This is a genomic window from Variovorax sp. 10L421 (assembly GCF_056395365.1).
Genome location: NZ_JBFTJJ010000029.1, coordinates 1 through 54133 on the forward strand (window position 1 = coordinate 1; position 54133 = coordinate 54133).

The following is a 54133-nucleotide window of genomic DNA, read 5'->3' on the forward strand; positions in this document are numbered from 1 at the left end:
TGCCCCCACCCCGGCCCTCCCCCAGCGGGGGAGGGAGAAATGCAGGGAACACCGCGGAGCCGGCTTTGCCGGGCCGCTGGTGTTGCCCCCGGTGAGGGGGGTGGCGAAGCGACACGAAGTGCGCGAAGCCTGGGGGAGAGCTGACTTCACACGGCCTCCTTCGGCGACAGGCGCTTCACAAGCCCGATCAGCCCCTTGGGCAGCAGCGCCACGAACACGATGATCGTCAGGCCCAGCGTCAGCTGCCAGTGGTCTGCCATCGGGCCCATCACCGCATGCGTCGAGAAGATCTCCTTCAGCAGCGTGAACGCGATGGCGCCGATCACCGCGCCGCGCAGGTGGCCGAGGCCGCCGAGGATCACCATCAGCAGCACCTCGCCCGAGTTGTGCCATGCCATCAGTTCCGGGTTGACCACGCCATCGCGCGAGGCCAGCAGGAAGCCGGCAAGCCCGGCCAATGCACCCGCCAGCACGAAGGCCGCGAGCTTGTAGGCATACACCGAGAAGCCCGCGGCGCGCATGCGCTGCTCGTTCACGCGGATGCCCGCCAGCGCCGCACCGAAGCGCGAGCGGCGGATGAGCGCCAGCAGCCCGTAGGTGAACACCAGCGAGGCCAGCACCACGTAGAACAGCACCGTGCGGTTCTCCATGTCGAGCGCGCCGAGGGCGGGCCGCACGTACATGTAGATGCCGTCGCTGCCGCCGCCGACCTTGGTGTCGTGGAACACGAAGAAGGCCATCTGCGCGAAGGCCAGCGTCACCATGATGAAGTACACGCCGCGCGTGCGCAGGCTCAATGCACCGACGAACAGCGCATACAGCGCCGCCGCACCCATGGCCAGCGGCAGCAGCAGCGCGAAGTTGCCGCCTTCGCTGCCTGAAGCGAGCACCGTGACGTATGCGCCGATGCCGTAGAAGGCCGCATGGCCCAGGCTCACGAGCCCGGTCATGCCGACCAGCAGTTCGAGGCTCAGCGCGAAGATCGACAGGATCATGATCTTCACGACGAAGTCGGAAACGTAGTTGCCCATGAACGGGCCCGCCACGCCGATGAGCACGGCGCACAGCACCGGCACGAGGAATGCGGTCTTCTTCATGGCCGCCTCCCCATCAGCCCTTCGGGCTTCCATATCAGCACGATGGCCATCAGCAGGTAGATGCCGATGCCGCTCAGGTCCGCGAAGAACACCTTGCCGAAGGTATCGACGAAGCCCACCAGCAGCGAGGCCACCAGCGCGCCCGTGATCGAGCCGATGCCGCCGATCACCACCAGCACGAAGCAGATGATGAGCACGCTCGCACCCATGTTCGGGTACACCGAGGACATCGGCGCCGCGATCATGCCGGCCAGCGCCGCCAGCGCCACGCCCGCCGCGAACACGATGCGGTAGAGCCGCTTCACGTCGATGCCCAGGCCGCGCACCATGTCGCGGTTGCTCGCACCAGCGCGGATCATCATGCCCAGCCGCGTGCGGTTGACCACCCAGTACAGCGCCACGGCCAGCACGATGCAGGCGGCCGAGGCGAAGAGGCGATACCACGGATAGCTCATGACGTTGCCCAGCGCGAAGCTGCCGTCGAGCCATGCCGGCACCTTCACGCCGTGCACGTCGTTGCCCACGAGGATGGAGCGCAGCTCCTCGAACACCAGGATGAGCCCGTAGGTCATCAGCACCTGCTGCAGGTGGTCGCGCTGGTAGAGGTAGCTGAAGAAGGCCCATTCGAGCAGGTAGCCGAAGACGGCCGCCAGCACCACGCCGGCCACCAGCATCAGCAGGAACTGGTCGCCGAACAGCGGCGCAAGCGCGAACGCCATGTACGCGCCGATCATGTAGAAGCTGCCGTGCGCAAGGTTGATGACGCCCATGATCCCGAAGATCAGCGTCAGCCCCGAGGCCACCAGGAAGAGTAGGAGCCCGTACTGAACCGAGTTCAGGCACTGGACCAAGAAGGTTCCGAAATCCACGTTAGGTCATCCCTGTGAGACCGAAAGAGAGCGTGGCGCGATAGCGCCCGCGATGTTCGGGAGACACCGCGGAACCGGCTTTGCCGGGCCGCAGGTGTCGCCCCCGGAGAGGGGGAAGGCGAAGCGACACGAAGTGTGCGCAGCCTGGGGGAGTGCCTTGTCTACATCCGGCAACCGCGAGCGGGGTCGGCGAGACCCTTGATCGCGGTGCTCACCAGCTTGTTTTCCTTGCCTTCTACCTTGCGCAGGTAGATGTCCTGCACCGGGTTGTGCGACTTGCTCACCGTGAAGGTGCCGCGCGGGCTGTCGATCTTCGCCTTCTCGATGGCGGCCGTGAACTCGGCCTTCTTCGAGATGTCGCCCTTGGTGGCGGCAAGGCCCACGCCCAGCATCTGCGCCGCGTCGTAGCCCTGCACCGCATACACGTCGGGCTGCAGCTTGAAGGCCTTGGCATAGCCGACGCGGAAGGTGTTGTCGCGCGCGGTGTTCAGGCCGTCGGCATAGTGCAGCGTGGTGAGCATGCCCTGCGCAGATTCACCCTGCGCGTCGAGCGTGCCGTCGGTGAGGAAGCCGGGGCCGTACAGCGGAATGGTCTTGTTCAGGCCGGCGGCCTGGTAGTCCTTCACGAACTTCACCGCGCCGCCGCCGGCGAAGAAGGCGTACACCGCATCGGGCTTGGCCGCCGCGATCTCGGTCAGCAGCGCCTGGAATTCCACGTTGGGGAAGGGCAGCGTGAGCTGCTTGTCGACCTTGCCGCCGTTCTTCTCGAAGCCTTCCTTGAAGCCTGCAACCGACTCGTCGCCGGCCGCGTACTTCCAGGTGATGGTCATCGCCTTCTTCTTGCCCTGCTGCTTGGCCGCCACCTCGCCCATCGCGTAGGCCGGCTGCCAGTTGCTGAACGAGCTGCGGAAGATGTTGGGCGCGCACATCGGGCCGGTCACCGCGTCGGCACCGGCATTGGGCACGATCAGCACGGTGCCGCTTTCCTTCGCGGCCTTGGCCATGGCCATGGCGACGCCCGAGTGCACGGTGCCCACGATCACGTCGACGTTGTCGCGCTTGATGAGCTTGTTGACGTTGTCGGTGGCCTTGGCAGGGTCGGACTCGTCGTCGACCTTGAAGTATTCGATCTCGCGGCCGGCGAGCTTGCCGCCGTGCTCGTCCACGTAGAGCTTGAAGCCGTTCTCGATGGCCACGCCCAGGGCGGTGTAGGTGCCGCTGTAGGGCAGCATCAGACCGACCTTGAGCTTGCCTTGCTGGGCGTGGCCCAGCGTGGCGATGCAGGCCAGGGCGAGGGCCGTCAGGGTGGTGCGGGCGATGCGGGTGCTCATGTGATCTCCTGGCGTGGTATTGAAATGAAAGGGGAACGGCTTGAAGACGGGGGCGACGGGTTGGGGCGCGTGTCTTCACGACGCGCCGCCGCTGGCGCAGATACTTTAAGGGTAAATCATTTATCTCTCAAACACGAGTTTTCCCTGACCGGGGATTCCGGTCGCCCATGAATGAAACGGTCGCCACTATCGCTTTTTCGGGCTGGTCGCGATGCGGGGAATGCCCGCAGTCAGGCAGCTCCAGCAGCTCGGTGCCCGGCACGCGCCTGGCGATGCCGCGAATCTGCGCGAGTGTGCCGTACTCGTCGTCGATACCCTGCATAGCAAGAATCGGGCAACGGATGCCATCGAGCTCGGCTTCGATGTTCCATTGCCTGAAAGGCGGATGGAGCCAGACGCGGTTCCAGCCCCAGAAGGCCGAATCGACGTCGTCGTGATAGCGGCCCAGCTTCTTCGGCAGGTCGGTCTCCAGGTAGGCCAGCCGGGCCTGCTCGATGTTGGCCAGCGTCACGTCCTCGACGAAGATGTGCGGCGCCAGCACCACCAGGCCGGCCACGTGCTCGGGAAAGCGCGCCGCATACAGCAGCGAGATCGAGGCGCCGTCGCTGTGGCCGAAGAGCCAGGGTTTCTCGTCGCCGAGCTCGAGCGCGGCGAAGAGGGCGGGCAGCACTTCATGTGCCTGGCGGTGCATGAAGTCGACGTCCCAGGTCTCGTCGCCGGCGCGCGGGGTGGAGCGGCCGTAGCCCGGGCGCGAGAAGACAAGGCCGCGGGCGCCGGCGGCTTCGCACAGCCGCGTCGGGAAATCCTTCCACATGGCGACGGAACCGAGGCCTTCGTGGAGGAAGACGATCAATGGCGCATCGGTGCGCTCCGGGGCGATCCATTGGCACTCGATGCGGACCGGGCGGCCGCGCCAGGTGATGTTGGCGAACGCCGTGCTCATCATGTTGCCTCCGGCTGTTGCTCCTTCCCCCTTTGGGGGAAGGTTGGGATGGGGGCAAGCGGCGCCTGCAAGGGCTGCGCGTGCATGAAGGCCGGTGCCCCCACCCCGGCCCTCCCCCAGCGGGGGAGGGGGAAAGAGGAAGACGGGGTGCGTATCACGCCTGCTTTTCCCTCTCGCGCAACCTGAACCGCTGGATCTTCCCCGTCGCCGTCTTCGGCAGCTCGCTCACGAACTCCAGGAACCGCGGGTACTTGTACGGCGCGAGGCGTTCCTTGACGAAGGCCTTCAGCTCTTCCTCGGTCACCGCGGCGCCATCCTTCAGAACGACGAAGGCCTTGGTCTTCGTCAGCCCTTCGGCGTCCTCCTTGCCGATCACCGCGGCTTCCAGCACCGCCGGGTGCTGCATCAGCGTGGCCTCGACCTCGAAGGGCGACACGTAGATGCCGCTGACCTTCAGCATGTCGTCGCTGCGCCCGGCGTAGGTGTAGTAGCCGTCGGCATCGCGCGTGTACTTGTCGCCGCTCTTGGTCCAGCCGCCCTGGAAGGTCTCGCGCGACTTCTCGCGGTTGTTCCAGTACATCAGCGCCGAACTGGGGCCGCGGATGTAGAGGTCGCCCACCTCGCCGTCGGGCACGGTGCGGCCGTCCTCGCCGCGCAGCTCGACCTCGTAGCCCTCCACCGGCCGGCCGGTGGTGCCGTAGCGCACGTCGCCGGGGCGGTTGGAGATGAAGATGTGCAGCATCTCGGTCGAGCCGATGCCGTCGATGATCTCGCAGCCGAAGTGCGCCTTGAAGCGCTGCGCGAGTTCGCCGGGCAGCGCCTCGCCGGCCGAGGAGCACATGCGCAGCGCCACGGCTTCGCGCGCCGGCAGCTTCGGCGAGGCGAGCATGCCGGCAAAGCCGGTGGGCGCGCCGAAGAACACGGTGGGCTTGTGCTCCACCCAGCGGCGGAAGGTGGCGTCGGGCGTGGGCCGTTCGGCCATCAGCACCACGGTGGCACCGACCGACAGCGGAAAGGTCAGCGCGTTGCCCAGCCCGTATGCGAAGTACATCTTGGCGGCCGAGAAGCACACGTCGTTCTCGGTGAGGCCGAGCACGGGCTTGCCGTAAAGCTCGGCCGTCCACCACAGGTTGGCATGCGTGTGGACCGTGCCCTTGGGCTTGCCGGTGGAGCCGGAGGAGTAGAGCCAGAAGCCGGGGTCGTCGGAAGCGGTCTGCGCCGGCGATGCCAGGGGCGGGGCGGCGGCGAGCGCGGCTTCGAATTCCTGTGCGCCCTCGGGCAGCGTACCCGTGGGCTGCGACACGATCAGCGCCTGCACTTCATGGTCGCCGCGCGCCATCGCCTGCTGCAGCGTCGGCAGCAGTGCGCCGGACACCAGCACGGCCTGCGCGCGGCTGTGATCGAGCATGTAGGCGTAGTCGTCGGGCGTGAGCAGCGTGTTGACGGCCACGGGCACCACGCCGGCATAGAGGCAGCCGAGAAAGCTCACCGGCCAGTCGTTGCCGTCGAGCATCAGCAGCAGCACGCGCTCTTCGCGGCGGATGCCTGCCGCCTTCAACGCGGCGGCGAGGCGGCGCGCGCGGTCTTCGAGCTGGCCGTAGCTCAGCGTGCCGCGGTCGTCGATGTAGGCGGTGCGATCGGCGCGGCCGCGGTTGAGGGCGAACAGGTGCTCGGCGAAGTTGAATCGTGTGGGCAGGGTCATGGTCTTGTCTCCTTCGGCCGTGTCTCTCGTTCTAGAGGCCGAGTGCGGCGAGCACGCCGGGGCTTGCCTGCACCGCGCTTCGGCGGTGATAGAAATCGAGCGCGCGCAGGCCGCCCAGTTCGGCGCCGCCGCCCGCGCGGCCGGGACCGCCGTGCATCGACATCGGCATCACGTTGCCGTGGCCGGTGTGGGCCTGCGCCACCTCGGGGGTGATGACGTGCACACGGCCGTGGCTCGGTGCGACCGACAGCGCAGCCTGCGCGAGCGCGGCGTCGTCGCTGCCATACAGGGAGGTCACGAGCGAGCCCTGGCCGCGGTGCGCAAGTGCGATGCCGTGCGCGAGATCGCGGTACGGCAGCAGCGTGGCCACCGGCCCGAACACTTCCACATCGTGCACGCGCTGCGCCGCATCGGCGTCGCGCGTGCCCAGCAGCACGGGTCCGATGCAGGCGGCGACCTTCGGGTCGGCATCGATGAGCGGCTTGTTGCGGCTGTCGTGCAGCACGGTGGTCTGCGTGGCCAGCGCGTCGAGGCCGTCGCGCACCACATTCAGCTGTGCGCGGCTCACGAGCGAGCCCATGCGCACGCTCTCGCTGCGCGGATTGCCCACCGTGATGCCCGCGAGTTTGGCGCCGATGGCTTCGGCCGCGGCGTCGTACACCTCGGCCGGCACCAGGATGCGGCGGATGGCGGTGCACTTCTGGCCCGACTTCACCGTCATCTCGCGCACCACTTCGCGCACGAGCAGGTTGAAGGCCTCGCTGGCAGGCGCTGCGCCGGGCAGCAGCAGGGCGCTGTTGAGGCTGTCGGCCTCGATGTTCACGCGCACCGAGCGTTCGGCCACCGCGGGGTGCGAGCGGATCACCGCGGCCGTCTCGGCCGAGCCGGTGAACGAGGCCACGTCGAAAGGTTGCAGCGCATCCATCAATCCGGCCGAGCTGCCGCAGACGATGGACAGCGCGCCTGCGGGCAGCACGCCCGCGTCGACCACGTCCTTCACCATGCGCTGCGTGAGCCACGCGGTGGCCGTGGCGGGCTTCACGATCACGGGCACGCCCGACAGCAGTGCGGGCGCGGCCTTTTCCCACAAGCCCCACGAAGGAAAGTTGAAGGCGTTGATGAACAGCGCCACGCCATGCGTCGGCACCTGCAGGTGCTGCGACTGGAACACCGGCTCCTTGCCGAGCTTGACCGCGTCGCCGTCGCGCAGCGCACGCACGTCGCCGAGCGTGTCGCCCCACTTGGCGTACTGGCCGAGCGTGAAGATCGCGCCGTCGATGTCGACGGCCGAGTCGTTCTTCACGGTGCCGGAGTTGGCGGTGGCGATGTCGTAATAGGCGTCGCGGTTGGCCTGCAGCATTTTCACGATGGCTGCGAGCAGCCCGGCGCGCTGGCGGTAGGTGAGGGCGCGCAACGCATTGCCGCCCTGTTCGCGGGCGAAGGCAAAAGCTTCGGGCAGGTCGAGGCCGGTGGCGTCGACGCGTGCGAGCTCGGTGCCCAGGACCGGGTCGAACAGGGGCGTGCCGGCGCCCGATCCGCTTTGCCAGCGGCCGGCGACGTAGTTGGGAAGGAGTTCGGTCATGGGGTGAACTTGATCTGCCCTTCGGGCAGCAGATAGAGAACGAGCGCGCGGCCTTGCGCCACGGTCGGGCGGTGCGCGGTGCCGGGCCCGTAGACGCACCAGCCTGCCGGGCGCCCGTCGAAGGTGGCGTCGGCGCTGCCCTCCAGCGGCATGATCAGGTCGATCTCGCCGTTGGGGTGCGTGTGGTGCGGGCCGGCGATGTCCTGCATGTCGACCACGTCGACCGAGAAGCGGTGCAGCGCGTCCTCGGCCTTGAAGACGCGGCCGTACCGGATGCCGCCGCCCTCGCGCTCGCACAGCCAGCCTTCGGCGACGCCGCCGATGCAGGCCTGGCGCAGCTGCTCGAAGCGGGCGCTGCCTGCGCCGTGGGTGGCGTTGAGCCACTGGTCGAGCGCGCTGTCGAGCGGCCTGCCGGCGATCTCGGCGGTCAAGCCTGCAATCAGCTGGTGAAATGCTTCCTTGCCTGTGGCGGCGGTGCTTCGGTCGGACATCGTGGGGCCTCGAACTTTTGAACTACCTTGCAGAATCTCTGCGCGTGCAGTATCTTGCGTGTGGCCGAACGATAAGCATCGAGACAATGAGTGTCAAGCAATATAGTGCATCTATGGTGTTTACCCTGAGCGCGCACAATTCCGGTGAAGAACGAGGAATTGCATGAACGAGCATGTAGACGCGGTGCTGGCCACCGCGCCGGAAAGTGGCGACCCCGGCAACGGCCTTGCGCCTGCAGGAGAGGCGAAGAACCCGCTGCTGGCGGCATTGGGCGATCGGGTGCGCAACCTGCGCGCGCAGCGCGGCCTCACGCGCAAGGCCGTGGCCGTTGCAGCGGAGGTGTCGGAGCGCCACCTCGCCAATCTCGAATACGGCATCGGCAACGCGTCGATCCTCGTGCTGCAGCAGGTGGCCGGCGCGCTGCACTGCTCGCTGGCCGAGCTGGTGGGCGACGTGACGACCAGCTCACCCGAGTGGCTGCTGATCCGCGAGCTGCTCGAACACCGCAGCGAAGCCGACCTGCGCCGCGTGCGCGTGGCGCTCGGCGAACTGCTGGGCACGGCCTCGGTCGATCCGGCGCGGCATCGGCGCATCGCGCTCGTGGGGTTGCGCGGCGCGGGCAAGTCGACGCTGGGGCAGATGCTGGCGGAAGACCTGGAGATCCCGTTCATCGAGCTGAGCCGCGAGATCGAGAAGCTCGCGGGCTGCAGCGTGCGCGAGATCCACGACCTGTACGGCACCAACGCCTACCGTCGCTACGAGCGCCGCGCGCTGGAAGAGGCGGTGCAGATCTACAGCGAGGTGGTGATCGCCACGCCGGGCGGCATCGTCTCCGACCCGGCCACCTTCAACGAGCTGCTCGCGCACTGCACCACCGTGTGGCTGCAGGCCGCGCCCGAGGAGCACATGGGCCGCGTGGCCGCACAGGGCGACACCCGCCCGATGGCCGCCAGCAAGGAAGCGATGGAAGACCTGCGCCGCATCCTGAACGGCCGCGCCGCCTTCTATTCGAAGGCTGACCTGTCGGTGGACACCAGCGGCAGGACCTTGTCGCAGAGCTTCCAGGCGCTCCGTGCGGCGACCCGCCAGTCGATGGGTCTGGGCGCCTGAGTGTTCAGGGCGCGCTCAGGCCGACGGGGTACCTTGCTCCGCGAATGTCCTCCGGCCTGCGGCCTCCCCCTTTATTTCGCTGCGCAAGGCACCCCGCCGGCGTGAGCGTTCAGAGCACTGGTTGATTGGCTGCAAACCAGCAGCGTGCCCTGTGCGCAGGGCATCGGGTGCTCCCCGCAGCGAAATAAAGGGGGAGCCCGAAGGGCGGAGGACATTCGCGGAGGGGAGTACCCGGTGGCCTGCGCACTTCCCCGAATCCCCAGCCCAGCCCTAAATCTGAAAAAAAGTGCAGCAGGCATTGACTTGCCTACATGCATGCAGCATGATGCATGTCATCGGAGCAGTAAAGTGCACTATCTTTCCTGTTCACGGTTTCCGAACACTGCCCCACAGGAGACTTCCGCATGACCGACACCACCACGCTCCAGGCGCCCCCGCGCGTCGACTACCGCACCGAACCCGGCCAGTACCGCCACTGGTCGCTGAGCTTCGACGGCGCCATCGCGCGCCTCGTGCTCGACATCGCGGAAGACGGCGGCATTCGCCCCGGCTACAAGCTCAAGCTCAACAGCTACGACCTGGGCGTGGACATCGAGCTGAACGACGCGCTCAACCGCGTGCGCTTCGAGCACCCCGAAGTGCGCAGCGTGATCGTCACCAGCGGCAAGGACCGCATCTTCTGTTCGGGCGCCAACATCTTCATGCTCGGCGTTTCGGGCCACGCCTGGAAGGTCAACTTCTGCAAGTTCACCAACGAAACCCGCAACGGCATCGAAGACACCTCGAAGCACTCGGGCCTGAAGTTCCTCGCGGCCGTGAACGGCGCCTGCGCCGGCGGCGGCTACGAGCTGGCGCTGGCCTGCGACGAGATCCTGCTGGTGGATGACCGCTCGTCCGCCGTCTCTCTGCCCGAAGTGCCGCTGCTCGGCGTGCTGCCCGGCACCGGCGGCCTGACCCGCGTGACCGACAAGCGCCACGTGCGCCATGACCTCGCCGACATCTTCTGCACCAGCGTCGAAGGCGTGCGCGGCCAGCGCGCGGTCGACTGGCGCCTGGTCGACACGGTGGCCAAGCCCGCGCAGTTCGCCGCCGCCGTGCAGGAGCGCGCCTCGCAACTCGCGGCCGGCAGCGATCGTCCCGCCAACGCCAAGGGCGTGGCGCTGACCCGCCTGGAACGCACCGACAGCGCCGACGGCATCGCGTATTCGAACGTCAACGTGCAGATTGACCGCAGCAAGCGCACCGCGACCATCACCATCAAGGCGCCCACCGGTGCGCAGCCGGCCGACATCGCCGCCATCGAAGCCGCGGGTGCCGCCTGGTGGCCGCTCGCGATGTGCCGCGAACTCGACGACGCCATCCTCAACCTGCGCACCAACGAGCTCGACATCGGCACCTGGCTGCTCAAGACCGAGGGCGACGCCGCCGCAGTGCTCGCGTCCGATACGGTGATGCTCGCCCACAAGGACCACTGGCTGGTGCGCGAAACCATCGGCGCGCTGCGCCGCACGCTGGCGCGCCTGGACGTGTCCTCGCGCAGCCTGTTCGCGCTGGTGGAAGCTGGTTCGTGCTTCGCCGGCATGCTGGCCGAGCTGGCCTTTGCGGCCGACCGCACCTACATGCTCGCGCTGCCCGACGACGCCGAGCGCGCACCGAAGCTCACGCTGAACGAATTCAACTTCGGCTTCTTCCCGATGGTCAACGACCAGAGCCGCCTGCAGCGCCGCTTCTATGAAGAGGCCGCGCCGCTCGAAGCCGCACGCACCGCCGCCGGCAAGCCGCTCGACGCCGACGAGGCGCTGAAGCTCGGCCTCGTGACCGCCGCACCGGACGACATCGACTGGGACGACGAGATCCGCATCGCCATCGAGGAGCGCGCCGCCATGTCGCCCGATGCGCTCACCGGCCTCGAAGCCAACCTGCGCTTCGCAAGCAAGGAGAACATGGCCACCCGCATCTTCGGCCGGCTCACCGCCTGGCAGAACTGGATCTTCAACCGTCCCAACGCCGTTGGCGAAAAGGGCGCGCTGAAGGTCTACGGCACCGGCCAGAAAGCCGGCTTCGACATGAACCGCGTCTGACAGAACAGCAGTCCGTACAACCCAAGGAACAACGATGAGCACGATCAACTACAGCGAGAAGATCCCCAACAACGTCAACCTCGGTGAAGACCGCACGCTGCAGCGCGCGCTCGAGGGCTGGCAGCCCAACTTCATCAACTGGTGGGACGACGTGGGCCCCGAGGGCTCGACCAACCACGAGGTGTACCTGCGCACGGCCGTGAGCGTCGATCCGCAGGGCTGGGCCCAGTTCGGCCACGTGAAGATGCGCGACTACCGCTGGGGCATCTTCCTGAACCCGGGCGACGCCAACCGCGAGATCCATTTCGGCGACCACAAGGGTGAAAAAGCCTGGCAGGACGTGCCCGGCGAGCACCGCGCCAACCTGCGCCGCATCATCGTGACGCAGGGCGACACCGAGCCCGCGTCGGTCGAGCAGCAGCGCCACCTGGGCCTCACGGCACCGTCGATGTACGACCTGCGCAACCTGTTCCAGATCAACGTGGAAGAAGGCCGCCACCTGTGGGCCATGGTCTACCTGCTGCAGAAGCACTTCGGCCGTGACGGCCGCGAAGAAGCCGATGCGCTGCTGCAGCGCACCTCGGGCGATGCCAACAACCCGCGCATCCTGGGCGCCTTCAACGAGAAGACGCCCGACTGGCTCGCGTTCTTCATGTTCACCTACTTCACCGACCGCGACGGCAAGTTCCAGCTGGCCGCGCTGGCCGAGAGCGCGTTCGATCCGCTGGCGCGCACCACCAAGTTCATGCTGACCGAAGAGGCGCACCACATGTTCGTGGGCGAGAGCGGCGTGTCGCGCGTCATCGCGCGCACGGCACAGGTCATGAACGAGCTGAAGACTGACGACGTGCAGAAGATCCGCGCTGCCGGCTGCATCGACCTGGGCACCATCCAGCGCTACCTGAACTTCCACTACAGCGTGACCATCGACCTGTTCGGCGCCGACCAGTCGAGCAACGCCGCCATCTTCTACAGCTCCGGCCTGAAGGGCCGCTACGAAGAAGGCAAGCGCACGGACGACCACATCCTCAAGGGCCAGACCTACAAGGTGCTCGAGGTGAAGGACGGCCAGCTTGTCGAGAAGGACGTGCCGATGCTCAATGCGCTGAACGAAGTGCTGCGCGACGACTTCATCAAGGATTCGGTGGCCGGCGTCGGCCGCTGGAACAAGGTGCTGGAGAAGGCCGGCATCCCGACGCGCCTGACGGTGCCGCACAAGGCCTTCAACCGCCAGATCGGCGCGCTCGCCGGCATCAAGATGTCGCCCGAAGGCCGCGTGGTGAACGACATCGAATGGGCCGCCAAGCGCGACGAATGGCTGCCGAGTTCCGAAGATTTCGCTTTCGTGGCATCGTTGATGGGCCGCGTGGTCGAGCCAGGCAAGTTCGCCGGCTGGATCTCGCCGCCGGTGATGGGTATCAACCGCCAGCCGGTGGATTTCGAGTACGTGCGGTTCGGTTGATCTGGGATTTCGGTATTGCTCCTTCCCCCGCTGGGGGAAGGCTGGGATGGGGGCAMGCGGCGATAGCGCCCACGACAGAGGCCGCTTGCCCCCACCCAACCCTCCCCCAAAGGGGGAGGGCTTCAGGTTAGGAGAACAACATGGACATGGCCGTTGAAGCCGGGATCATCAAGCAGCACCTGATCGACCCCGAGATCTGCATCCGCTGCAACACCTGCGAGGCGACCTGCCCCGTCAACGCGATCACGCACGACGACAACAACTACGTCGTGCGCGCGGACGTCTGCAATGGCTGCATGGCCTGCATCTCGCCGTGCCCGACGGGTTCGATCGACAACTGGCGCACGATGCCGGTGGTGCGCGCGTACTCGATCGAGGAACAGCTCACCTGGGAGTCGCTGCCCGCCGAACTCTCGCCGGAAGAGCTCGAAGCCGCCGGCGTGTCCGCTGAAGTGGCCGGCGACCCCGCGGCCGCCTTGCCCGCCCAGACGCAAGCCCAGGCGGCCGCCGAATCGATCGAGCCGGCCTTCAATTCGGCGCAATACGGCGCCACCGTGCCGCCCTGGTCGGCCGCGCACGCGTACACCAATCTCTTCCCGCCGAAGACCCCGACGACTGCCACGGTGGTCGGCAACTTCAACTGCACCGAGGCCGGCTTCGACAGCGAGACGCACCACATCGTGCTCGACTTCGGCGTGGTGCCGTTCCCGGTGCTCGAGGGCCAGTCGATCGGCATCGTGCCGCCGGGCGTCGATGCCATCGGCAAGCGCCACCATGCACGCCAGTATTCGGTGGCCAGCCCGCGCAATGGCGAGCGGCCCGGCTACAACAACGTCTCGCTCACCGTGAAGCGCGTGACCGAAGACCACCAGGGCGACGCCGTGCGCGGCGTGTGCTCCAACTACGTGTGCGACCTGAAGGTGGGCGACACGGTGCAGGTGGTGGGGCCCTTCGGCTCGTCGTTCCTGATGCCGAATCACCCCAAGTCGCACATCGTGATGATCTGCACCGGCACCGGCAGCGCTCCGATGCGCGCCATGACCGAATGGCGCCGCCGCCTGCGCAAGAGCGGCAAGTTCGAGGGCGGCAAGCTGATGCTTTTCTTCGGCGCGCGCACGCAGCAGGAGCTGCCGTACTTCGGCCCGCTGCAGTCGCTGCCCAAGGACTTCATCGACATCAACCTCGCGTTCTCGCGCACGCCGGGGCAACCCAAGCGCTACGTGCAGGACCTGATGCGCGAGCGCGCCGCCGACCTGGCCGCGCTGCTGAAAGATGGCGCGAGCCACTTCTATGTGTGCGGCCTGAAGAGCATGGAAGAAGGCGTGGTGCTCGCACTGCGCGACGTGGCGAAGGAAGCGGGGCTCGATTGGGACACGGTCGGCGCTGCCTTGAAGCGCGAAGGCCGCCTGCACCTCGAAACCTACTAGGCCGCGGCGGATGAAGTTCGCCGACTTCCACGCGGGGCAGGTCATCGAGGCCGGGCCCTACGTGCTCACCGAAACGGAGCTCCTGCAGTTCGCACGGGCCTATGACCCGCAGTGGTTCCACACCGATGCAGAGGCGGCGGCCGGCAGCTCCTTCGGCGGGCTGATCGCCAGCGGCTGGCACACGTGCTCGATCGCGATGCGGCTGGCCGTCGACGCAGCGCTTGCCGGTTCTGAATCGTTCGCCTCGCCGGGGCTCGATCATGTGCGCTGGCCGAATCCCGTGCGGCCCGGCGATGTGCTGCGGCTGGTGGCCGACGTGACAGAGGTGCGCCGCTCCGAAAAGCGCCCGACGCTCGGCATCCTGCGCTGGCGCTGGCGGCTGTTCAACCAGCGCGAGCTGATGGTGCTCGACGTGGCGGTCACCAGCCTGTTCAAGCTCAAGCCGGCCAACTGAGGCGTTCGCCCGAAAAAAAGCCCGCAACGCGCGAGCGCTGCGGGCTTTTGTCCGGCCGGGGCCGGCGGGCCGATTACTTCTTGATGTCGACGGCGCCCGAGCCCTGCGCCTTGCCGCTCGCCTTCGCGCCAGCGCTCCCCGGCTTCACGGCATTGGTGGCCGAGCCCACGGCGCCGGTTGCGCCATTCAGCGTGCCGCCCACGGTGTTCGTTACGCCGCCTGCCGCATTCGTGGCACCGCTGACGGCGCCAGTGGCACCGCCCAGCACGCCACCGACGGCGTTGCCCACACCGCCTGTCGCGCTGCCGGCCGTGTCGGACGTGGCAGCGCCGGCATTCGTGTTCGCGCCTGCGGCCGCACCTGTGCGTGCCGCGGCACCGCCATGGGTGGAGCCAGCGCCTGCGGCGCCCGAGGTGTTCACGTCTGCATTGACCCCCACGCCGACCCCGACGCCTTGCGCCTGGGCTGCGCCGCCGATGGCCAGGAGGCCGGCGAGCACGGCGCCGAGGAAGATGCGGTTGTGTTGCTGTTGCTTCATGGGTGACTTTTCCTTTCGTAGCTGGTCACGATTTCAAGAACCGACCGGGGTTCGGTCGGCTCGGGTGCAACCATGGCCGGGCCGGCCTTTGTCGCCATGTGCGCCACAGCCGCCCACGCGTGTGGGAACTGGCTGTCGGCGAAACAGGAGGCTCGAACGTTGCCCCCGCGGTGCGAATCATGGCAGCAGATGCGTGCTGAAGAAGGCCGTTGTCTTCTGGTTAACTTCTGGTAACACGCTGGCGCGGTCGAAGCCCGCCGGGTCGTTGAGCAGGTCGCCGATCAGTCCCGTGAGGTCCGGCGGTAGCGGAGACAACAGCGAGCCGTGCCCGCCGGTCGGCATGTCCGCGATCAGCTCGCAGCGCGGCAGGCAGGCCGCAAGCACCCGGTCGCTGTGGAAGCGCGGGATCAGCCAGCGGTCCTGCGCGGCGGTGATCAGGCCAAGTGGTACGCGCGGCGCCGCGAGCGAGGCCATGTCGAAATCGGCCGAACCCGGCACGCCTGCAACGATGGCGGCGATGCGCGGATCGGTGTGCTTGCGCGGCGCGGCGTCGTCGCCGAAGCGGTGGCGGATGAGGAGCAATGCGGCCCATTTCTTGATGCCGTCGAGCGGTCCGCCGGTCAGCCGCGTGATGAGGCCGACGCAGGACTGGAAGTCGTTCACCAGGTCGACCTCGCAGTGCCGCGCGAACGCGGCCGGCGACCAGCGCCCGCCCGCGAGGCTCAGGGCCGTGTGGCCGCCCGCCGACATGCCGTACATGCCGACCCTGTCGAGCCGCAGCAGCGGCGCGAAGCGTGGGTCGCGCGCCACCGCGTCGATGGCGCGCGACACCTCGGCCGGGCGCATGGTCCAGCTGTCGGGACCGGGGTTGCTGTCGTCCTTGTAGTTGTCGGCCTTGTGCTCGGGCATGGCGACGACGAAGCCGGCCTCGACGAGGCCGCGCGCGATGTCCGCGTGCACCCAGGGCGCGCCGCCCGAGCCGTGCGAGACGATCACCAGCCGGCCATTGCCGGGTGCCGCCTTGCCCTGCGCGGCCACGTCGAGCGTGAAGCGGGCACGCCGGGTCGGCTGGGGCGCGTCGGTGGACGGATAGAACACCGTGACCGGGCCGTCGCCGGGCGCGGCGGGAAGTTCCGCCATGCCCATCGAGGCTCGCGCCCAGCCGCAGCAAAGCGCGAGGAGCAGGAAGAAGAGAGAGGAAAAAGAAAGACGTCGCATGGGGTGGTTCCTTGCCTTTGAAGGCCCGCACGATGCCGGGACGCCGCCGTCGAGTCTTGCCGAAAGCCGCAAGCGCGGCTTTCGGCAAGAGATTTCAGGATCCGGCCAGCTTCTGCCTGCGGAATTCGGTGGGCGTGAGGCCGGTGGCGGCCTTGAACGCGCGGTTGAACGGGCCGATGGACTGGAAGCCCGCGGTCAATGCGATGGTCAGCACCGGCAGCTCGCGCTTGGAAGAATCGGCCAGCGCCGCCATCGCCTCGGCCAGGCGGAGGCCGTTGACGAAGGCGTTGAAGTTGCGATGCCCCAGCCGCTGGTTGATGAGGCGGCGCAGGCGGTATTCCGGCACCGACAGCCGGGCGGCCAGGCCGGCGATGCTCAGGTTTTCGCTGCGGTAGGCATGTTCCACCGCCATGGCGTGCCGCAAGGACTCCGCGAGGCGGTCCTCGGCGGGGTCGGGGGCTTGTTCGGGCTCGGGTTCCGCAGGCGCGACGGGGACTGGTGCGACGGTCTCTTGCGCAGGAATCGCAACGGGCGCCCGTGAGGCCGGAAACAGCTCCGACCCCGCCAGTCGCACCATCCGCCATGCCACCACGGCCACGATCAGCAGCAGCATCGCCACATCGGCCGTCGCCGACAGGCTCGACAGCCGGCCCTGCGGCGAGGCCAGCCGCACGGCCAACATGCCGATGCTGTAGCCGGCGCCCGCCACCACGATGAACGCGCGCAGCCGGCGCCGTCCCTCCACCAGGTCTGCCCGCCACTGCGAAGCCGCCGCCATCGCGGCCAGCACCGCGAACACCAGCGGCACCGCGCGCTGCAGGCCCAGCGTCACCGGCGCGAGCACCGAGGCGCTGCCTGCCACGACCGCGCAATTGAGCGCGGCCAGCGCCGCCACCGCGAGCCACGCGGCGACGTGCATCGGCCGCAGCCGGAAGTTGTCGTCGAACAGCGCTTGCACGAACACCCAGAACAGCACGGCGTTGCCGACGGAGACCGCGACAAAGGGCGCCTGCCACCCGCGCGGCACGAGCGCTTCGAACAGCGGCGTGGAGCCGATGGCCTGCACGCACAGGCCGAGCGCGAGCAGCACGCCCGCGCGCGCGACCGGCAGGCGAGGGCGGTCGCGCCCGAGGACCAGCGCGAGCACCAGCAGCAAGGCCAGCAGCACGCCGCGCAGGGCAGCGTCGAGAAGGGTGGTCGGTGTGGGCGTCATGGCGGGGTCGATTCTCGTGCCTGTGCCGTGACAAGCGATGCGGCATGCCGAACTCCCGAAGACCCTTCGGCATGTCATGGAAAACTTATGCAACTAATAATGTTGCATGAAACGAGACAGCAAGCTTTCGGGCGTTCTCCATGTGCTGCTGCACATGGCCGAGATGAACGGCCCCGTCACGTCCGAGGCGCTCGCGGCCGCGATGCACACCAACCCGGTCGTCGTGCGCCGCGTCATGGCCGGCCTGCGGCAGTCGGGCTTCGTCAGTTCGGCCAAGGGCCATGGCGGAGGCTGGGTGCTGTCGTGCTCGCTCGCGGCAGTCACGCTGGGCGACATCCACAACGCCGTCGGCGCGCCCGCGCTGCTGGCCATGGGCAACCGCACCGAGAGCCCGGGCTGCATCGTCGAGCAGGCCGTGAACGCGGCGCTCGACGGCGCCTTCCAGGAGGCCGAGGCGCTGCTGCTGAAGCGCTTCGACAGCATCACGCTGGCCGATCTTTCCAGGGGCTTCCACCGCCGCATGACAGGCGGTGGCTTCACATTGAAGGACATCGAACATGCGCCATGACGCTCTGGTCGTGGGCGGCAGTTTTGCCGGCCTTTCCGCTGCGATGCAACTGGCTCGCGCGCGCAGGAACGTGTGCGTCGTCGACGCGGGCGCGCCGCGCAACCGCTTCGCCGCCGCGTCGCACGGCTTCTTCGGGCAGGACGGCACGCCGCCGCTGGAGATGATTGCCGGCGCGCGCGACAAGCTGCTCGCCTATCCATCCGTCGAGTTCATCAAGGGCAGCGTGGTGGCCGGGAGCGCGGACGGCGCCGGAGGCTTCACGGTGTCGCTGCACGGCGGGGAAGAGATCTCGACGCACAGGCTGCTGCTGTCGTTCGGCGTGCAGGACGGCCTGCCCGACATCGGGTTGATGGCCGGCGTGTCGATGCACCGGTCGCTGGTATTCGGTACTTGAACGAACTTTTTTCTCGGGCTCGGTAAAAACGGTCTCAATTCACCCTATAATCGAGGGCTCCACGCGGGAGTAGCTCAGTTGGTAGAGCGCAACCTTGCCAAGGTTGAGGTCGAGAGTTCGAGACTCTTCTCCCGCTCCAGATTAAAGAAAAGGCCACCTCATCGGGTGGCCTTTTTCTTTGGTGCTTCTGCTCAACTCCTGGCTGGCAGCACCGTTCCACGGCTCTCCCCGAAACCGATGCGCGCATGCCCCGGCTTCTCGCACCAGCCGCGCAGCAGCACCGCATCGCCGTCTTCAAGAAAACCACGCTGTTCGCCATTGGCCAGCGTCACCGGGCTTTGCGCTGCGCGCGTCAGCTCGATGATTGCGCCTGCCTCGTCCGCGCCGGGCCCCGAGATCGTGCCGCTGCCGAACAGGTCGCCCGGGTTCAGGCTGCAGCCGCCCATCGTGTGGTGCGCCACCATCTGCGCGACGCTCCAATACTGGTGCCTGAAGCTCGTGGACGACAGGCGCGACGGCCCGGCCTTGTCCTTGCGTGCCTTCTCGCTTTCGAGCCAGACCTCCAGGCGGATGTCGAGCGCGCCGCTCTCGCGGTTCGCCGCACTTTCCAGATACGCGAGCGGCTGGGGCTCGTGGGCCGCCCGCGTCCAGGCCTGGCGGTAGGGCGCGAGCGCTTCCATCGTCACGATCCATGGCGAGATCGTGGTCGCGAAGTTCTTCGCCAGGAACGGCCCGAGCGGCGCCATCTCCCAGAATTGGATGTCGCGCGCCGACCAGTCGTTGAGCAGGCAGATGCCGAAGATGTGTTCGTCCGCGCGTTCGAGCGGAATGGGTTCGCCCTGCGGGTTGCCGATGCCGATCCACACGCCGAGTTCCAGCTCGTAGTCGAGCCGCGCGCAGGCCTGGTACGTGGGCGCCTTCGCGCCCGGCGCCATCGCCTGCCCCATCGGCCGGTGAAAGCGCTGGCCGCTCACGCCGATGGTCGACACCCGCCCGTGGTACGCAGTCGGAATCCAGCGGAAGTTGGGCGTCACGTCGCCGTCGGGGTTCATCAGGCGGCTGATGTTCAGCGCATGGTCGATCGATGTGTAGAAGTCGGTGTAGTCGCCGATGCGCGCGGGCACGGTGTATTCGACCTCGGCCTGCGGCACCAGGCATTCGCGCACGGCCTGCACCGAGGCCACGGGCGCGTCGTTCTTCAGCAGGTCGAACAGCACGTGGCGCAACGCCTTCCACGCGGAGCGGCCGAGCGCGAAGAAGTCGTTCAATGCCGGCAATGCGGCGGCGCGCGCCGCGTCGAGCGCCAGGCCGTCGAGCTGATGGCGCGCGACCAGCGCGGCGAGGTCGAGCACCTCGCCGCCGATGGCGATGCCGCCGCGAAACGGCTCGGCGCTGCCCGCGCGGCGGAACACAGCGTGCGGCAGGTTCTGGATCGGAAAGTCGCTGCCCGCGACGTTGGCCGAAGCGACCCAGCTGCGGGCGCCGGCGTCGTGCGTGTGGTTGAGTTCGATCATGTTCACACTGACGCCATCAGCGCGTCATCGAAGATCGCCACCGCGCGCGTCCAGCCCGCCGAGGCGCCGCGGATCTTGTGCGGGAAGCAGCTGATGAAGAAGCCCGTGGGCGGCAGCGCCTCGAGGTTGTGCAGCTTCTCGATGTGGCAATAGCCGATGTCGCGCCCGGCCTTGTGGCCTTCCCAGATCAGCGAGGCGTCGTGCGTCTCGCCGTACTTCTTTGCGGTGTGCACGAAGGGCGCGTCCCAGCTCCATGCGTCGGTGCCCGTGAGGCGCACGCCGCGTTCCAGCAGGTACATCGTCGCCTCGTAGCCCATGCCTGCGCCGGCCGACACGTAGTCCGGATGGCCGTAGCGCGAACCGGCGCGCGTGTTGACCACCACGATCTCCAGCGGGCTCAGCGTGTGGCCGATGCGCTTGAGTTCGGCCTCGACGTCGTCGGCCGTGACCACGTAGCCATCGGCGAAGTGCCGGAAGTCGAGCTTCACGCCCGGCTGGAAGCACCATTCGAGCGGTACGTCATGGATGGCGATGGCGGGCTTCTTCTCACCCAGCGCCTTGTCCATGGTCGAGTGGAAGTGATAGGGCGCATCGAGGTGCGTGCCGTTGTGCGTCGACAGCTGCACCAGTTCCACGGCCCAGCCTTCGCCGTCGGGCAGGTCTTCCTTTTTCAAGCCGGGAAAGAAGGGTTCGATCTGCTCGTAGGTCTGCTCATGCGTGAAGTACTGGATCTTCGGCGCGAAGGCCGGTGGATCGGAGAGCACATCGTTTTCGAGAAAGATCGAGAGATCGACGAATTTGCGTGGCATGAAGAGGCTCCTTGTGGGGTGTTCGTGTTTGGGGAGAGAAGCAATCGGGGAGTCAGGGGCGCTGCCAACGCAGCAGCCGTCGCTCGGCAAGGGCCAGCAGCGCGTTGCTCACGAAGCCGATGAGTCCGAGCAGCACGATGCCGGCGAACAGGTCGCTCGCGCGGAAGGCGCGCGCCGCCAGCAGGATGGCCTGGCCCAGGCCGTTTTGCGAGGCGATCATTTCGCCCACCACCGCGACCACCAGCGCGATGGTCAGCGCGAGCCGCATGCCGGCCAGGATGTCGGGCATGGCGTTGGGCAGGCCCATCTTCCAGGTGTACGCCGCGCGCGACATCTGCAGGCAGCGCGCCACTTCCGAAAGGCGTGGCTCCACGGCCGCGAAGCCGTGCACCGTGGCCAGCAGCACCGGCCACATCGCGCCGAATGCGACCACGAAGAGCACCATGCCGGGGTTCAGCCCGAAGATGGAGATGGCCAGCGGCAGCAGCGCCGAGGCGGGCAGCGGGCGGATGAATTCCAGCGTCGGCTGCACCCACGCACGCACCTGGGGCGATACGCCGATGGCCGCGCCCAGCAGCACGCCGAAAAGCGACGCGAGCAGCCAGCCTTCGACCATGCGGCCGACCGTGGCCTGCGTGAAGGCGAGCAGTTCACCGTTGCCTGAATTGCCCGAAGAGAGATTGAGCCCTTCGAGCAGGCTCGCAAACGTGGCCTGCGGCGTCGGCAAAAACACGCGGCTGACCCAGCCCGCGTTGCTCGCCACCCACCACAGCGCGACCAGTGCGAGCAGCATGCCCACCGACCCCAGCCACCCCAAGCCGAACCGGTCGTTGCGGTGGTTGTTCATGGCTGCACCCCCATGCGGCGTGCGACCCAGGCCTGCAGCCGCACCATGCCCGCGTTGACCGCGAAGCCGACTACGCCGATCCAGCCCAGCCACGCGAGCATCAGCGCGGGGTCGAAGCTCTGCTGCGCGATCATCATCGCGTAGCCCATGCCGTTCGGATTGGCCGCGATCTCCACCGTCACGGCCACCACCAGCGCCACCGCCACGCCCAGCCGCAGCGCGACGAACAGGCGCGGCACGATGGCCGGCAGCACGATCTTGAAGGCCCGCTCGCGCGACGACAGGCCCAGCACGCGGCTCACCTCGAGCAGCCGCGGCTCGACCTGCTGCACCGCCGACTGCACCAATACCAGCAGCGGCCAGAAGGTGGCGAATGCGACGATGGCCAGCTCCATGCGCACGCCGAATCCGAAGCCCAGCATCGCGAGCGGAATCAGCGCGACGGATGGCACGGGCCGAAGTACTTCGATGGAGACAGAGCCGAGCTGCGCCGCGCGGCGCGAGAGCCCGAGCACCAGCCCCAGCGCAATGCCGAGCACGGCGCCCAGCAGCAGGCCGAGTGCCGCCGTGCCGAGCGTGAAGCCCGTGGCCTGCCAGAGCGAGCCGTCCATGGCCGCGCCGACGAAGGCCTTCGCCGCCGCGCTCGGCGGTGCGAGCGCATCGCTGCCCAGCGCGGCCGCGCGCCGCGCGTACCACTCGAACAGAGCCAGGAGCAGCAGCGGCAGTACAAAGGGACGGACCTTGCCAGGAACACCGCGGAACCGGCTTCGCCGGGCCGCAGGTGTTGCCCCCGACGAGGGGGTAGGCGAAGCGACACGAAGTGCGCGAAGACTGGGGGTGTGCCTATTCATGGCCCTGCTCGATGAAGGCGAAGAGTTCGCGCCGCAGGTGCAGGTATTCCGGATGCTCCTTGGTCGTGAGCTGGTCGCGCGGGCGCGGGATCTTCACGTCGATCATCCGCGCGAGGCTCGGCCGCCCCGGCCCGGGGTTGGCCTGCAGCGCGATCACGCGGTCGCCGAGGTAGATGGCTTCTTCGAGGTCGTGCGTGACGAACAGCACCGTGAGCCCGTCGTCGCGCACCAGCCGCGCCAGCTCGTCCTGCAGGCTCTGGCGCGTGAGCGCGTCCAGCGCGCCGAAGGGCTCGTCCATCATCATCAGGTCGGGCTTCTGCGCGAGGCAGCGGGCGATCTGTGCGCGCTGCTGCATGCCGCCCGACAACTGCACCGGAAACTTGTGCGCATGCTTCGCGAGGCCGACCTTGGCGAGCACATCGGCAATGCGCGGCGCGCGTTCCGCTGCCGGCACGCCGGCCGCTTCCAGTGCGAGGCTCACGTTGCCTTCCACCGTGCGCCAGGGCAGCAGCGCGCGGCCGTAGTCCTGGAACACGAAAGCCACTTCGCGCGAGGGCTCGGTCATCTTCGCGCCGTTGCGCCGCACCTCGCCCGCGCTCGCGCTGACGAGCCCGCTGGCCGCGCGCAGCAACGTGGTCTTGCCGCAGCCGCTGGGGCCGACGATGCAGACGAACTCGCCGCGCGCCACGTCGAACGAGGTGGGCGACAGGATCTCGCGTCCGCCGAGGCGGATGGTCACGCCGTCGAAGCACAGGAAGGGGGTGGCTTGCATGGTGGGGACGGTCGGCGAACGAAAGGCGCTCGCCGACAGTGCGGCGCGCGCGGTGACGGGGGCGGGTGCTGCGATCACTTCGCCACCAGCTTCGCCACGTCGATGCTCGTCTTGAGCATTTCCTGCTCCTTCATCAGCCCGGTCCAGTAGGCGAGCTGCTTTTCCGTCACCACGGGGCCGGGCGGCGAGATCTGCACCTTGGCCAGCACCTCGGGCGGGAGCTTGATGTACTTGCCGATGGCCGCGCGCACCTTGGCGTCGTTCCTCGGCTGCTGCATGAAGGCGGCCGATTCGACCAGCGCCTCGCGGAACGCGCGCGCAGCGGCCGGGTTCTTCGCCACCCACTCGCGCTTGGCCGCATGCACGATGGTCTGGTTGTTCTCCGGCAGGAAGGTCGAGTAGTACGAGGCCACGTAGCCCGCACCGCTCTCGGTGATGCGGCTCATGAACGGGTCGGCCGACACCACCGCATCGACCGAGCCGCCGCGCAGCAGGTCGGCGTGCTGCGGGAACGCGGCCTCGACGAAGTTCACCTTGCGGTAGTCCACGCCGCTGTCCTTCAGCCACGCGCGGAAGGTCACGTGCAGGAAGGCGCCGAGGCCCGGCACGCCGATCTTCTTGCCCACGCAGTCCTGCGGCCCCTTGATGCCCGAGCCCGCGCGCGCCACCAGGCCGAAGCCGGTGATCGTCTTCGAGGTGAGGCCGCCGCCGGCCACCAGCACGAGGTCCAGGCCGCCATCCACCGCCTGCAGGAAGACCGAGGGCGTGGGTCCGCCAATCTGCAGCGAGTCGGACTGCAGTGCCGCCGGGATCGTCGAATTCAGCGGAATGAACTTGAGCTCGACGTCGAGGTTGCGCTTCTTGAAGTAGCCCTCTTCGGCCGCCACGAACACCGAGGCGAAGTCGGTCACGGCCGTGTAGCCGAACACGATCTTCGGGTTGGACTGGGCGCGCGAAGGCAGTGCGGCGGCGGCCGATGCTGCGGCAAGCGCCGACAGCAGGGTGCGTCGTTTCATCATGTCTTTTGTCTCCTGGGGGTGGTTCTCGTGCGTGGGGTTCTGGCGGTCTTCGGGCGCGGCAGTGCGGCGCGCAGGCCGCCGACGATGAAGTTCACGAGCATCGGCGCCACGGCCGGGTCGGCGCGCCTGTTCTCGCCGCGCGTGAGGCGTTCGATGCGGCTGTCGTTCAGGTGGTGCAGCAGCGCGCCCAGCGCGAACTGGTAGCCCCAGGCCGCCTGGCTGCGCGTGGCGTGCGGCAGCGCGAGGTGCAGCGCGTCGATGTAGGCCTCGGCCAGCGGGTCGAAGTAGCTGAGCAGCACGCGGTCGGCTTCCTCGGTGGCGTGGTAGAGCTCGCGCGCCACCAGCAGCGCGTAGTACTCGCCCTCGGCGCTCGCGCGCAGCGCCAGCACGGGCGCGGTGAAGGCATCGATGATGCGCGGCAGCGTGCGCGCGTCGTCGGGGTCGACGTTTACCGCTGCCAGTCCCGCGAGCCGCGCCTCGATGGAATGGCTCCAGTGTTCGAAGATCGCGTGAAACAGCTCGTGCTTCTGGCCGTAGTAGTAGCCCACCAGCGCCAGCGGCACGCCGGCCTCTTCGGCGATCTGGCGGATTGTCACCACGTGGTAGCCGTGCTGCGCAAAAAGTTTCTCGGCCGCCAGCAGGATCGCCTGCTTGCGGTCGGGCCGCGCAGTCTCGATGGTGACTGTGGCGGGGGCTGGCGTCGCGGCACGCGAGGTGCTGCGCCTTGCGGTGGGTGTGCGGGTGCTCATCGGGGCGTATTGAACGCTTGTACAAAAACATTGAACACGCGTACAAACCCTGAGGTCAACCCCCATTGAGCACGCTCGTTCGCGGCGCTACGCTCGTGCCATGCCCGCCCCCAACATCCCCCAGATCCGCCTCTATCAAGACTGGCTGCGCGAGACGCGCGGCCTTCGCTTCGACAGCTACGACGCCCTGTGGCGCTGGTCCGTCACCGAGCTCGACGCCTTCTGGCAGAGCATCTGGGATTACGCCCGCATCGAGTCGCCCACTCCGCACACGGCCGTGCTCGCCGAGCCGCGCATGCCCGGCGCGCGCTGGTTCCCCGGCGCGCAGGTCAACTACGCCCGCGAGGTGCTGCGCCATGTCGACGCGGCGCACGCGGCCGGCATGCCCGCCATCGTGAGCGACAACGAGCGCGGCGAAGTGCGCGAGATGTCGTGGCCGGAGATGCGGCGCCAGGTCGCGTCGGTCGCGCTCATGCTCAAGTCGCTCGGCGTGCGGCGCGGCGACCGCGTTGCGGCCTACATGCCCAACGTGCCCGAGACCATGGTCGCGTTCCTCGCATGCTCCAGCATCGGCGCGATCTGGAGCGTGTGCGCGCCCGACATGGGCACGGCCGCCGTGGCCGACCGCTTTCGCCAGATCGAACCCAAGGTGCTGATCGCCGTCGACGGCGTGCACTATGGCGGCAAGCCGCTCGACCGCAGCGCCGTGCTGCAGGAGCTGCGCGGCCAGCTGCCGAGTGTGCAGAAGCTGCTGCTCGTGAAGTCGCCGTATGCCGCCAGCGCCGTGCCGCACGACGTCGAATGGACACAGGCCATCGCGCGCAACGATGCCGAGGTCGCCGCCTTCGAGCCCGAATGGCTGCCCTTCGACCATCCGATCTGGATCGTCTATTCGAGCGGCACCACAGGCCTGCCCAAGCCCATCGTGCACGGGCAGGGCGGCATCATCCTCACCATGCATGCCTGCGGCCTGCACAACGACGTGGGCGCGAGCTACGGCGCCAACAACTTCGGCGAGCGCTACCACTGGTACAGCTCCACGGGCTGGGTCATGTGGAACTCGCAGCTCTCGGGCATGGCCTTCGGCGCCACCATCTGCATCTATGACGGCAACCCGGCTGGCAGCAAGGAGAAGCCCGACTGGGGCGTGCTGTGGCGCTTCGTCGCGAAGCACCGCGTCACCTTCTTCGGCGCGGGTGCGGCCTATTTCACCAACTGCATGAAGTCGGGCCTCGTCGCGAAGGAATGCGGCGATCTCTCGCGCGTGCGGGCGCTCGGCAGCACCGGCTCGCCGCTGCCCGAGGAGGTACAGCGCTGGGGCTCGCAGCAGATCCTCGACGCGGGCTCGAAGGAGGTGTGGTGGTGCAACATCTCCGGCGGCACCGATTTCTGCGGCGCTTTTGTCGGCGGCAACCGCGACCTGCCCGAAGTGCCGGGCCAGATGCAGTGCCGCGAGCTGGGCCATTCGGTCGAGGCCTGGAACGAGAACGGCCAGCCCGTCGTCGGCGAGGTCGGCGAGCTGGTGTGCACCAAGCCGATTCCGTCGATGCCGCTCTACTTCTGGGGCGACGAGGGCAACGCGCGCTACCTGTCGAGCTACTTCGACACCTATCCCGGCGTATGGCGCCACGGCGACTGGATCAAGATCGGCACCGACGGCGGCTGCATCATCTACGGCCGCAGCGACGCCACCATCAATCGCCAGGGCCTGCGCATGGGCACGAGCGAGATCTACAGCGCGGTCGAGGGCCTGCCCGAGGTGCTCGACTCGATGGTGGTCGATCTCGAATACCTGGGCCGCGACAGCTACATGCCGCTGTTCGTGGTGCTGCGCCCCGGCGTGGCGCTCGACGAGGCCATGCGCGCGAAGATCAACAACGCCATCAAGACTTCGCTGTCGCCTCGCTTCGCGCCCAACGACATCTTCCAGGTGGCCGAGATCCCGCGCACGCTCTCGGGCAAGAAACAGGAGCTGCCGATCAAGAAGCTGCTGCTGGGCCAGCCGATCGAGAAGGTGGTCAACCGCGAGGCGATGGCCAACCCCGGCAGCCTCGACTGGTTCGTGGCCTTTGCCGCGCAGCGTGCCTCCGCATGATGGGCGCGTGAGCTTCGCGCCCACGAGCAAGCTCAGGCCGTGAGCTCATAGAGCACCATGCGCGTCTGCCGGCCGCGCAGCTCCACCAATTCCTCGATGCGGCGTGCATGAAGCCGGCCGCCGAGCCCCGCGAAGGTGGCCTCGGAAATCAGCGTCTGCGTTCCGAGCTGTTTGTTGATGCCTTCGATGCGGCTCGCCACGTTGATCGCGTCGCCGAACGCGGTGTAGGACAGCCGGTCGTTCGAGCCGAGCACCCCCGCGATCACCATGCCGGTGTGGATGCCGATGCGGGTGCGGAACCTCGGCAGCCCCTGCTCGTGCCACTTGCGGTTGAGTTCGTCCATCTCCACGTGCAGCTCCAGCGCGGCCACGCAGGCCTGGTATTCCGCGTCCTTCAGGTCGGAGGGCGCGCCCCACAGCACCATGATGCCGTCGCCGATGAACTTGTCGACCACGCCGCCGTGCCGCGCGAACACGCCCGCCGCCAGGTTGAAGTACTCCGTCAGCATGCCCACCAGCACGTCGGTGTCCAGCGATTCCGAGATCGAGGTGAAGCCCTCCACGTCGGTGAACATCACGGTCACGCGGCGCGACGAACCGGAGGGCGCGAGCGCATGGCCCTCGTCGATCAGCTGGTTGATCACGTCCACCGGCACGAACTTGCTGAAGGCCTTCAGGCTGCGCGCCGAGTCGTCCAGCGCCTGGTCCAGGTGCTGGATCTCGAGCACGCGGCTCGGTTCGCGCGGCAGGTTGTCGAGTTCCAGCAGGCCGATGCTGCGCGCGATGTGCGAGAGGTTCTCCACCGGCGAGGTCACCAGCTTCGACAGCTTCAGCGAGATGAACAGCGCGATGGCCAGGAAGGCCAGCGCCAGCAACAGGCCCCACAGCACCGCGCGGTTCAGTTCGCCCAGCAGCATGTCTTCGGGCACCCAGCTCACGAGCTGCCATCCGGTGCTGGGAATGCGCGAGGCCTGCACCAGGTAGCGGCGACCTTCGTAGGTAAAGGAGAACTTCTTGTTCGAGCCACTGTCCGCCGTGCCGCCGATCACCGTGTTCGCGTACAAGGCGCCGAGCACGCCGGCCGGCGGCTCCAGCTGATGCAGCACGCCCGGCATGTCGCTGCGCGCGAGCACCCGGGCGTCGGCGCTCAGCAGGGCGCTGTCGCCGTAGCCGTCGCTGCTGAACTGGCGCACGAATTCCGACAGCCGCCCCAGCGACACATCGCCCGCCACCACCATGGCCTGCGCCGCGCTGTCCGCGTAGCTGCGCTGGCTCGGCAGCGCGTAGGTCACGCCCAGCTCCTGCGCGGCGGCGAATACGTACGGCTGCGTCCAGACCGGCCCCTGTGCCTTGTGGGCCTGCACATACCAGCCGCGTTGCGTCGGGTCGTAGCTGCTGCGGAAGGCCGCGAGGCGCTGCGTGGCGAAGCGCTGCTGCACGTCGGCCTCGGCGTCCAGGGGCAGCATGTACTGCCACGTCTCGGTGGTGAATCCCGCGCCGCGCTCGATATGGCGCATGGCCGGCACAGGGTAGCGCAGTGCCATCAGCATCTGGCCCTTCTCGTTGCTGACGTAGATGCTGTCGAGCTCGGGCGACTGCTGCAGCAGCGTCCAGAGCAGCTCGGCTGTTCTTTCGGCGTGTTCGCCCGCTGGGCGCAGGCTGGGGGCTGTGCCCACAGCGTTGACGACCGACTCGGCCTTCTGCAGGAAGGCCAGCACCTTGTCTTCGGTGCGGTGGTGGTTGGCCTTGTGCGCGGACACGCCGATGCGCGACACCAGCCGCTGCGACCCCCAGTAGCCCAGCGAGACCAGCAACAGCGACTGTGTCAGCGCCACGGCACTGACGATGGTGCCCACGTCCACCCTGAAGCGGCGTGAACGCCCGGGCGGTGCGGCCGGCGCGGCCGCAGTTTCGATCGACGGCTTTCCCGCCGCTTCCGGATTCCCGGACGACTTCTTGTTCATACAGCTCCCTGACGACCATTCGAGCGCGCCCGCTGCATCGAGGCCGCGGGCCGCTTCCGGCGGGCTCACGGCCCCGATCATTGGTGTCGGGGATCCTGGTGGGCGCCGGAGGCAGGCGTGATTTTCGCTCGACTTCGCCCTTCGGGCGCGGCGGCCCGGGCCTGCCGGGACCGGCCGCGGCAGCGGCTCGTCAGCGGGCGTCGTGAAAGATGATGCCCAGCGTATGCCGCCGCCCCGAGCGCACGCGGCTCACGCCGTGGCGCATCGTCACGCGGTAGCTGCCGCGCGTGCCCGCCACCGGCCGCTGATTGACCGCGAAGATCACCGCCTCGCCCTGCGCGAGTGACACCACCTCGGCGCGCGACTGCATGCGCGGGCGCCGTTCGGTCAGCACGAACTCGCCGCCGGTGAAGTCTTCGCCGGGCCGGTTCAGCAGCACGGTGAGCTGCAACGGGAACTGCAGGTCGCCGTACAGGTCCTGGTGCAGGCAGTTGTAGTCGCCCTCGTCGTAGCGCAGCAGCAGCGGGGTGGGGCGCAGCTGGCCCGCCGCGTGGCAGCGCGCGAGGTAGGCCGCGTGGTCCGGCGGGTAGTCGGCCGGAAGGCCCATTGCCGCGGCCCATGCATTGGCCAGCGGCGCGAGGCGTTCGTACAGCGCGCCGCGCCATGCCGCGAGCTTTGGCGGCAGCGGGTTGGCGAAGTACTGGTACTCGCCCTGGCCGAAGCCGTGGCGCTGCATGACGACGCGGCTGCGGAAGTGGCGGGGCTGGTCGTACATGGCCACGAGGGCGGCGCATTCCTTCGGAGTGAAGAGCGCGGCGCCGGTGGTGGCGCAGCCGCGGGTGGCAAGGTCGTCTTCGATGCGGGGCCAGTCGAGGGCGTCGACCTGGGAGGCTGGGGCTGTCATGCGCGCAGTGTCTCGCCTGCGGGCCTGCGAGGCTCGCCGTTTCCGGACGCGGGTATGCGGCGGTGCGGGCTTTGGCGCAGCAGGTGGCAGGCGGCTTCCGTTTTGAGCGATCATCCGGCCATGGCAAGAGCAAAAACCATCGCACGCGAAGGCTCGGCAGGGCAAATGGTCCAGGGCCGATCGGTTGCGACCCTGGGGCGCGGCATGGCGCTGGTCAAGGTCGGCAAGGCTCCGCGCGCCGTGGTCCGCCCCGAGGACAACACGACGGAACTGTTGAAGAAGGCGGCCCGCGCACTCGACAAGCCCGGCATCGACAGGTCGGTCGTCTTCCGCGGACCCAACGCGGCCCGGATATTCGCCTACTCCGCCTACCCGCAGGACCCGACCCAGGTCGTTCGCGAAGCAGCCGACGGCACCAAGGTCATTGGCCGCCTGGTCGACGGCAGGTTCCGCGCGAGCAAGGCGTGAGCCGCCGCCCACCGAAGCTCGGGAAGCTCCTCGAGCAGACGCGCGGCCCGCGTCCGGTGGCCTTCGTCCTGGCGGGCCACAACGGCTCCGGAAAATCCACGCTCTGGTATTCGCGCCTGGCGGCATCGCTGCAGATGCCGCTGATCAACGCCGACCGGATGATGATGTCCATCCTGCCGGACGCCGACCCCGCCACCGGGCACATCCCCGCCTGGGCCCAGCGCCTGCGCGACGACGACGAGAAATGGCAGGTCCTGTCGCAGGAAGGCGTGCGCGCCTTCAAGAGCCTGGTGATGGACCAGCGCATGCCGTTTGCGTTCGAGACGGTGTTCTCCCACTGGAAGCCGCTGCCCGGCGGCGGCCATGCGTCGAAGGCGGACGACATCCGCGCGATGCAGGAGGCGGGGTATTTCGTCGTGCTGCTTTTCGTCGGCCTGGTCTCGGTGGACATGTCCATCTTCCGCGTGAGCACCCGCAAGCAGCAGGGCGGCCACGACGTGGACCGCGGGAAGCTGGTCGAGCGCTTTCCCCGCACGCAGGCAGCGGTCGGCCATGCGGCACAGATCGCGAACATGACGCTGATGTTCGACAACAGCCGTTCCGGGAAGAGCGCTTTCGCACTGGTGCGGGCGCAGGCGAAAAAGTCGGTCCTGTTCGATGCGCGCGATCCCAAGTTCGACATGGACCCTGAACTGCGGGCCGTCTGCGATCCGTGGCTCGAGAAGGTCGCCGGCCCCTTCAAGCCGTCTCGCGCCCGGGCTCCTGCCGTGCCTGCGCCAGCAGCCAGTCGCTGAAGAACTTCAGCAGCGGCCGCTGGTCGGCGCGCTCCGGCGTCACGAGGTAGTAGTTGCGCTCGCCCGACAGCGGCCGCGCGCAGGCCACCACCAGTTCGCCGCGCGCCAGTTCGTCGGCCACCAGCATCGTCGGCATCAGCGCCACGCCGAGCCCGTGCGACGCGGCCGCGGCCAATATCGAGAACAGCTCGTAGCGCGGGCCGCCGCGCGCATTGGGCGCGTCGATCTGCTGCGCATCGAACCACTGGCGCCAGCCGTCGGGCCGGGTGCTCTGCTGCAGCAGCGGCATCTTCGCGATGGCTGCCGGCGCCACGGCCTTGCCGCGCGGCAGCAGGGAAGGGCTGCACACCGGCACCACGTCTTCATGCATCAGCAGCAGCGCGTGCGTGCCGGCCCAGTTCTCGACCTGTGCGGGCGTGCCGGCATACAGCGCCGCGTCGAACTCCGCATCGGCGAACAGGAAGGGGCGGGTGCGCGTCTCGATGTGCACCACCACGTCGGGCTGCAGTGCCGCAAAGCCCTTCAGGCGCGGCATCAGCCAGCGCGTCGCAAACGTGGGCACGGCCGCCAGCGACAGCGAGCCGCCTTCGCCCTGGTGCGCCATGGCGTCGAGCGTGTCGCGCTCCATCGCCTCGAGCCGCTTGGTGATCTGCCGCGCATAGGCCGCACCGCTCGCCGTGAGCGCCACGCCGTGCCGCGTGCGGCGAAACAGCGCCACGCCCAGGAAGGCCTCGAGCGTGCCGATCTGGCGCGACACCGCGCTCTGGGTGAGGGCAAGTTCCTGCGCGGCGCGCGTGTAGCTCTCGTGGCGCGCCGCGGCGTCGAAGCACACGAGGGTTTGCAGGGGTGGGATCTTGCGGCGCATGTATGCCGGGAGTGTATGACTGGAATCAGGACCTCTTCAATGAAGGTGCCTCACCAACATCTTGCAAGACATTCTTTCACCGCATATCTGGGTGCGGATTCCTCGTTTGCGTCATGGTCCCTGCGTGGCTAGCATCGGCCCCATTCCCTCTTTTCTCTTTTCCTCTTCCGGAGACAGCACATGGCCGCCAAAGCGCAATTCCACTGGGACGATCCCCTTCTTCTCGACCAGCAACTGACCGACGAAGAACGCATGATCCGCGACGCGGCCAATGCCTACTGCCAGGAGCGCCTCGCGCCCCGCGTCATCGAGGGCTTCCGCACCGGCGAGACCGACCCCGCCATCTTTCGCGAAATGGGCGCACTCGGCCTGCTCGGCCCAACCATCCCCGAACAGTACGGCGGCCCCGGCCTCAACTACGTGGCCTATGGCCTGATCGCCCGCGAAGTCGAGCGCGTCGACTCCGGCTACCGCTCGATGGCCAGCGTGCAGAGCTCGCTGGTGATGGTGCCCATCTTCGAATTCGGCACCGAAGGCCAGAAGCAGAAGTACCTGCCCAAGCTCGCCACCGGCGAATGGATCGGCTGCTTCGGCCTGACCGAACCCGACCACGGCTCCGACCCCGGCAGCATGGCCACGCGCGCCAAGAAGGTGCCGGGCGGCTATTCGCTCAGCGGCTCGAAGATGTGGATCAGCAACTCGCCCATCGCCGACGTGTTCGTGGTGTGGGCCAAGGAAGTCAGCGAAAGCGGCACCGTGGGCCCGATCCGCGGCTTCGTGCTCGAGAAGGGCATGAAGGGCCTGAGCGCCCCCGCGATCCACGGCAAGGTCGGCCTGCGCGCCAGCATCACTGGCGAAATCGTCATGGATGGCGTGTTCTGCCCTGAAGAAAACGCCTTCCCCGAAGTGCAGGGCCTCAAGGGCCCGTTCACCTGCCTGAACAGCGCCCGCTACGGCATCTCGTGGGGCGCGCTCGGTGCCGCCGAAGACTGCTGGCACCGCGCCCGCCAGTACACGCTGGACCGCAAGCAGTTCGGCCGCCCGCTGGCCGCCAACCAGCTCATCCAGAAGAAGCTGGCCGACATGCAGACCGAGATCACGCTGGGCCTGCAAGGCAGCCTGCGCCTGGGCCGCATGAAGGACGAAGGCATTGCTGCCGTCGAAATCACCTCGATCATGAAGCGCAACAACTGCGGCAAGTCGCTCGACATCGCCCGCATGGCGCGCGACATGATGGGCGGCAACGGCATCAGCGACGAGTTCGGCGTGGCACGCCACCTGGTGAACCTGGAAGTGGTCAACACCTACGAAGGCACGCACGACATCCACGCGCTCATTCTGGGCCGCGCCATCACCGGCATCGCAGCGTTTTCGAACTAACCCCCAGTCTTACTCACTTCGTGTAGACGCCAACCCCCTTTCAGGGGGCGATGCCAGCGGCCCGGCAAAGCCGGTTCCGCGGCATCCCTCGAACTGCAAGACAACACTGACGTAGATGACGATGAACAAACCTGCTGCGGCACTCGACGGCATCAAGGTCCTCGATCTGTCCCGCGTGCTCGCGGGCCCGTGGTGCACGCAGATCCTCGCGGACCTGGGCGCCGACGTCGTCAAGATCGAACGCCCCGGCGTCGGCGACGACACGCGCACCTGGGGCCCGCCCTTCATCAAGGACGCGGACGGCAACGATACCGACCAGGCCAGCTACTTCACGTCCTGCAACCGCAACAAGCGCTCGGTCACCATCGACATGGCCACGCCCGACGGGCAGGCGCTGCTCAAGCAGATGGCGGCGCAGGCCGACATCGTGGTGGAGAACTTCAAGACCGGCGGCCTGAAGCAATACGGCCTCGACCACGAGAGCCTGCGCGCGGCCAACCCGCGCCTCATCTACTGCAGCGTGACCGGCTTCGGCCACGATGGCCCGTACGCCGAGCGCGCGGGCTACGACCTGATGATCCAGGCCATGACCGGCATGATGAGCATCACCGGCCGTCCCGACGACGTGCCCGGCGGCGGCCCGCTGCGCGTGGGCGTGGCGCTGACCGACCTGTTCACCGGCGTCTACGCCAGCACGGCCATCCTCGCGGCGCTGCAGGTACGCGACCGCACCGGCGAAGGCCAGCACATCGACATGGCACTGCTCGACGTGGGCATGGCCATCCTCGCGAACCAGGCCAGCGCCTTCCTCAACACCGGCAAGGCGCCCGGGCGCCAGGGCAACACGCACCCGAGCCTCGCGCCTTATCAAGACTTTCCGACGCAGGATGGTTCGATGCTGCTGGCCATCGGCAACAACGGGCAGTTCGCGCGCTTCTGCGAAGCGGCCGGCCACGCGGAATGGGCGAGCGACGCACGCTTCGCGACCAACACGCTGCGCGTGAAGCACCGCCTGGTGCTGATCCCCATGATGGAAGAACTCACGCGCACCCGCACCACGGCCGCGTGGGTCGCGCTGCTCGAGGACAAGGCCGTGCCCTGCGGCCCGATCAATGACATCGCGCAGGCCTTCGACGACGCGCAAGTCCAGGCGCGCGGCCTCGCGGTCACGCTGCCGCGCAATGCGGGCGACGGCATCGCCAGCATCTCCGGCGTGGCAAGCCCGCTGCGCCTGTCGGCCACGCCGCCGGTGCTGCGCCATGCGCCGCCGGCGTTGGGGCAGCACACGCAGGAAGTGCTGACGGAAATGGGCATCGACGCTGCCCGCTTCGACGCCCTGCGCTCAGCCGGCGTCGTCTGAAGAAGAGGCCGGCATGACGAACCCGATGCGCCCGCCACCGTTCTCGGTGCTGCGCATCGACCACATCGTGCTGCGCGTGAAGGACATGGAACGCGCCGTCGCGTTCTATGTCGACGTGCTCGGATGCAACGTCGAGAAGCGCCGCGACGACCTGGGCCTGGTGCACCTGCGTGCCGGCGCCAGCCTCATCGATCTCGTCACGCCCGACGGCCCGCTGGGCCGCCAGGGCGGTGCGTTGCCCGGCGCCGAGGGCCGCAACGTCGACCACCTCTGCCTGCGCATCGAGCCCTTCGACGAAGCGGACATCCGCGCGCTGATGGCGCGCCACGGCGTGGCCCTTCACGGCGATGTGCAGAACAACTTCGGCGCCGAGGGCTACGGCCCGTCGATCTACCTGAGCGACCCCGACGGCAACACCGTCGAGCTCAAGGGCCCGGCCGCCTAGCTGCAGCCCGGCCGCCAGGCTGCTCCTGAGCGCCCGCTCCTCGGTTTTCTCTTTCGGTTTGTACGCCACTGTGTCTGGCCGGCGCAGCGTACACACGCGCATGCAAATCTGCCGGTGGCTCGACACATCGTGGATACAGCCCGCCGATGTAATTCATACATCGCCACCGACGACACATGCACCGAGGAGGCGATGGTGTTCAACCGACTCCTTCACCCTTCATCTTTGAAAGACATTGCCATGAAAACCACCAAGCTCCTGATCGCCGCCGCCGCTCTTTCCGCTTTCGCCATCGGCGCCAGCGCAGAGGACTACCAGGGCGTCCTGCAATTCCAGTCGTCCGCCAGCCGCACCGTCGTGCAAGCCGCGGGTGTGGTCGCCGCCCACGGTGCCGACCCGTACGCCGACGGCGCCACCGCAGGCGTGCCCGCCGTCATGGCCGGCCTGAGCGACCGTGCCCAGGCTCGCGCCGGCGCCATCGCCGCGGCCCGCGCCGGCAACATCTACGCAGACGGTGCAGGTGCCGGCCCCGACGAGCGCTTCACCAGCACGCTGGACCGCGCCGCGGTGCGCGCCCAGGCCGTTGCCACGGCCCACGGCATCGACCGCCTGGCCCTCTGAGCCCGGCCCGCACAACGCCACTTCCACCACGATCCCCTCTCATCCAAAGAAGCACCATGACCGACAAGCAAGTTCTCTACACCGGCAAGACCCACACCACCGGCGGCCGCCAGGGCGCATCGCGCAGCAGCGACGGCAACCTCGACATCCAGCTGTCGCCCCCCGGCGGCAACGGCACGGGCACCAACCCCGAGCAACTGTTCGCGGCCGGCTGGTCGGCCTGCTTCATCGGTGCCATGGGCAAGGCCGCGGGCGGCCTGAAGGTCAAGCTGCCGGCCGACCTGGCGGTGGATGCCGAGGTCGACCTGGTGCTGCAGGAGGGCCAGTACGTGCTGCAGGCGCGCCTGGACGTGAGCCTGCCGGGCCTGGACCGCGAGACCGCGCGCGCCGTGGTCGACACCGCACACCAGACCTGCCCGTACTCCAAGCTCACGCGCGGCAACATCTATGTCGAGCTGAATCTGGCCTGAGCCTTTTCGCCGATATGCGCGAGCCCGCCCCCTGTTTGCAGCGGGCGGGCTCGCGCATAGACTCCGCCTTCTCTGCAACCCAGGCCGGCCTCGCCGCCGGAAAGCGACGTATGAGCAGCAAGGTCTTCTTCGACGTGGGCATCTCGCTCGACGGGTACATGGCCGGCCCGAACGCCAGCCCCGGCAATCCGATGGGCGACGGCGGCCGCGCCATGCACGGCTGGATCTTCCAGACCGCCACCTTCCGCGAAATCCTCGGCATTCCCGGCGGAGGTGGCGAGCAGGGCACACCCGACGACGCGCGGGTCCAGCATGTGTTCGCACGCACCGGTGCCTACGTCATGGGCCGGCGCATGTTCGACGAAGGCGAGGTCGGCTGGCCCGAGAACCCCCCGTTCCGCGGGCCCGTGTACGTGCTCACGCATTCGCCGCGCGAACCCTGGGTGCGCCAGGGCGGCACCACCTTCCATTTCGTGACCGACGGCCTCGCGAGCGCGCTGGCGCAAGCCAAGGCCGCGGCCGGCGGCAAGGACGTGCGCATCTCCGGCGGCATCGACACCGTCCGCCAGGCCATCAGGGCAGGCTTGCTCGACGAATGCACGATCCACGTCGCGCCGAACCTGCTGGGCGCGGGAAAGCGGCTGCTCGACGGCCTCGCACCCGGCGAGATGAAGCTGGTGCCCGTGCGCGCCGACGGCTCGGCGCTGGTGACGCACCTGGACTACCGTTTCGCCCAGGCTTCGTGAGGCAGGGGGGCGTGGCGGGCGCTGCCTACCCCGCCCGTCCCATGGTCGCCACCCCGAACACCACGACCCCCAGCGCCAGGTTCACCATCACCAGCTGGCGCACGGTGTTCAGCCGCGCGGCCGCCGCTGGCCATGCGCTTTCGTCCACCGCGCGCCGCAGCGCCCTGAACACCGACGCGCGGATGTAGACATAGATCGCGGCCATCACGATCGCGATGCTCATCATCGCCTCGATGCGCCAGTGCACGGCGCGGAAGCCGCCGGCCGAGAGGATCATCGTCACGCCGGTCACGAACAGCAGCGTGACGGCCGCATCCACGCCGACGAAGAAGCGCCGCAGCGTCGCGGCCATCATGCGCAGCCGCAGCGGCGGCTCCAGCGTGGCGACTGCTGAAGGGCGCACCGCGAAGTGCATGGTGGCCATGCCGCCGACCCAGAAGGCGGCGCACAGCAGGTGGATGAAAAGTGCAATGACGTAGGACATGGGGCGCGATCAGACACCGAAATGCCGGACTGTGCAACGTCGTGACGTGCGGACAGGGCCGCGTCAGAATGCGGAGCTCGCCGTCGCGCATACCCAAAGAAAGCCAGGCTCCCATGACCCGCACCATCGCCCAGAAACGCGCCGACTTCCGCGCCCTTCACGAACGAGGCTGCTTCGTCATTCCGAACCCCTGGGACACGGGCAGCGCGCGCTACCTCGAAGGCCTGGGCTTCAAGGCACTGGCCACCACCAGTTCCGGTTTCGCGTGGTCGCAGGGCCATGCCGACGGTGCGATGTCGCGCGAATCGATCCTTGCTCATCTGCGTGAGCTGGTGGATGCCACCGACTTGCCCGTGAACGCCGACTTCGAGAACGGTTTTGCCGTCGACGCGCAAGGCGTGGCCGAGAGCGTGCGCCTGGCCATCGAGACCGGCGTGGCGGGCCTGTCGATCGAGGACTCGACCGGCAACGCGGCCGATCCGCTCTTTGCCATCGACGGGGCGGTCGAGCGCATGCGCGCCGCGCGCCAGGCCATCGACGCCTCGGGCGCCGACGTGCTGCTGGTGGGCCGCGCCGAGAACTTCTTTGTCGGCCGGCCCGACCTCGACGACGCCGTCGCGCGGCTCAAGGCCTACGCGAACGCGGGCGCCGACTGCCTCTACGCGCCCGGCATCAAGACCCGCGAGCAGATCGCGGCGGTGGTCGCTGCCGTGGCGCCCAAGCCGGTCAACCTGCTGGTCGGCGGGGCCAGCGAACTGCGCATGGTGGACATCGCCGAACTGGGCGTGCGCCGCGTCAGCGTGGGCGGCGGCATGGCGCGCGCGGCCTGGGGCGGCTTCATGCGCGCCGCGCGCACGCTCGCGGACGAGGGCCGCTTCGACGGTTTCGCGGATGCTGCGGCGGGAAGCGAACTCAACGCCTTCTTCCGTCCGTTCGCCGGCTGAGGCCCGTGGACGCGCTGCTCGCCGAGATCCGCAGCTGCCGCGTCTGCGCCGAACACCTGCCGTTGGGGCCGCGTCCCGTTGTGCAGGCCAGTGCCGGCGCGCGGCTGCTGATCGTCGGGCAGGCGCCCAGCCTCACCGTTCACAAGACCGGCGTGCCGTGGGACGACAAGAGCGGTGAGCAACTGCGCCGCTGGCTCGGCGTCGACCGCGCCACTTTCTACGACGCGGCACGCATCGCGCTCATGCCGATGGGCTACTGCTACCCCGGCCGCGGCAACAGCGGCGACCTGCCGCCGCGCAAGGAATGCGCGCCGCTGTGGCAAGACAGGCTGCTCGCGCAGATGCCGCGCATCGAGCTGACATTGCTCATCGGCCAGTACGCGCAGCGCCACTTCCTGGGCAAGACCGCGCGCGCCAACGTGACCGAGACGGTCGAGGCCTTTGCCGACTACGCACCGCGCTTCATTCCGCTGCCGCATCCGTCGCCGCGCAACACGGGCTGGTTCAAGCACCACCCGTGGTTCGAGAGCGAGGTGCTGCCGGTGCTGCGCGAGCGCGTGCGGCACGCGTTGGGGCCCGTCTTGTCTTATGGCGCCGTGGCCGCCGAAGTGCCCGCCGCCTCGAAAGGCCGCGCGGCGTAGACCACACGCCCGCCTACCACCGTCATCAGCGACACCGTCTTGCCGATGCGCTCCAGCGGCACGGTGAAGAAGTCCTGGTCGAGCACAGCGAAGTCCGCGAGCTTGCCGACCTCCAGCGTGCCGCGCCTGCCCTCGTCGAAGCTGAACCACGCGCTGCCCGCCGTGTAGAGCCGCAGCGCCTGCTCGCGAGTGGGTGTCTCGTCGGGCCCGCGCATCATCTTGCCGCTCACCGTCTTGCCGTCGAGCATCCACTGCAGCGCGACGAAGGGGTTGTACGAGGCCACGCGATGCGCATCGGTGCCAGCGCCCACGTTCACGCCGGTGCGCAGGGCCGTGCCGATGGGCGGCATGCGCCTTGCCGCGTCGCCACGCACGGCGAGCACGCGGTCGCCCTGGAAGTACATCGCGTCCTGCATGGTCCAGCCGATGCCCAGCGCCTTCATGCGCGCGAGCGTCTCGGGCGAAGCATCGTCCAGGTGCGCGATGGACCAGCGCAGGCCGTTGATCGGCACCTCGGCGTTCAGCTTTTCGTACAGCCCGAGCAGATGATCGGCCGAGCCGTTCTCCTGCCAATGGATGGTGACCGCGAGCTTCTTCGTGGCCGCCCACCTGATGAGCTCGTAGAACTTCGCCTTCACCGCTTCGTCGGGGAAGTTGTTGTTGTACATCGCGAGCGTCACGCGCTCGCCCAGGCCGTTGAACTTCAGCATGTCGTCGCCGAAGCCCATCGGCAGCATCTGCGTGAGGTCGCGAAACTCCTGCAGCTCGGCGCCGGGCTTCTGCGCGAACACGCTGTAGGCCACGCGCAGCGTCAGCGCTTTCTCGCGCCACAGCTCGAACAGCGCCGCGTACTGCGAGGGCGCAATGCTGAAGCCGCCCGGGTCCACCAGGCCGGTAATGCCGAGCCGGTTCAGCTCGGTGAAGAAGGCGCGCGTGCCCGCTACGTTGTCGTCGTAGGTCGGCTTGGGCAGCTTGTCGAACAGGGCCGAGATGCCGACGATGTCGCCGGTCATCCAGCCCGGCGCACCGTCGGGCGAGGGCTTCATGCCCGCAGGCAGGGTGCCGGCGGGAACGCCGAGTGCCTCGAGCGCCTTGGGCGTCATCACCACCGCTTCGTAGAAGAGCTGCACGTACACCGGGTGGTCCGGCGCGGCCTCCTGCAGCTCGGCCATCGTCGGACGCCGGCGCTCGGCGAACTGCTGCTCGGTCCAGCCGCCTGCAACGATCAGCCAGCCGCCGGGGCGGGCATTGGCAGCGGCGGTGCGGATGCGCGCCATGGCTTCGGCGATGGTGCCTGCGCCGATCCAGTTGACTTCGGTCGAATAGCTCAACGCCGCGCGCACCGCGTGCATGTGCGAGTCGATGAGACCGGGAATGACGGTGCGTCCGCCCGCATCGACGGCACGTGTCGCGGAGCCCGAGAGTGCGCGCATCTGCGCGGCATTGCCGACGGCCACGATGCGGCCGTCGCGCACGGCGAGTGCTTGCGCGGTGGTGCCGGCGGCATCGAGCGTGGCGATCTTCGCGTTGATGACGACGAGGTCGGCCGGCTGCGCCTGCGCGGCGCCGGGCATGAGAAAGCCGGCGACGAGGGCGGCCGCCGTGAAGAGCGTGCGGGTCATGTCAGTCGACCTTGATGCTCGCGGCCTTGACCACCTGCTGGGCCTTGCCGGTCTCGTCCACGAGGAACTTGTTGAACTGCGCCGAAGGCATGGTGAACGGCTCGGCACCGAGCTTCTCCAGCCGTTCCTTCAGCTCGGGCGACACCATGATCTTCGCGACCTCGGCCTGCAGCCGGTCGACCACCGGCTGCGGCGTCTTCGCGGGCGCGAACAGGCCGACCCAGAACAGGTACTCCGAGCCCGGCACGCCGGCCTCTGCGGTGGTCGGCGCATCGGGCAGGGCCGACGAGCGCTTGCCCGTGCCCACGGCCAGCGCCTGCAGCCTGCCGGTCTTGATGAGCGGCAGGGCGGACACCATCGGCGCGAAGAACCAGTCGACGCGCCCGGCCATCACCTCGGTCATGGCCTCGGGCGTGCCACGGAACGGCACGTGCTGCGCGTCGATGCCGGCCGCGAGGCGGAACACCTCGGCGTTCATGTGCGTGGCCGAGCCGTTGCCCGCCGAGCCGTAGTTGAAGCCGCCGGGCTTGGCCTTGGCCTTCGCGACGAGGTCCTGCACGTTCGCGAAATGCGAGGGCGCGGTGACCAGCACGTTGGGCAGGCTGGCCATCGGCGTGATGCCGGTGAAGTCCTTGATCGTGTCGTACGACAGGCCTTTGTAGATCCACGGGTTCACGAGGTGGCCGGCCGAATGCACCAGCAGCGTGTAGCCATCGGCCGGCGACTTGGCCGCAATGGCCGCGCCCAGCGTGCCTCCGGCACCGGGCTTGTTGTCGACGATCACGCTGGTGCCCAGTGCGGGCCCGAGCTTCTCGGCCACAAGGCGCGCGACGATGTCGGTGCCGCTGCCTGCGGTGAAGGGCACGACCAGCTTGATCGGCTGCGTGCCCGGCCACGGGCCCTGTGCGTGGGCGCCGGTCAGCGCGCAGGCGGCCAAGGCTGCTGCCGCCGCCAGTGTCTGCCTGCGGCTCCATGGGGATGTCTTCTTCATGCGTCTTGTCTCCGTTGAATTGTTCGATGAGCGATGAATGACCGAAAGAGGGGAGGCCGCTACGCCGGTGGCGCGTTCGGCATCACCAGCGCGACCAGCACCGGCCGGTTGCTCCGGTTCTCCAGCTGGCGCTTTTCACCGGGCGCGAAGCGGCAGCTGTCGTAGGGCTCGAGCACGTCTTCCTGGTGTGCGCCGTCGATCTCGCCGACCACGTGCAGCTGGCCTTCGAGCACGAGATACAGCTTTTCCATCGGCGAGCCGTCGAGACCGGTGTGGCCGCCTGGAAGGATCTGGCTCACGCCCATCCACATCTGCGTGGACGGCCCGGCCTCTTTGCCTTGCAGCCGCAGGCAGCGCATGTCGAAATGGTTGGGCGCCTCGTAGTGCGGCGCTTCGTTGAAACGGGTCACGTGCATGGTCGGGTGCTCCAGGGTTCAGGGTCGCAGCACGACGCGGTCGGTGCTGCCCGAGAGCACCAGCCGGTAGGCGTCGATCGCTTCGTCGAGCGTGAAGCTGCGTGCGACGGGAAAGGGCTTCAGCGTGCCGCGCTCGAAGCCTTCGCGCATGGCGTCGAGCTGCGCGGTGCTGGCGATGCAGTCCATCGCCAGCGAGTCGATGCCCACATAGGTGTGCATGCCCCGGTAGAACGCGAAGATGTCGAAGGGCACCGCGCGCTCGTGCGTGGCGATGAAGATCTGCGTCGCACCCTTGGCCATCGCCTTGTTGGCGGCCTCGAAGTAGGCGCTGCCGACGGTGTTGTAGACGATGTGCGCACCGCGCCCGTCGGTGAGTTCGCGCACCTGAGCGCCCACGTCGGCGTGGTGGCGCGCATCGATCACGTCCACCGGTCCGCTGGCAAAGCCCTCGAAGGGACCGGCATGCCGCTGTACCGCGATCACGCGTGCGCCGGCCTGCGAGGCCAGCTGCACCGCAGCCTGCCCGACTTTGCCGTTGGCGCCGAGCACCAGCACTGTCTGGCCCGCCTGCGGCATGCCGCTGCGGCGAAAGCCTTCGTAAGCGGTGACGAAGGGCACGCCCACCGCGCCGGCTTCGTCCATCGAGATGCCTTGGGGCTTGGCGCGCAGCGCCTGCTCGGGCAGCACGAGGTAGCGCGCATGCGAGCCGTCGCGTGTGATGCCGATGTCACCACCGGAGCCGTAGACCTCGCGGCCGATCCATTCGGATGGTCCGCTCACGACTGTGCCTGCGAAGTCGCGCCCCGGAGTGCGGGGCCACACGGCCTGCGGCATGAGGCCCAGCGTTGCTTTTACGTCGCTCGGGTTCACTGCGGCGGCGGCGATGCGTACCACGGCATGGCCGGACGGCGGGGCGGGTTCTGCCTGTGGCGAGGCGTGTAGTCGCAGCGCGTCGAGGTTGGCGGCTTTCTCGTTCACGCGCAATGCGCGGGAGGTGTGGGTCGTGTGCATGGCCGCGACGTTCATTTTTGGCTTCCTGCTTGCTGTGTTTGGGATTGCTTGTGTTCGGGGCGCGTGCACAGGCCACCGGGTACTCCCCTCCGCGAATGTCCCCCGGCTTCGCCTCCTCCTTTATTTCGCTGCGGGGAGCACCCGGTGCCCTGTGCACGGTGGGCGCTGCGCTTATACGAGCCGATCAACGACCGCGTCCATCGATCACGCTGGCGGGGTGCCTTGCGCAGCGAAATAAAGGAGGAGGCCGAAGGCCGGGGGACATTCGCGGAGCAAGGTACCCCGTCGGCGTGATCGCGCCCCGAACGACGCCGCGCACAACAAGGAGAGATGCGGGAGTCCACGCTAGCCCCTCGCATCCGGCAACCCCAGCATCGCGCGTGCCTCACGCGGATTCGCAACTTCACCGCCCAGGCTCACGAGGATGTCGCGTGCCTTCGCCACGAGCTGGGCGTTGCTCTCGGCGAGCACGCCCTTCTCCAGGTAGATGTTGTCCTCCATGCCCACGCGCACATGGCCGCCCAGCAGCCATGCCTGCGCGACGATCGGGAACTCCATGCGCCCGATGCCGAAGGCGCTCCAGAAGGCGCCGCGCGGCAGCATGTTGCGCGCATAGAGCAGCGTCTCGGGCGTGGGCGCGAAGCCGTACTTCACGCCGAGCACGAAGGTCCACATGGCCGGGCCGTCGAGCGTGCCGTCGGCGATCAGGTCGAGCGCGAGGTTGATGTCGCCGGAGTCGAAGATCTCCAGCTCGGGCTTCACGCCGGCCTCGCGCATCACCTTCGCCATGCGCCGCACGTTCTTCGGCGTGTTGATGACCACGTCGGGCCCCGAGTTCATGGTGTTGAGGTCGAGCGAGCACACGTCGGGCCTGATGAGCGCAATGTGTTCCACGCGCTTCTCGGGCGGCAGCAGCGTGGTGCCCGGTGCGGCGATCTTCGGATCGTCCTCGCTCGGAATGAAGCGCCCGCCCGGCCCGGTCGTGAGGTTGACGATCAGCTCGCGGTTCTCGCGGCGGATGCGCTCGACCACCTCGCGGTACAGCTCGACCTCCATCGAGGGCTTGCCGGTTTCGGGATGGCGCACGTGGATGTGCACCTGCGCCGCGCCGGCCTCGGCCGCGGCGAGGCACTCGTCGGCGATCTGCACCGGCGTGATCGGCAGGTGCGGCGTCTGCTCCGGCTTCACGAGGTTGCCCGTGACCGCGCAGGTGATGAGTGTCTTGGCGGTGCTCACAGGTGGCGCCCTCCGTCGACCACGATGCGCGTGCCGGTCACGAAGCGCAGCGTGGTGGCCAGCGCTTCGACCGTGGCAGCCACGTCGTCGGGCAAGCCGATGCGGCCCAGTGGTGTGGTGCTGGCCATCTTGTTCGCGAATTCCGCGCCGCGCCCGGGCACGAAACCCGATTCGACCGCGCCCGGCGACACCGACACCACGCGCACCGACGGCGCGAGTGCCTTGGCCAGCGCGTCGCCCACCACGTCGAGCCCGGCCTTGGCGGCCACGTAGGCGAGGTTGCTGCCCACGCCCGTGAAACCCGCGATGGAAGAGATGTTGGCCACCAGCCCGTCGCCGCTGGCCTTCAGCATCGGCGCAAAGGCGCGGATGGTGGCGAACACGCCGCGGAAATTGGCGCGCACGATGTCGTCGATGAGTTCGTCGGTCAGCGTGTCGAGGTCGCCTGCCGGCACCGGCTTCGTATGGCCCGCGCTGTTGACGAGGATGTCGCAGCGCCCGAGCGTGGCCTTCACCTCCGCCGCCGCGGCCACGAGGCTGGGCGTGTCGACGATGTCGGCGCGGATCGCGGCATGGCGCTGGCCGCTGACCGAGGGCAGGGCGGCCGCGCGCGCCGCCGCATCGTCGCCCTTGCGGTGCAGCAGCACGCAGGTGGCGCCGAGCGCGGCCAGGCGCGTGGCCGTGGCATAGCCGATGGCGCCAAGGCCGCCGGTGATGACGGCGACCTTGCCGTCGAGTCTGGAGACTGGATCGAAGCTCATGGATGTGAAAGGAGTGGATGAGTCGGTACGGAGTCTTTTCGCGGAACACCGCGGAACCGGCTTTGCCGGGCCGCAGGTGTTGCCCCCTCGAAGGGGGTTGGCGAAGCGACACGAAGTGCGCGCAGCCTGGGGGTGGTCAAGGTATAGGAGGGCGGGGGAACTTCATCTCGCCCGGTTCGAGTTCGAAGTCGTGGTGGAGTGACGCGCTCTTGCCGTCGGGGGCCAGTGCGAAGCGGCCGATGAGGCGGCGCGTCACGCCGAAGGTCGGGTCGCTTTCCAGGTTCTCGTCGTCGTCGGCGAAGACCTGCGTGATCAGCACCTTGTGGCCCGGCTTGCTCACCATGAAGTGCAGGTGCGCGGGCCGGTTCGGGTGGCGCACCTGCGCGCGCAGCAGCACGCCGCAGGGGCCGTCGGTCGGCACCGGGTAGCCGGCGGGACGCACGCTGCGGAAATGGAAGCGGCCCTCGGCGTCGGTGGAAAAGCGCCCGCGCAGGTTCATGTTCTCCTGCGACGGATCCTGGTTTTCGTAGAGGCCGATGGGCGAGGCCTGCCACACGTCGACCGTGGCGCCGGCCACCGGCTGGCCCCTGCCGTCGCGCACCGTGCCCGTCACTTCGAGCGGAATGCCCGGCGTGCCCGAGCGCGCGATGCTCTCGCCCAGTGCGCAGTCCGGCGAGTTCGCGCGCCAGAACGGCCCGAGCAGCGCGGCCGGCGATTCGCCATGCGGGTCCTGGTTGTTCTGCAGCGCGACCACGGTCGATACACCCAGGATGTCCGCCGCCAGCACCACCTCGTTCTTGGTCTCGCCCGTGGCATGGCCGATGGCGACGATGAATTCGAGTGCCTGCTCGAACTCTTCTTCCGTCAGCTTCACTTCCTGCACCAGGGCATGCAGGTGGCGCGTGACGGCTTCCATCACGGTGCGCAACCGCGGGTCGGGCGTGCGTTTCATGGCATCGAGCGTGAAGCCCAGCACCGATTCGGGGGAGGTGGCGATGTTCATGATGGATTCGTGCAATCGTTTGCACGATATTAGTCCAGATCGCTGAAAAGTAAAATGCCCCCGTTCAGCAGGTCGGGAATACCAGAACGCCCCGTGCACCCCTGACCGGCACGACAACCGTTTGCATCAATCCATGAGTACCAGCCCAACTTCCACGCCCGTGACCATCCGCGACGTCGCCCGCGCCGCCGGCGTGCACGTGTCGACCGTCTCCCGCGCGCTCAGCCCCGAGAAGCGCTCGCTGATCAGCGACGAGGTGCTGCGCGTGGTCGAGGAGGCGGCGCAGCGCCTGGGCTACCGGCCCAACCGCGCGGCCTCGGCGCTGCGAACGGGCCGCACCCACACCATCGGCGTGCTGGTGCCGGACATCACCAACGCGGTGTTCCCGCCCATCCTGCAGGGCATCGAGGCCAGCGCCGCGGCGCGCGGGTACTTCGTGTTCGTCACCAACGTCGTGGATCCCGCGCTCGCAAGGCCCGTGCTGGAGCGCATGCTGGCGCAGCGGGTGGACGGGGTGGTCATGGCCACCGCCACGCGCGACGACCCGCTGATCGAGTTCGTCACCCAGGCCGGCATGACCGCGGTGCTGGTCAACCGGGCCGACGAGACCGGCCGCCTGCCCGCGGTGGTCAGCGATGACCGGCTGGCGATGAAGCTCGCGGTCGATCACCTCGTGGGTCTGGGCCACAAGCGCATCGCGCACCTCGCGGGCCCGCAGAACATTCCCACTGGCGTGGGCCGTCGGCTGGGCGTGGAGCAGGCCTTGAGGGACCACCGCATGAAGCCCTTCCGCGTGGTCGAGTGCGCGAGCTACAGCCGCGAAGCCGGCGCGGTGGCGATGAAGCAGATGCTCGAAGCCGGCGCCGCCCCGCAGGCCGTGGTGTGCTGCAACGACCTCGTGGCACTGGGCGCCTACGACGCGCTGCGCGAAGCCGGCCTGCGCGTACCCAAGGACATTTCCATCACCGGCCACAACGACATGCCGCTGGTCGACATGGTCGACCCGCCGCTCACCACCATCCGCCTGCCGCACCGCGAGCTGGGCTGGCGCGCGGCCGAGATGCTGTTCGACGAGATCGACGGCCGTTCGATGTCGGCGTCGACCGTGGTGCTGCGGCCGGAGCTGGTGGTGCGCAAGTCGACTGCCAAGCCGTCCGCCGCGCGCTGAGCGCGGCAGGACTTATTTCATCCGCCACCACAGGGCCGCGATGTCGTCGCTCAGGCCCGCGAGCAGAAGCGCCACGGCGACCAGCGCGACGATCGCCTTCGCGCGTCGCGGCAGACCTTCGTTCGGCGCGAAGTCTTCGGCGCGGCCGCTGAAATGCACGCCGCAATGGGGACAGCGCAGCGCGTAGCCGAAGATGGGCTCCTTGCAACGGATGCAGGGCACTTCGTCCGGCCCCGGCTTCGCCGATGCGTCGGCGCCGTGCGATGCCTGCGCTGCTGCGCGCAGCTTCTGCTGCCGCGCGCGGCGTTCGCGGTGGGCGGCCAGGTCGATGGGGTCGTTGGAGTTCTCGGGCATGCTGCTGAAAACCAGTCTAGCTTGCGCGCGACGCGGCCTTCTTCCGCGCCGCCGGCCGACGTGGCGGCTTCGCCTCCAGCACCAGTTCTGCCGGCAGCGCGTCGTTCCACGATTCGGTGAAGTAGGCGCGGTCGCTCGGCACCAGCTGCGGCAGCGCTTCGCGCAGCGAGGCCAGCGACTGCTCCGCCGCTTTCAGGTCGCCCGCGTGCGCCGCGTACCAGGCGTGCTCGAACAGCAGGCTGCAGTGCTGCAGGCCCGGGTAGCGGCGCTGCCCGGCCCGGTGATCGGCCAGCCGCGCCTGCGCCACCTGCACCCAGTGCGCCGGCCAATTCGCGGCGTCGAAAGCGTCGGCCAGCGGACCGGCCAGCACCGAGACCGCGGCCGGGTCCAGCGGCTTCTGCGCGCGGAACTGCGCGAGCGTGGGCCGGGTCTCCGGCCTGCAGTGGCCGCGCGCGATGCGCATCAGGTAGATCGCGTTCCACGCCGAGCGGCCCTGCCCGTCGGCGTGGCTGCAGAGCCATTCGCTGAAGGCGATCCACTGCACGGCGCGGCGGGTGGTGTCGGCTTTGCCGTCGTGGGCGAGCGCGGGCAGGTCGGACAGTCCCACGCGGTCGAACAGCCATGCGGCCATGCCCATGTTGGCGGCCACGTGCTGTGCCGCGTCGAAGGAGTGCGACTCGAAGGCGGCCGCCAACGCCTCGCCGAAACGGCGCAGCGATTCCTCGGCGAGCGCGGCGGCTGCGGGCATGTCGTCGGCCGACAGCGCCAGCGCGCGCGAGCGGCACACCAGCGCCCAGAGGTTGCACCACTCGAAGCGCACGTCGGGGTGGTGCCGCAGCACCAGCGCGCGAGCCGCGTCTTCGGCCATACCGCCCAGCAGCGACTGCGCCAGCGGCAGGTCGCGCGCGGTGTAGGCACACCACGCCGAGACGATGCACTCCATCGCGCCGAGGTAGTCGTTGCCCGCCACGTGGTGCGCGAGCCGCTGCTTCTTGAGCGCCTGCAGCCGGCGCCGCGCCTGCTCGTTGTCGCCGAGGCGGCGCCACAGCATGGCCTCGTTGAGCGTGACCAGGGCGCGCTGGAAGTCGGTGGCGGCCAGCGTGCCGGCGAGGCGGATCGATTCGAGGGCGCTCCCGCCCGTGTTCTCGCCCGCCACGGGCGCCATCAGCCGGCCCTGCCGCGCCGCCTGCTGCGACGCGACCAGCTGCTTCCAGAAAGCCGCGTCCTGCAGGTGCACGGCATCAGGCGGCGGCGAGCCGGCGGCGGCCTGTGTTCCGCGCGAACGCAGCCCGAGGAACGACGCCACCTCGGCCGTCGTGGCCGCGCGGCCTTCGACCAGCACGCGCACGCGCTTCGCCTCGGCGGCCGGCAGCCAGAACGGGCCCTGGCTGCGCCGTTCTGCATTGAGGAAGCGGGGCTCGCGCTGCGTGTCCTCGCCCCAGCCGACCTCGATATGCCAGGCCTTGAAGTCGCGGAACGCGCGGCTCACGACCATGCGCAGCGTGCTTGCGTCGGACACCTCGCCGCGCAGGTCCGCCAGCCGCACGATGCCGGCGCCGGCATCGTGGGCATGCCGCATGCGCACCAGCAGCCAGAGCGACTGAAAGGCCGCGCGTCGGCCATTGACCGACTGCGGCGAAGTGAGTTCGATGTAAAGGAGAGCGGGAAGGACTGGCTTGGGCACGGCCCCGATTTGAACCTCAAATCCGGCGGTGTCAGTAACGGTCGCGGTCCAGCAGCTGCGGCACTTCGCTGCGCCCGATGCCCAGGTCGCGCAGCTCGTGATCGCTCATGTGCGAAAGCTGCGACGCATCGGCGCGCATGCGGCGGCGATCCATCACGCGGCGGTGCCAGCCGCGCAGGGCATGGATCAGGCGTTGATGGAAGGACGATGGCTTTGGCGCGGTCACGATGGGCTCCTTGGTTGGGAGCGCTCATCTTCAGGCGACGCATGCTATTGTGGAAGTTGAGATTCCTGACACTTGCCATCACTTTTCCTGATGTGAACCGATGCGACAACTCAACCTCGACCAGCTGCGCACCCTCATCGCTATCGTCGACCTTGGCACGTTCTCGGCGGCGGCCAGGGCGCTGCACCTCGCGCAGCCCACGGTGAGCCTGCACATCAGCGAACTCGAATCGCGCCTCGGCGCACCGCTGGTGGTGCGCGGCAACCGGCGCATCACGCCGACGGCGGCGGGCGCCGCGCTGGTGGAGCGCGGGCGCAAGCTGCTGCGCGACACCGACGACGCGATCGAGACCGTCAAGCGCCAGGCCGAAGGGCGCGTGGGCCGCGTGCGGCTGGGCACCTCGACCGGCGTGCTGGTCGACCTGCTGCCACAGGTGCTGGAGGCACTGGGCGCGGAGCATTCGGGCATCGACGTCGAGGTGAGCATCCGCGGCTCCTACGAGGCCATGGAGCGGCTGGCGGCGGGCACGCTCGACATCGGCCTGGTCGCCATTCCGCAGCCGCCGCTGCGCGGCATCGTCGTTACGCCATGGTGCAAGCAGCCCATGATGGCTTTCGTGCCGCGCCGCTGGAAGGCGCCGAGGCGCGTCACGCCGGCCTGGCTGGCGGCACAGCCGCTGATCTTCAACGAAGCGACCACGCACATGTACCGCCTCACGATGGAGTGGTTCGCCGCCGCCGGCTTCGCGCCGCGCGCGCGCATCGAGCTCAACTACGACGCCGCCATGCGCAGCCTCGTGGCCGCCGGCTACGGTGCCTCGCTGCTGCCGCTGCAGCAGTCGACCGACACGGTGTCCGGCAACGACCGCATGCAGATCCTGCCGGTGAGCCCGAAGCTCACGCGCTGCGTGGGCATCGCGCACCGCCAGCATGCGCTGCTCGACGGTGCGACGCTGAGCGTGCTCGAGGTGCTGAAGACCTTCAGTCAGGCCTGAGCCATGTTCATCGGCCTTGCGCCGGCCCGTTCGGAATACCCTCGATGGGGCACTCCGGCGTGCCCGCCGTGCTGCGCGTGAGCGCTTCCACCATCTCGCGCGTTCCTTCGGGGTCGTTGATCCACTTCGCGTAGAAGTCGTAGGGGCAGGCCGCCAGCCCCTTGTCGCCGTCGCCCGAGTTGATGGTGCCGGTATAGCCGCGGTGCAGCAGCTTGAACAGATGGTTCTGCGACTGACCGTTCCTGCGCGCGTCGCGGATCAGGCTCATCGACAGTTCGGCGTAGTTGATGCCCATCTCCTCCTCGCCGCACTCGCCCAGCGTGCGGCCGTCGAAGCCGATCAGCGCCGAGTGGCCGAAGTACGAGTACACACCGTCGAAGCCCGCCGCGTTGGCCACCGCCACGTAGGTGTTGTTCATGAAGGCCATGGCCTTCGACACCAGGATCTGCTGCTCCTTGGACGGGTACATGTAGCCCTGGCACCGCACGACGAGCTCGGCGCCGCGCATCGTGCAGTCGCGCCAGATCTCGGGGTAGTTGCCGTCGTCGCAGATGATCAGGCTGATCTTCATGCCCTTGGGGCCCTCGCTCACGTAGGTGCGGTCGCCCGGATACCAGCCCTCGATGGGCACCCACGGCATGATCTTGCGGTACTTCTGGACGATCTCGCCCTGGTTGTTCATGAGGATCAGCGTGTTGTAGGGCGCCTTGTCCGGATGCTCCTCGTGGCGCTCGCCGGTCAGCGAGAACACGCCCCACACGTTGGCGCGGCGGCAGGCGTCGGCGAAGATCGCGGTCTCCTCGCCCGGCACGGTGGCGGCCGTGTCGTACATCTCCTTCTCGTCGTACATGATCCCGTGCGTCGAGTACTCCGGGAAGATCACCAGGTCCATGCCCGGCAGGCCCTTCTTCATGCCGACCAGCATCTCGCCGATCTTGCGGGCGTTGTCCAGCACCTCGGCCCTGGTGTGCAGGCGGGGCATCTTGTAGTTGACGACCGCGACGCCCACGCAATCGCTGCTGCTCGAAATATCACCGTGTCTCATGACGCTGCTCCTGAAGGATGGTTGAGAAAGAAAAACAGGAAAGCCCGGATCGGCGTTCAACCGATCCGGGCTTTCCGGTGGAGCAATGGGTTCGTGTCGTCGAAGCCGATTGTTCTCAACTCAGCGCGGGCTGCACATACGTCATTTCGCTGATTGCGTTGGTACCCGGTGCGTCAGCGCGGCCGCGCGTAGCCGGATTCGATCCACGCACTCGCGCTGCTGGCCGTGAGCCTGAACGCGGGCGACACGTTCAGGCTGGCGAGCTCGGAGTCGTCGGCATCGTCGTAGGCGCTGAGCGTGGCCGAGGGGTTGTCCTCGTCCGGCACGATGGCCAGCGCCACGCGCACGCGCCGGTCATCGCGCGTGGTGACGGTCACGCTCCTGTTGAGCGTGGCGTGCAGCTGCTGCTCGTGGCGGCGGATGACTTCGGCGGCGGTCTTCACCAGCGTGGAGAAGGCGGGGCCGTCGAGCGGCTTCGGATTCTTCTTGTCGCGGCCCATGGTCCAGGGGCCGACCAGTGCCGGCTCGGGGTCGCCGTGGCGCGTCATCTCGACGGCCCAGCCGTCGTCTTCCTCGTTCTTGATGATGCGGGCGGTCCAGCGGTCGTCGCGCCAGAGGCGGTCTTCCTGCAGGGGGAGGGAGTCGGAGTCGTTCGGTTCGGTAAGGTCGGTCATTCGGTGGCCTGGGTTCTCGCGGCGGCCATTTTCCCCTCTGTGCCGGCTACTTCCGGTGCGCCAACGTACTGTTGCAGTCCCTCGACCAGCGCGTCGAACGCGGCGCGGCAACGCGGGCTGTGGCGCAGGTCCTCGTGCATGGTGACCCAGGTGTCGAGTTTCATCGAGAAGGTGCGCGGCATCAGGCGCACCAGCGCGTCGCTGCGCCGGGCGAGGCCGACCTGGCAGATGCCGATGCCCGCACCCGCGCGGATCAGCGCCAATTGGGCCAGGTCGCTGTCAGTGCGCAGCGAGAAGGCGTCGCGGCCATAGCCCGGCCACGCCTTGCCCGCCTTGCGCACGAAGGCCGGCGGTTGGTCGTAGCCGATCACCGCATGCGCGGCCAGCGCCTCGAGCTTGCGCGGCGTGCCGTGGCGCGCCAGGTAGTCGCGGTGCGCGTGAAAGCCCAGTTCGATGTTGCCGATGCGGCGCGCCACCAGCTGCTCCTGCTTCGGGCGCACCATGCGCACGGCGATTTCGGCTTCGCGCCGCAGCAGGTCCTGCACGCGGTTGGTCAGCACCAGCTCGACCTTCAGCGCCGGATGCGCTTCGCGCAGCCGCGCCACGATGGGCGGCAGCACTTCCACGCCCATCACCTCGCTGGCCGACACCCGCACCACGCCGCGCACGCCCGCACCATGGCTGCTGGCGGCGCGCTCCAGCGAGGCCGCGGTGCTTTCCATGGCCTCGGCGTGGGTCTGCAAGGCCAGCGCCACCTCGGTCGGCAGCAGGCCGATCTGCGAGCGCGTGAAGAGCACAACGCCCAATGCCTCCTCGAGCGCGGCCACGTGGCGCCCGGCCGTGGGCTGGGTGATGCCCAGCGCGCGCGCGGCGCCCGAAAGCGAACCCTCGCGCAGCACGCCGAGGAAGGAGCGGTAGAGCTCCCAGCCGATGTTCGAAGTCATACAGAAATGTATAGCTGCTGGTTGATGTTCGGCAATTCCTTTTGAACCTCGCCAAATCCAGAATTCGTCCATCGACAACTGTTCTGGAGCATTTCATGGCACGCAACGACACGGTTCTGGTTCTTGGCGCAACGGGCGGCATCGGCGGCGAGGTGGCGCGCCAGCTGCGCGACGCAGGCTGGCAGGTGCGCGCACTCAAGCGCGGCGCGACCGAAGGCCGCAGCGACGGCATCACCTGGCTGGCCGGCGACGCGATGGATGCGCAGGCCGTGAGGCAGGCCGCGACGGGCTGCGCGGTCATCGTGCATGCGGTCAATCCGCCGGGCTATCGCCGCTGGTCGGAGCTGGTGCTGCCGATGCTCGACAACACCATCGCCGCCGCGAAGGCCGAGGGCGCGACCGTCGTGCTGCCCGGCACGGTCTACAACTTCGGCCCCGACGCCTTCCCGCTGCTGGCCGAAGACTCGCCGCAGCACCCGCTCACCCGCAAGGGCGCGATCCGCGTGGAGATGGAACGGCGCCTCGAAGACGCGAGCCGCCAGGGCGCCCGTGTGCTGATCGTGCGCGCCGGGGATTTCTTCGGCCCGAAAGCCGGCAACAACTGGTTCTCGCAGGGGCTGGTAAAGGCGGGGCAGCCGGTCAAGGCCGTGAGCTACCCGGGCCGCGCCGGTGTCGGCCACCAGTGGTCGTACCTGCCCGACGTGGCACGCACCATGGTCGAGCTGCTCGCGCGGCGCGACCGGCTCGAACCCTTCGCGTGCTTCCACATGGCGGGCCACTG

General features: G+C 68.4%; 55 protein-coding genes and 1 tRNA gene (1 of these 56 cut by a window edge). 22 read left to right on the plus strand and 34 right to left on the minus strand.

All coding sequences use genetic code 11. The annotated features are described in order from the left end of the window. Nucleotides 1-146: 146 nt before the first annotated feature. The 7 genes from AC1DFC_RS25745 to AC1DFC_RS25775 all read right to left on the minus strand — a co-directional run bounded on the left by AC1DFC_RS25745 (nucleotide 147) and on the right by AC1DFC_RS25775 (nucleotide 8015). Nucleotides 147-1097 carry a branched-chain amino acid ABC transporter permease gene (locus AC1DFC_RS25745; RefSeq protein WP_413336191.1) on the minus strand — a complete coding sequence of 317 codons (951 nt, stop codon included), beginning with the start codon at nucleotides 1095-1097 and terminating at the stop codon, nucleotides 147-149. Beyond that, nucleotides 1094-1966 carry a branched-chain amino acid ABC transporter permease gene (locus AC1DFC_RS25750; RefSeq protein WP_007832654.1) on the minus strand — a complete coding sequence of 291 codons (873 nt, stop codon included), beginning with the start codon at nucleotides 1964-1966 and terminating at the stop codon, nucleotides 1094-1096. Before AC1DFC_RS25750 ends, AC1DFC_RS25745 begins: the two co-directional genes overlap by 4 nt. Nucleotides 1967-2127: 161 nt before the next feature. Continuing rightward, nucleotides 2128-3297 carry an ABC transporter substrate-binding protein gene (locus AC1DFC_RS25755; RefSeq protein WP_007832653.1) on the minus strand — a complete coding sequence of 390 codons (1170 nt, stop codon included), beginning with the start codon at nucleotides 3295-3297 and terminating at the stop codon, nucleotides 2128-2130. Between the two features lie 127 nt (nucleotides 3298-3424). After that, entirely contained in the window at nucleotides 3425-4240 is an 816-nt protein-coding gene (locus AC1DFC_RS25760; protein WP_413336202.1) for an alpha/beta fold hydrolase, read from the minus strand. 154 nt (nucleotides 4241-4394) lie between these two features. Beyond that, on the minus strand, nucleotides 4395-5942 hold the full coding sequence (locus AC1DFC_RS25765) for a benzoate-CoA ligase family protein (protein WP_478180237.1): 1548 nt from the start codon (nucleotides 5940-5942) through the stop codon (nucleotides 4395-4397). Nucleotides 5943-5973: 31 nt separating this feature from the next. Beyond that, nucleotides 5974-7524 (minus strand): 3,4-dehydroadipyl-CoA semialdehyde dehydrogenase, encoded by a 1551-nt coding sequence (locus AC1DFC_RS25770; protein ID WP_478180238.1) that lies wholly within the window; start codon nucleotides 7522-7524, stop codon nucleotides 5974-5976. Continuing rightward, complete coding sequence (locus AC1DFC_RS25775) at nucleotides 7521-8015, minus strand: 4-hydroxylaminobenzoate lyase (protein WP_007832641.1); 495 nt, start codon at nucleotides 8013-8015, stop codon at nucleotides 7521-7523. The genes AC1DFC_RS25770 and AC1DFC_RS25775 overlap by 4 nt, the downstream gene beginning before the upstream one ends. Nucleotides 8016-8178: 163 nt before the next feature. On the opposite strand from AC1DFC_RS25775, the gene AC1DFC_RS25780 reads away from it, so the two are divergent. The 5 genes from AC1DFC_RS25780 (at nucleotide 8179) to AC1DFC_RS25800 (ending at nucleotide 14550) form a co-directional block, all read left to right on the plus strand. Continuing rightward, a complete protein-coding gene (locus AC1DFC_RS25780) occupies nucleotides 8179-9126 on the plus strand; it encodes a helix-turn-helix transcriptional regulator (RefSeq protein WP_478180239.1) in 948 nt (315 codons plus the stop codon). 404 nt (nucleotides 9127-9530) lie between these two features. Continuing rightward, entirely contained in the window at nucleotides 9531-11207 is a 1677-nt protein-coding gene (gene boxC, locus AC1DFC_RS25785; protein WP_478180240.1) for a 2,3-epoxybenzoyl-CoA dihydrolase, read from the plus strand. A 34-nt stretch (nucleotides 11208-11241) separates the two neighbouring features. Beyond that, a complete protein-coding gene (gene boxB, locus AC1DFC_RS25790; protein ID WP_007832636.1) occupies nucleotides 11242-12669 on the plus strand; it encodes a benzoyl-CoA 2,3-epoxidase subunit BoxB in 1428 nt (475 codons plus the stop codon). Between the two features lie 140 nt (nucleotides 12670-12809). Then, nucleotides 12810-14096 (plus strand): benzoyl-CoA 2,3-epoxidase subunit BoxA, encoded by a 1287-nt coding sequence (gene boxA / locus AC1DFC_RS25795; RefSeq protein ID WP_007832634.1) that lies wholly within the window; start codon nucleotides 12810-12812, stop codon nucleotides 14094-14096. A 10-nt stretch (nucleotides 14097-14106) separates the two neighbouring features. Continuing rightward, nucleotides 14107-14550: a MaoC family dehydratase gene (locus tag AC1DFC_RS25800; protein ID WP_413336336.1), complete on the plus strand. Its 444-nt coding sequence runs from the start codon at nucleotides 14107-14109 to the stop codon at nucleotides 14548-14550. A 73-nt stretch (nucleotides 14551-14623) separates the two neighbouring features. Here the strand turns inward: AC1DFC_RS25800 and AC1DFC_RS25805 are convergent, their stop codons facing one another. The 3 genes from AC1DFC_RS25805 to AC1DFC_RS25815 all read right to left on the minus strand — a co-directional run bounded on the left by AC1DFC_RS25805 (nucleotide 14624) and on the right by AC1DFC_RS25815 (nucleotide 17519). Then, on the minus strand, nucleotides 14624-15088 hold the full coding sequence (locus tag AC1DFC_RS25805; RefSeq protein WP_007832630.1) for a hypothetical protein: 465 nt from the start codon (nucleotides 15086-15088) through the stop codon (nucleotides 14624-14626). A 177-nt stretch (nucleotides 15089-15265) separates the two neighbouring features. Then, entirely contained in the window at nucleotides 15266-16306 is a 1041-nt protein-coding gene (locus AC1DFC_RS25810; RefSeq protein ID WP_478180241.1) for an alpha/beta hydrolase family protein, read from the minus strand. 94 nt (nucleotides 16307-16400) lie between these two features. Beyond that, complete coding sequence (locus AC1DFC_RS25815; protein WP_478180242.1) at nucleotides 16401-17519, minus strand: AraC family transcriptional regulator; 1119 nt, start codon at nucleotides 17517-17519, stop codon at nucleotides 16401-16403. Between the two features lie 106 nt (nucleotides 17520-17625). Here AC1DFC_RS25815 and AC1DFC_RS25820 point away from each other — a divergent pair, with 106 nt between their 5' ends. From AC1DFC_RS25820 to AC1DFC_RS25830, 3 genes are all read left to right on the plus strand, one after another. Continuing rightward, nucleotides 17626-18087: an RrF2 family transcriptional regulator gene (locus tag AC1DFC_RS25820; RefSeq protein WP_478180243.1), complete on the plus strand. Its 462-nt coding sequence runs from the start codon at nucleotides 17626-17628 to the stop codon at nucleotides 18085-18087. Continuing rightward, nucleotides 18077-18481: an FAD-binding protein gene (locus AC1DFC_RS25825; protein WP_478180244.1), complete on the plus strand. Its 405-nt coding sequence runs from the start codon at nucleotides 18077-18079 to the stop codon at nucleotides 18479-18481. Before AC1DFC_RS25820 ends, AC1DFC_RS25825 begins: the two co-directional genes overlap by 11 nt. A gap of 63 nt (nucleotides 18482-18544) precedes the next feature. Next, nucleotides 18545-18620 (plus strand) — tRNA-Gly (locus AC1DFC_RS25830). Between the two features lie 52 nt (nucleotides 18621-18672). On the opposite strand, the gene fahA is transcribed toward AC1DFC_RS25830, so the two are convergent. The 7 genes from fahA to AC1DFC_RS25865 are packed head-to-tail and all read right to left on the minus strand — an operon-like array spanning nucleotide 18673 to nucleotide 25042. Further along, on the minus strand, nucleotides 18673-19995 hold the full coding sequence (fahA, locus tag AC1DFC_RS25835; RefSeq protein WP_478180245.1) for a fumarylacetoacetase: 1323 nt from the start codon (nucleotides 19993-19995) through the stop codon (nucleotides 18673-18675). 2 nt (nucleotides 19996-19997) lie between these two features. Further along, a complete protein-coding gene (locus tag AC1DFC_RS25840; RefSeq protein WP_007832619.1) occupies nucleotides 19998-20804 on the minus strand; it encodes a cyclase family protein in 807 nt (268 codons plus the stop codon). Nucleotides 20805-20856: 52 nt separating this feature from the next. Then, nucleotides 20857-21651, minus strand: a complete 795-nt coding sequence (locus AC1DFC_RS25845) for an ABC transporter permease (RefSeq protein WP_478180246.1) — start codon at nucleotides 21649-21651, stop codon at nucleotides 20857-20859. Beyond that, entirely contained in the window at nucleotides 21648-22502 is an 855-nt protein-coding gene (locus AC1DFC_RS25850; protein WP_413335255.1) for an ABC transporter permease, read from the minus strand. The genes AC1DFC_RS25845 and AC1DFC_RS25850 overlap by 4 nt, the downstream gene beginning before the upstream one ends. Then, on the minus strand, nucleotides 22495-23352 hold the full coding sequence (locus tag AC1DFC_RS25855; RefSeq protein ID WP_413315019.1) for an ABC transporter ATP-binding protein: 858 nt from the start codon (nucleotides 23350-23352) through the stop codon (nucleotides 22495-22497). Before AC1DFC_RS25855 ends, AC1DFC_RS25850 begins: the two co-directional genes overlap by 8 nt. Next, the gene (locus AC1DFC_RS25860; RefSeq protein WP_413315020.1) at nucleotides 23349-24293 is read right to left on the minus strand and encodes an ABC transporter substrate-binding protein; all 945 of its coding nucleotides are present in this window, start codon (nucleotides 24291-24293) and stop codon (nucleotides 23349-23351) included. Before AC1DFC_RS25860 ends, AC1DFC_RS25855 begins: the two co-directional genes overlap by 4 nt. After that, nucleotides 24290-25042, minus strand: a complete 753-nt coding sequence (locus AC1DFC_RS25865; protein ID WP_478180247.1) for a TetR/AcrR family transcriptional regulator — start codon at nucleotides 25040-25042, stop codon at nucleotides 24290-24292. Before AC1DFC_RS25865 ends, AC1DFC_RS25860 begins: the two co-directional genes overlap by 4 nt. 100 nt (nucleotides 25043-25142) lie before the next feature. Between AC1DFC_RS25865 and AC1DFC_RS25870 the strand changes: the two genes are divergently transcribed. After that, nucleotides 25143-27137 carry an acetoacetate--CoA ligase gene (locus AC1DFC_RS25870; RefSeq protein WP_413315021.1) on the plus strand — a complete coding sequence of 665 codons (1995 nt, stop codon included), beginning with the start codon at nucleotides 25143-25145 and terminating at the stop codon, nucleotides 27135-27137. Nucleotides 27138-27169: 32 nt separating this feature from the next. On the opposite strand, the gene AC1DFC_RS25875 is transcribed toward AC1DFC_RS25870, so the two are convergent. Both AC1DFC_RS25875 and AC1DFC_RS25880 read right to left on the minus strand, forming a co-directional pair. Then, nucleotides 27170-29101 (minus strand): adenylate/guanylate cyclase domain-containing protein, encoded by a 1932-nt coding sequence (locus tag AC1DFC_RS25875; protein WP_478180258.1) that lies wholly within the window; start codon nucleotides 29099-29101, stop codon nucleotides 27170-27172. Nucleotides 29102-29291: 190 nt separating this feature from the next. Next, nucleotides 29292-30005: a 2OG-Fe(II) oxygenase gene (locus AC1DFC_RS25880; protein ID WP_478180248.1), complete on the minus strand. Its 714-nt coding sequence runs from the start codon at nucleotides 30003-30005 to the stop codon at nucleotides 29292-29294. 120 nt (nucleotides 30006-30125) lie between these two features. On the opposite strand from AC1DFC_RS25880, the gene AC1DFC_RS25885 reads away from it, so the two are divergent. Continuing rightward, nucleotides 30126-30473, plus strand: coding sequence for a hypothetical protein (locus AC1DFC_RS25885; protein ID WP_478180249.1), 348 nt, complete (start codon nucleotides 30126-30128; stop codon nucleotides 30471-30473). Then, nucleotides 30470-31267 (plus strand): zeta toxin family protein, encoded by a 798-nt coding sequence (locus AC1DFC_RS25890; RefSeq protein ID WP_007832599.1) that lies wholly within the window; start codon nucleotides 30470-30472, stop codon nucleotides 31265-31267. Before AC1DFC_RS25885 ends, AC1DFC_RS25890 begins: the two co-directional genes overlap by 4 nt. Here AC1DFC_RS25890 and AC1DFC_RS25895 read toward each other — a convergent pair. Next, the gene (locus AC1DFC_RS25895) at nucleotides 31212-32132 is read right to left on the minus strand and encodes a LysR substrate-binding domain-containing protein (RefSeq protein ID WP_007832597.1); all 921 of its coding nucleotides are present in this window, start codon (nucleotides 32130-32132) and stop codon (nucleotides 31212-31214) included. The genes AC1DFC_RS25890 and AC1DFC_RS25895 overlap by 56 nt on opposite strands. Before the next feature lie 180 nt (nucleotides 32133-32312). Between AC1DFC_RS25895 and AC1DFC_RS25900 the strand changes: the two genes are divergently transcribed. From AC1DFC_RS25900 to AC1DFC_RS25925, 6 genes are all read left to right on the plus strand, one after another. After that, nucleotides 32313-33512, plus strand: coding sequence for an acyl-CoA dehydrogenase (locus AC1DFC_RS25900; protein ID WP_007832596.1), 1200 nt, complete (start codon nucleotides 32313-32315; stop codon nucleotides 33510-33512). 115 nt (nucleotides 33513-33627) lie between these two features. Next, complete coding sequence (locus tag AC1DFC_RS25905) at nucleotides 33628-34872, plus strand: CaiB/BaiF CoA transferase family protein (protein ID WP_413335263.1); 1245 nt, start codon at nucleotides 33628-33630, stop codon at nucleotides 34870-34872. A 13-nt stretch (nucleotides 34873-34885) separates the two neighbouring features. Next, entirely contained in the window at nucleotides 34886-35317 is a 432-nt protein-coding gene (locus AC1DFC_RS25910) for a VOC family protein (protein ID WP_478180250.1), read from the plus strand. A gap of 240 nt (nucleotides 35318-35557) precedes the next feature. After that, the gene (locus AC1DFC_RS25915; protein WP_478180251.1) at nucleotides 35558-35938 is read left to right on the plus strand and encodes a helicase SNF2; all 381 of its coding nucleotides are present in this window, start codon (nucleotides 35558-35560) and stop codon (nucleotides 35936-35938) included. Nucleotides 35939-35994: 56 nt separating this feature from the next. Next, on the plus strand, nucleotides 35995-36408 hold the full coding sequence (locus AC1DFC_RS25920; RefSeq protein WP_478180252.1) for an organic hydroperoxide resistance protein: 414 nt from the start codon (nucleotides 35995-35997) through the stop codon (nucleotides 36406-36408). 110 nt (nucleotides 36409-36518) lie between these two features. Beyond that, entirely contained in the window at nucleotides 36519-37154 is a 636-nt protein-coding gene (locus tag AC1DFC_RS25925; protein ID WP_007832585.1) for a dihydrofolate reductase family protein, read from the plus strand. A 25-nt stretch (nucleotides 37155-37179) separates the two neighbouring features. On the opposite strand, the gene AC1DFC_RS25930 is transcribed toward AC1DFC_RS25925, so the two are convergent. Beyond that, nucleotides 37180-37638, minus strand: coding sequence for a CopD family protein (locus AC1DFC_RS25930; protein ID WP_413315025.1), 459 nt, complete (start codon nucleotides 37636-37638; stop codon nucleotides 37180-37182). A 113-nt stretch (nucleotides 37639-37751) separates the two neighbouring features. Between AC1DFC_RS25930 and AC1DFC_RS25935 the strand changes: the two genes are divergently transcribed. Then, the gene (locus tag AC1DFC_RS25935) at nucleotides 37752-38582 is read left to right on the plus strand and encodes an isocitrate lyase/PEP mutase family protein (RefSeq protein ID WP_413335273.1); all 831 of its coding nucleotides are present in this window, start codon (nucleotides 37752-37754) and stop codon (nucleotides 38580-38582) included. Between the two features lie 5 nt (nucleotides 38583-38587). Continuing rightward, nucleotides 38588-39223: a uracil-DNA glycosylase family protein gene (locus AC1DFC_RS25940; protein ID WP_007832582.1), complete on the plus strand. Its 636-nt coding sequence runs from the start codon at nucleotides 38588-38590 to the stop codon at nucleotides 39221-39223. On the opposite strand, the gene AC1DFC_RS25945 is transcribed toward AC1DFC_RS25940, so the two are convergent. The 7 genes from AC1DFC_RS25945 to AC1DFC_RS25975 all read right to left on the minus strand — a co-directional run bounded on the left by AC1DFC_RS25945 (nucleotide 39169) and on the right by AC1DFC_RS25975 (nucleotide 46263). Beyond that, complete coding sequence (locus AC1DFC_RS25945; RefSeq protein WP_413335276.1) at nucleotides 39169-40845, minus strand: amidohydrolase; 1677 nt, start codon at nucleotides 40843-40845, stop codon at nucleotides 39169-39171. The two genes, AC1DFC_RS25940 and AC1DFC_RS25945, sit on opposite strands and share 55 nt — an antisense overlap. A gap of 1 nt (nucleotide 40846) precedes the next feature. After that, a complete protein-coding gene (locus tag AC1DFC_RS25950) occupies nucleotides 40847-41836 on the minus strand; it encodes a tripartite tricarboxylate transporter substrate binding protein (RefSeq protein WP_413315032.1) in 990 nt (329 codons plus the stop codon). A 59-nt stretch (nucleotides 41837-41895) separates the two neighbouring features. Continuing rightward, nucleotides 41896-42252: a cupin domain-containing protein gene (locus tag AC1DFC_RS25955; protein WP_007832571.1), complete on the minus strand. Its 357-nt coding sequence runs from the start codon at nucleotides 42250-42252 to the stop codon at nucleotides 41896-41898. An 18-nt stretch (nucleotides 42253-42270) separates the two neighbouring features. Continuing rightward, nucleotides 42271-43278 carry a quinone oxidoreductase family protein gene (locus AC1DFC_RS25960; protein WP_007832570.1) on the minus strand — a complete coding sequence of 336 codons (1008 nt, stop codon included), beginning with the start codon at nucleotides 43276-43278 and terminating at the stop codon, nucleotides 42271-42273. A 330-nt stretch (nucleotides 43279-43608) separates the two neighbouring features. Beyond that, complete coding sequence (locus tag AC1DFC_RS25965) at nucleotides 43609-44499, minus strand: beta-keto acid cleavage family enzyme (RefSeq protein ID WP_007838705.1); 891 nt, start codon at nucleotides 44497-44499, stop codon at nucleotides 43609-43611. Beyond that, nucleotides 44496-45260 carry an SDR family NAD(P)-dependent oxidoreductase gene (locus AC1DFC_RS25970; protein WP_413315035.1) on the minus strand — a complete coding sequence of 255 codons (765 nt, stop codon included), beginning with the start codon at nucleotides 45258-45260 and terminating at the stop codon, nucleotides 44496-44498. The genes AC1DFC_RS25965 and AC1DFC_RS25970 overlap by 4 nt, the downstream gene beginning before the upstream one ends. Before the next feature lie 136 nt (nucleotides 45261-45396). Beyond that, nucleotides 45397-46263 (minus strand): dioxygenase family protein, encoded by an 867-nt coding sequence (locus AC1DFC_RS25975; RefSeq protein WP_007837932.1) that lies wholly within the window; start codon nucleotides 46261-46263, stop codon nucleotides 45397-45399. 133 nt (nucleotides 46264-46396) lie between these two features. On the opposite strand from AC1DFC_RS25975, the gene AC1DFC_RS25980 reads away from it, so the two are divergent. Continuing rightward, nucleotides 46397-47431 (plus strand): LacI family DNA-binding transcriptional regulator, encoded by a 1035-nt coding sequence (locus tag AC1DFC_RS25980; protein WP_007837931.1) that lies wholly within the window; start codon nucleotides 46397-46399, stop codon nucleotides 47429-47431. Between the two features lie 12 nt (nucleotides 47432-47443). Here the strand turns inward: AC1DFC_RS25980 and AC1DFC_RS25985 are convergent, their stop codons facing one another. The 3 genes from AC1DFC_RS25985 to AC1DFC_RS25995 are packed head-to-tail and all read right to left on the minus strand — an operon-like array spanning nucleotide 47444 to nucleotide 49695. Further along, nucleotides 47444-47785 carry a hypothetical protein gene (locus tag AC1DFC_RS25985; protein WP_413335281.1) on the minus strand — a complete coding sequence of 114 codons (342 nt, stop codon included), beginning with the start codon at nucleotides 47783-47785 and terminating at the stop codon, nucleotides 47444-47446. Between the two features lie 16 nt (nucleotides 47786-47801). Then, nucleotides 47802-49469 carry a hypothetical protein gene (locus tag AC1DFC_RS25990; RefSeq protein WP_413335283.1) on the minus strand — a complete coding sequence of 556 codons (1668 nt, stop codon included), beginning with the start codon at nucleotides 49467-49469 and terminating at the stop codon, nucleotides 47802-47804. Nucleotides 49470-49500: 31 nt separating this feature from the next. Further along, the gene (locus tag AC1DFC_RS25995; RefSeq protein WP_007837912.1) at nucleotides 49501-49695 is read right to left on the minus strand and encodes a YjiS-like domain-containing protein; all 195 of its coding nucleotides are present in this window, start codon (nucleotides 49693-49695) and stop codon (nucleotides 49501-49503) included. 100 nt (nucleotides 49696-49795) lie between these two features. On the opposite strand from AC1DFC_RS25995, the gene AC1DFC_RS26000 reads away from it, so the two are divergent. Next, nucleotides 49796-50689, plus strand: coding sequence for a LysR family transcriptional regulator (locus tag AC1DFC_RS26000; protein WP_413335285.1), 894 nt, complete (start codon nucleotides 49796-49798; stop codon nucleotides 50687-50689). A 7-nt stretch (nucleotides 50690-50696) separates the two neighbouring features. On the opposite strand, the gene AC1DFC_RS26005 is transcribed toward AC1DFC_RS26000, so the two are convergent. The 3 genes from AC1DFC_RS26005 to AC1DFC_RS26015 form a co-directional block, all read right to left on the minus strand. Further along, on the minus strand, nucleotides 50697-51734 hold the full coding sequence (locus tag AC1DFC_RS26005; RefSeq protein ID WP_007837909.1) for an aliphatic amidase: 1038 nt from the start codon (nucleotides 51732-51734) through the stop codon (nucleotides 50697-50699). Between the two features lie 173 nt (nucleotides 51735-51907). Continuing rightward, nucleotides 51908-52408: a hypothetical protein gene (locus AC1DFC_RS26010; protein ID WP_007837908.1), complete on the minus strand. Its 501-nt coding sequence runs from the start codon at nucleotides 52406-52408 to the stop codon at nucleotides 51908-51910. Then, nucleotides 52405-53352 carry a LysR family transcriptional regulator gene (locus AC1DFC_RS26015; RefSeq protein WP_413335811.1) on the minus strand — a complete coding sequence of 316 codons (948 nt, stop codon included), beginning with the start codon at nucleotides 53350-53352 and terminating at the stop codon, nucleotides 52405-52407. Before AC1DFC_RS26015 ends, AC1DFC_RS26010 begins: the two co-directional genes overlap by 4 nt. Nucleotides 53353-53447: 95 nt before the next feature. Here AC1DFC_RS26015 and AC1DFC_RS26020 point away from each other — a divergent pair, with 95 nt between their 5' ends. Then, a protein-coding gene (locus tag AC1DFC_RS26020; RefSeq protein ID WP_413335813.1) for an NAD-dependent epimerase/dehydratase family protein crosses the window boundary here: on the plus strand, nucleotides 53448-54133 show its 5' portion. Its footprint extends 310 nt past the window's final position; only the first 686 of its 996 coding nucleotides appear in the window; it begins with the start codon at nucleotides 53448-53450; its stop codon lies beyond the right edge, outside the window.

Bases quoted from the DNA above. Each gene is read 5' to 3' on its own strand.
- AC1DFC_RS25745 (WP_413336191.1), bottom strand. From the start codon at position 1,097: ATGAAGAAGACCGCATTCCTCGTGCCGGTGCTGTGCGCCGTGCTCATC.
- AC1DFC_RS25755 (WP_007832653.1), bottom strand. From the start codon at position 3,297: ATGAGCACCCGCATCGCCCGCACCACCCTGACGGCCCTCGCCCTGGCC.
- AC1DFC_RS25760 (WP_413336202.1), bottom strand. From the start codon at position 4,240: ATGAGCACGGCGTTCGCCAACATCACCTGGCGCGGCCGCCCGGTCCGC.
- AC1DFC_RS25765 (WP_478180237.1), bottom strand. From the start codon at position 5,942: ATGACCCTGCCCACACGATTCAACTTCGCCGAGCACCTGTTCGCCCTC.
- AC1DFC_RS25770 (WP_478180238.1), bottom strand. From the start codon at position 7,524: ATGACCGAACTCCTTCCCAACTACGTCGCCGGCCGCTGGCAAAGCGGA.
- AC1DFC_RS25775 (WP_007832641.1), bottom strand. From the start codon at position 8,015: ATGTCCGACCGAAGCACCGCCGCCACAGGCAAGGAAGCATTTCACCAG.
- AC1DFC_RS25780 (WP_478180239.1), top strand. From the start codon at position 8,179: ATGAACGAGCATGTAGACGCGGTGCTGGCCACCGCGCCGGAAAGTGGC.
- boxC (WP_478180240.1), top strand. From the start codon at position 9,531: ATGACCGACACCACCACGCTCCAGGCGCCCCCGCGCGTCGACTACCGC.
- boxB (WP_007832636.1), top strand. From the start codon at position 11,242: ATGAGCACGATCAACTACAGCGAGAAGATCCCCAACAACGTCAACCTC.
- boxA (WP_007832634.1), top strand. From the start codon at position 12,810: ATGGACATGGCCGTTGAAGCCGGGATCATCAAGCAGCACCTGATCGAC.
- AC1DFC_RS25800 (WP_413336336.1), top strand. From the start codon at position 14,107: ATGAAGTTCGCCGACTTCCACGCGGGGCAGGTCATCGAGGCCGGGCCC.
- AC1DFC_RS25805 (WP_007832630.1), bottom strand. From the start codon at position 15,088: ATGAAGCAACAGCAACACAACCGCATCTTCCTCGGCGCCGTGCTCGCC.
- AC1DFC_RS25810 (WP_478180241.1), bottom strand. From the start codon at position 16,306: ATGCGACGTCTTTCTTTTTCCTCTCTCTTCTTCCTGCTCCTCGCGCTT.
- AC1DFC_RS25815 (WP_478180242.1), bottom strand. From the start codon at position 17,519: ATGACGCCCACACCGACCACCCTTCTCGACGCTGCCCTGCGCGGCGTG.
- AC1DFC_RS25820 (WP_478180243.1), top strand. From the start codon at position 17,626: ATGAAACGAGACAGCAAGCTTTCGGGCGTTCTCCATGTGCTGCTGCAC.
- AC1DFC_RS25825 (WP_478180244.1), top strand. From the start codon at position 18,077: ATGCGCCATGACGCTCTGGTCGTGGGCGGCAGTTTTGCCGGCCTTTCC.
- fahA (WP_478180245.1), bottom strand. From the start codon at position 19,995: ATGATCGAACTCAACCACACGCACGACGCCGGCGCCCGCAGCTGGGTC.
- AC1DFC_RS25840 (WP_007832619.1), bottom strand. From the start codon at position 20,804: ATGCCACGCAAATTCGTCGATCTCTCGATCTTTCTCGAAAACGATGTG.
- AC1DFC_RS25845 (WP_478180246.1), bottom strand. From the start codon at position 21,651: ATGAACAACCACCGCAACGACCGGTTCGGCTTGGGGTGGCTGGGGTCG.
- AC1DFC_RS25850 (WP_413335255.1), bottom strand. From the start codon at position 22,502: ATGAATAGGCACACCCCCAGTCTTCGCGCACTTCGTGTCGCTTCGCCT.
- AC1DFC_RS25860 (WP_413315020.1), bottom strand. From the start codon at position 24,293: ATGATGAAACGACGCACCCTGCTGTCGGCGCTTGCCGCAGCATCGGCC.
- AC1DFC_RS25865 (WP_478180247.1), bottom strand. From the start codon at position 25,042: ATGAGCACCCGCACACCCACCGCAAGGCGCAGCACCTCGCGTGCCGCG.
- AC1DFC_RS25870 (WP_413315021.1), top strand. From the start codon at position 25,143: ATGCCCGCCCCCAACATCCCCCAGATCCGCCTCTATCAAGACTGGCTG.
- AC1DFC_RS25875 (WP_478180258.1), bottom strand. From the start codon at position 29,101: ATGAACAAGAAGTCGTCCGGGAATCCGGAAGCGGCGGGAAAGCCGTCG.
- AC1DFC_RS25880 (WP_478180248.1), bottom strand. From the start codon at position 30,005: ATGACAGCCCCAGCCTCCCAGGTCGACGCCCTCGACTGGCCCCGCATC.
- AC1DFC_RS25885 (WP_478180249.1), top strand. From the start codon at position 30,126: ATGGCAAGAGCAAAAACCATCGCACGCGAAGGCTCGGCAGGGCAAATG.
- AC1DFC_RS25895 (WP_007832597.1), bottom strand. From the start codon at position 32,132: ATGCGCCGCAAGATCCCACCCCTGCAAACCCTCGTGTGCTTCGACGCC.
- AC1DFC_RS25900 (WP_007832596.1), top strand. From the start codon at position 32,313: ATGGCCGCCAAAGCGCAATTCCACTGGGACGATCCCCTTCTTCTCGAC.
- AC1DFC_RS25905 (WP_413335263.1), top strand. From the start codon at position 33,628: ATGACGATGAACAAACCTGCTGCGGCACTCGACGGCATCAAGGTCCTC.
- AC1DFC_RS25910 (WP_478180250.1), top strand. From the start codon at position 34,886: ATGACGAACCCGATGCGCCCGCCACCGTTCTCGGTGCTGCGCATCGAC.
- AC1DFC_RS25915 (WP_478180251.1), top strand. From the start codon at position 35,558: ATGAAAACCACCAAGCTCCTGATCGCCGCCGCCGCTCTTTCCGCTTTC.
- AC1DFC_RS25920 (WP_478180252.1), top strand. From the start codon at position 35,995: ATGACCGACAAGCAAGTTCTCTACACCGGCAAGACCCACACCACCGGC.
- AC1DFC_RS25925 (WP_007832585.1), top strand. From the start codon at position 36,519: ATGAGCAGCAAGGTCTTCTTCGACGTGGGCATCTCGCTCGACGGGTAC.
- AC1DFC_RS25930 (WP_413315025.1), bottom strand. From the start codon at position 37,638: ATGTCCTACGTCATTGCACTTTTCATCCACCTGCTGTGCGCCGCCTTC.
- AC1DFC_RS25935 (WP_413335273.1), top strand. From the start codon at position 37,752: ATGACCCGCACCATCGCCCAGAAACGCGCCGACTTCCGCGCCCTTCAC.
- AC1DFC_RS25945 (WP_413335276.1), bottom strand. From the start codon at position 40,845: ATGACCCGCACGCTCTTCACGGCGGCCGCCCTCGTCGCCGGCTTTCTC.
- AC1DFC_RS25950 (WP_413315032.1), bottom strand. From the start codon at position 41,836: ATGAAGAAGACATCCCCATGGAGCCGCAGGCAGACACTGGCGGCGGCA.
- AC1DFC_RS25955 (WP_007832571.1), bottom strand. From the start codon at position 42,252: ATGCACGTGACCCGTTTCAACGAAGCGCCGCACTACGAGGCGCCCAAC.
- AC1DFC_RS25960 (WP_007832570.1), bottom strand. From the start codon at position 43,278: ATGAACGTCGCGGCCATGCACACGACCCACACCTCCCGCGCATTGCGC.
- AC1DFC_RS25970 (WP_413315035.1), bottom strand. From the start codon at position 45,260: ATGAGCTTCGATCCAGTCTCCAGACTCGACGGCAAGGTCGCCGTCATC.
- AC1DFC_RS25975 (WP_007837932.1), bottom strand. From the start codon at position 46,263: ATGAACATCGCCACCTCCCCCGAATCGGTGCTGGGCTTCACGCTCGAT.
- AC1DFC_RS25980 (WP_007837931.1), top strand. From the start codon at position 46,397: ATGAGTACCAGCCCAACTTCCACGCCCGTGACCATCCGCGACGTCGCC.
- AC1DFC_RS25985 (WP_413335281.1), bottom strand. From the start codon at position 47,785: ATGCCCGAGAACTCCAACGACCCCATCGACCTGGCCGCCCACCGCGAA.
- AC1DFC_RS26000 (WP_413335285.1), top strand. From the start codon at position 49,796: ATGCGACAACTCAACCTCGACCAGCTGCGCACCCTCATCGCTATCGTC.
- AC1DFC_RS26005 (WP_007837909.1), bottom strand. From the start codon at position 51,734: ATGAGACACGGTGATATTTCGAGCAGCAGCGATTGCGTGGGCGTCGCG.
- AC1DFC_RS26010 (WP_007837908.1), bottom strand. From the start codon at position 52,408: ATGACCGACCTTACCGAACCGAACGACTCCGACTCCCTCCCCCTGCAG.
- AC1DFC_RS26015 (WP_413335811.1), bottom strand. From the start codon at position 53,352: ATGACTTCGAACATCGGCTGGGAGCTCTACCGCTCCTTCCTCGGCGTG.